Below are 57,671 nucleotides of genomic sequence, written 5' to 3'. Positions count from 1 at the left end.
CGAAAGAGCTGGTTCTCATATTTCAGATATCCATAACGAAAAACAAGGCTTACCCTCCTACAGGAGGACATGCTTTATCGCTGGTACATTGACTGATGACTGAGCAGGAATGCGTGCCAGCAGCACCTGAGCTTTTACACCAATAATATGTTCCTACAACCGGCAGATAAGCTTTTTTGCAAATTCCCTTCTTCGGGTTGCCACATGTAGTGGCAGTCGCAGGAGAAACACATTGTCTTGTTTGTACTGATGGGATACAAAGCCTGACCACAGTTGTCCCATCACACCAATTACAGGCGGCACCATTCTGACTTTGAGTGCACATACTCATGGCGCCAGGTGGTGCAAAGGTCCCTCCTTGTCCGCCACAAGCATATCCCGCAGCACAGGTTTGTTTAGGGCAAGCGACGGCAGCTTCTGCCTGTTGATGATTTGCACCTCCCATAAACGCGAAAGAGATGAAAACTGAAAGGCCAGTCAGTGAGAATAATATTCGATATATCATTTTCTTCCCCCACGAAAATTGTATAGAGTGATCCTGAGACGTTGTCTGGTTTACGACAGTAGGAATGACTGAAATTAACCACCGCCTCCACATGCTTTGTCACCAGTACATTCACCAGAAACAGTACAGCTATGTGACCCACCGGCAGCAGTTTTCTTGCAATAATAATAGCCATACACCGAGTGCCGAACACAGGTCCCGGTAAACTTGTTTCCACAAACGGTAGCTGCGCCCGTTTTGGCAGTGCACTTTCTGTCTTGAACACACTTGGCACAAAGTCGGACGTTGGTTGTACCATCACAACCATTACAAGATTTCCCACTCTGCTCAGGCGAACAAAAACTCAACAATGTTCCACATGCCTTTGCAGGAGCACAACATTCTTTGGGGCAAGCCGCTGCTTCCAAATTTGTTTGAGCGCAATAAATACATGCCGAAACAAGAATACCTATGGCAAGTGAGGTACTAAAACGCAAAGGCCATTTGTTCTTTGATACGAAGTTCATGATTACTCACTCCCTCACTGTTTGGGGGTATCGTGACACATCAAAATAAACAGGTTGGTTAAAAGAGGATTTGCTACCAATGATCTATCAAATTAAAGCTTGTATCCGAGAAGAGACGATTTAAACTCCCGCTCGAAGACATATACAGATACAACCTACAGCTATGAAAATATCACAATAACTTCTACTGTCAACACAATTACACATAGATACGTTAGTATAAGGGATTTACCGCAAGGAGGCTCAAAATGCCCCGGGTGCTGATAGAAGATCTTGGTTGAGGCGTTCAACCAGAAGTCAGCTCAAGAATGAAGAAAAGCCTAACTCAGCAACGGCCGCACTACATTCCCGTGCACATCGGTCAGACGGTAGTAGCGGCCCTGGAATTTGAATGTCAGCCTTTTGTGATCGATACCAAGACAGTGCAGAATCGTCGCATTCAAGTCATGCACGGGCAGGGGGTTTTCGGTGATATTGTAGCTGAAATCGTCGGTTGCGCCGTAAGTCAAACCCGGCTTCATCCCCCCGCCTGCCGCCCAGACAGTGAAGCATCGCGGATGATGATCGCGACCGTAGTTCGTGGCGGTGAGGGTTCCCTGACAATAGACGGTCCGGCCGAATTCTCCCGCCCAGACCACCAGCGTATCATCCAGCATGCCCCGCTGTTTCAAGTCGAGGATCAATGCCGCGGTCGCTTGGTCGGTTTCCCTCGCCAGCTGTTTGATCTTACTCGGTAGATTCAGATGATGGTCCCAGCCGCGATGATACAACTGGATAAATCGTACACCCCGTTCAGCCAGACGCCGCGCCAGCAGACAATTGGCGGCGTAGGTCCCCGGCTGTTTGGCCTGCTCTCCATACAGTTCAAACGTTGCTGCTGATTCCTGAGCAAGATCCGTCAATTCGGGTACCGAAGTTTGCATCCGAAACGCCAGTTCATACTGTGCAATCCGAGTGGCGATTTCAGGGTCTCCCTTTGCTTCAAGTGCCAGGCGATTGAGCGCACCGAGATCATCCAGCATTTCCCGCCGCGCCTGTTCATTAACCCCCGGCGGATTCGAGAGAAACAGGACCGGATCACTCGAACGACGGAACTTCACTCCCTGATGTTTCGTCGGCAGAAAACCGCTCCCCCACAAACGATCATAGAGCGGCTGCCCGCCCGCTCCTGAAGTCAATGCAACGAATGTCGGGAGATCCTTGTTTTCACTTCCCAATCCATAGGATATCCACGATCCCATACTGGGGCGGCCTGCCTGGATGCTGCCGGTCTGGAGAAAGGTAATTGCAGGATCATGGTTGATGGCTTCGGTATGCAGCGACTTGACGACGCACATCTCATCCGCAATTTTCGCAGTATGCGGCAAGAGTTCACTGATCCAGGTACCACTCTTGCCGTGCTGCGCGAACTTGAACATCGAGGCGGCAATCGGAAAACTTTTCTGCCCCGATGTCATTCCGGTCAATCGCTGTCCGCGGCGAATCGAATCGGGAAGTTCGGTTTTGTGAAATTTTTTGAGAGCTGGTTTATAATCAAACAAATCCAGCTGCGAAGGAGCCCCCGACTGGCTCAGATATATCACCCGTTTGGCCCGGGCAGGGAAGTGCAGACCACTGGTATTGGCAGCTTTCGGCTTCGCCGCTCCTGATTCCTGCAGCAGTGTCGCCAATGCTGCCAGCCCTACGCCGGCTGTATTCTGCCGTAAAAAAGAACGGCGGTTGACCTGCATCTCTAATTCGTCTCTGATATTTGGCATCAATTATTCCCTGTTGATCGTTTCATCCAAGTTGAGAATCAGACTGGCAATCACGGTATACGCCGCGTGCTCCACCATGTTGTATTGCTTTTGAGAACGCGAGTCCCCCACGGACAACAATTTCTTTGCCGCTTTCGGATCGTTTCGAAAACGAATTCGATACCGATTAAAACCGTTCATAAATATTTCCAGTTCCCGTTCGCTCGGTTCCCGTGCGAGTACGATACGCATTGCATACCGAATCCGGGCCGCCGGTGTTTGACTCCTTTGCTTGAGCATCCGCTCTGCCAGATTGCGGGCCGCCTCAACATACGTCACATCGTTCAACAGTGCCAATGCTTGCAGTGGGGTATTCGTCCGCGAACGTTTTACAATACAAGTTTCACGCGACGGAGCATCGAAGGTCGACATCGCCGGCGGAGGTACCGTCCGTTTCCAGAACGTATACATGCTGCGACGAAACAGATCGTCGCCCGTCCCCGGTTGATACTCCTGACTCGCTATCTCTTTCCAGACTCCCTTCGGCTGATACGGCTTCACAGACGGGCCCCCAATGTTTGTGCGCAGTAACCCCGCTGTAAACAACGCCTGATCTCGAATCATCTCCGCTGACAAACGCAAGCGGCTGGCGCGGGCCAGCAGTCGATTCTCTGAATCAGCCTGCTGCCTAGTCTCTGACACATGTGACGACTGACGATAAGTGGCTGATGTGACAATCAACTTCTGTAACCGCTTGACATCCCAGCCAGAACGAATGAATTCTGTCGCCAGCCAGTCCAGCAGGTCCGGATGTGTCGGCCAGGCACCTTGCGAGCCGAAATCTTCGGTTGTTTTTACGAGGCCGTTTCCAAAATACATCTGCCAGTAACGATTCACAATCACCCGCGCCGTCAATGGATTTGCCGGATCAACGAGCCAGCGGGCCAGCCCCAGACGGTTGCGGGGTAGATTTTCTGGAAGGGTACCCAGACTGGACGGGATGCCGGCAGAGACCTGTTCGCCCGGCTTATCGTACTCCCCCCGCATCAGCACAAATGTTGTTTTTTTCTGATCGCGTTCCTGCATCACCATGCTGGTCGGTAAGCTTCGATAATATGCTTCTCGCTGATTTTTGAATTTTTGCAATGCAGAAAACACGGTGCGATATTTTTTCGGAGCTTTGTCTGGCGCTATGACTGACAAATAATAGTGAGTCAGCTTCAATTGTTGCTGCGGCGTGCGCCCGGCTTCCGGTATCTGTACAATCTTCCGTACCGGCTCTGCGACCGATGTGATTGCGGCTCGATCGGACGAGAATTGGAAGTTGTAAATTTTCAAGTCATCGATTAATCCCTGATAATGATCCCGACCGTGATACGCCCCGAATTCCAGTGGTGAAGGAAACGAAAATCCACCAGTCAGATAATTTAAATTAACATCCAGTTCCTGCGATTCGCCGTTCACATATAATTGAAAATCCTGTGCCTGAGAATTACCAGCATACGTCAACACAATATGCGACCAACGGTTCATATTCAATTTTCTTTTCGACTGGAATAGTATTGCATCATCCAGCCAGCGCGGACCGAAATTGATATGTAAGTGGCCCGTTTTGAGAAAAACGCGAAAGCCGCTCTCATCCTGAGCCGGCGTGAGCGATGCGAGTATCGTCCCATTCGGCTGCTCTGGATAAATCTGAAATTCCAACGAAAATGGGTTCTTGTCGCTCAACGTTGGTTTCTGCTTTGTCCTATAAGATTGTGTTCCGTCTAACCGTAGTGCCTGGCCTGCGATTCCCTTCACAAACTTCGGTTTTTCCAAAGAGGTTTCTTTCTGATTGCGCGTCAAGTCACTGGATGCATTCGTCTTCTTGGCATAGAAGTCTGTGTTCTGCTTTCCGATCACTTTGAGATTCAGATCACCGTCAAAGGCAATCTGATAGGCCTGATCTTGCTCCGGAAACGTTTTTTGTAAGTCGCTCGCCGGCGGTTGTTGTTCCCAGTAGGTTTGAAATTTTTTCAGAGCAGGTGTCGCTTCTTGCAGCATCTGCTCATAGCTCTCGATTTTCTGATCGAGTTCCGTCAGTTTTTGTTGCTGCAGTTTTGTAGGTGCCTTGATAAATGGCGCGGCGTTGCCGTATTTAATAGCGCGGCCCCGTTCGGGAATATTATTGAAAAACGCGATTAGCTGATAAAACTCTTTCTGCGAAATGGGATCATATTTGTGCTCATGACAGCGAGCACAACCGATCGTCAGCCCCAGCCAGACCGTGCCCGTTGTCTCGACCCGATCGACCGCGTACTCGAGCAGGTATTCATCGAAGATGATGCCTCCTTCGGAATTGGCCCGATGATTTCGATTAAAGCCGGTTGCAATTTTCTGGCTGAGTGTCGGCTCAGGCAACAAATCGCCGGCCAGTTGCTCAACCGTGAATTGATCAAAAGGCATATTGTTGTTAAACGCATCAATCACCCATTCGCGCCAGCGCCACATATGACGTTCGCCATCCGTCTGGTAACCACTGGTATCCGCATACCGAGCCGCATCCAGCCATTCCAGCGCCATTCGTTCGCCGTATTGGGGAGACTGTAATAGCCGATCGACCAGATCTTCATAAGAGGTTGGAGAATCATCTTTGAAAAAACGTTCCTGTTGCGCCAGGCTCGGTGGCAGGCCCGTCAGGTCCAGACTCAAACGCCGCAAAAGTGTTGATTTTTCTGCTTCAGCTGAAGGGACGAGGCCCTCTTGTTCGAGCCGCGCGAACACAAATGCATCGATTGGATTCCGCACCCAGTCCGCCTGTTTGACTTGCGGAACATCCGGACGGCGGGGAGGAATGAAGGCCCAGTGTTTCTGCCACTGCGCTCCCTTATTGATCCACTGTTTCAGCGTTTCAATTTGTGCGGTGGTAATTTGTTTGCCTGAGGAGGCAGGGGGCATCTGTAAATCGGGATCATTGGAAATCAGACGCGCAAATAATTCACTCTCCGCCGCCTTGCCTTTGACGACCACGCTGGGTGCATCAGTTGTTCCCAAGAGGCCGCTCTCTTGATCCAGTCGCAGGTCGGCTTGACGCTGAGATGAGTCGGGGCCATGACACTGAAAGCAGAGGTCAGACAGAATTGGTCTAACATCACGGTTAAACTCGATTTCCACACCGATTGACGGAGACTCTCCCAGATAAAGAACCAGAATCAGCAGGCTTGAGAACCAGGCAATGTTTCGGACTCGCTGTCTCATCAAAGCAATCTCCGCAGTCAATTCTGATTTTGATAGAACCAGGAACAACACCGCAACACATCAATCATCGATTATATCATTACGATCCATATGAGGCTACAGTCAGGCTGGCTAACACTCAATCTGGTTTCAGTTCAACAGATCATGCACCTATTTTGCTGTTTGTTCTGCCTGCATTTTTCGTAGTGTCACCAAGGATTTCTGCAACCTCTGTTTCGCTTCCGGCGTTGTTAAATCATACAGATAAATGGAGTAGCCGGCCCGTTTCCATGGCTCCAAAGATCGGAAACCCGCAAACGGATCAGTTCCGTGTGTATAAAGCCCCTGCAGATGATTCGTCGAGAGTGCCAGATAGTTCCATTGATCAAGTTTCTCAGGCAACGACTCTTTTAAAGAAAGCGCAGAGATACCATAAGCATCGGGCCGCGCGGTCCCAAAGTAGTACAGCAAACATTGGTCTCGCTTTTCGGACGGCAACTGATCCAAAGCGGCTTTGAGTGCCGGCAGATCCTGTCCCCAATCCAAATTGGAATCGAGCAGATACTGATGCCCCGCTTCGGGACCGCCAACAAGCCGATTAAAGTAAGCCAGGTAATGCGGCTGGATTGATGTGATCGCGAGAATCTGAAATCCGATACAAAGCCCGGCAAATGTGTAAACTAAATATGTCCTTTTCTGAAACCAGTGCCAAACCTGGTCAATCGTAAATAAAAACAGGAGCGGATAAATCGTGAGTAAATAACGCTGCCCTAAATTCAATCGACTGGTGAGAGACAAACCCAGCAATACTGCCATCGCCAGTAACCAGATCTGGGGTGCATGATGCGTCGGTTGCTGCCCTGCTGTAGAAGGACATTCTTCTTTCGTGATCTCGGGAAACTCGCTATCAGGATGACGCCACGTATTCCAGCAATCTCGCAGAAAGAAGGGACACAAAACAAGAGCAAGCACCGTCAGGAGTAATTCAACCGGCGTGCTCTTCCAGAGCCAGGCCAGTGGAAAATAATACCACCAGCCGGAATTGGAAACCTGTCCCATTAAATACGCGTCATGCCCCGCCAAATTATGCAGGAGTTGAAACAAGATACCGGCAACAGGAGCAGGGCGTTTCAGATGGGTGTGAGAGACTTCCATTATCTGTTCGGCAATCGGGCCTCGCCCTAAAACCCGAACCCAGGCAGAATAGTCCGGCGTTTCTGCATAAGACACCGTTTTCAGGGGCCCACTGAAACCGAACAGATGAAACGCCCAGGTAAAGGGAATCAAAAGCAACAAGAATAAGGCAAAAGAAATGGTGACTCGTTTGAGTAATAACCAGAGTTTTTTGTTTGACTCCGAACTGAATTGTTTCATCGCAACCAGGGCCATAATGACCAGTACACAAGGCAATAGGAAGATACCGGAATATTTTGTCGAGATGGCTAGTGATACCGCTACCGCTAGCCACCATAAGTTTCTGGTGGTCGGCTCTTTCCAGTAACGGGTGAGTGTCGCCAAAGCAATCAACGCCATCAATGTGAGGCAGGCATCGGTCGTTGCCAGGGAAAAATGCGCAATCACCGTAGGAGAAAATGTAACCAAGGCTGCGCCTAGAGCCCCCGCGGCGAATCCCCTGCGTTTCAATAACCAGAGGTAAATCAAAAACATCATCGGAAGCCCGATCAACAGCGCATTCATCAATCGCGCCTCATCAATCAAGGGAGGGTCAGAAGGTTCTCCCTGCCACACATCCGCGCGATGACTGCCCCCCGCAAACCAGGCCACAGGTAGATAAATCAGCAGAATGGGAATCGGAGCAACACCTTCCCCGCTGATTCGTTGGTCAAGCGAGCCCTGATTCATACTGGTCAACGCAGTATTCAAAAAAAAAGTCTCATCAAAAGTCGGACTTTTCATACCACGAAAACTAGTGGTTTGAACCAGAATCAGTACTGCGAAGAGCAGTGGCGTTCCCCAGATGATCAACGACCCATACACCAGTTTCGAAGAAATGGCTCTAAGAATTGGCATAGTCGGCTTAAATCAAATAAGAATTGAGATGAGAACCGACCTTCATCATAAATTCATAATCAGGGAATTCCTAACAAATTTTCATCCGTTTTCGAGTTTTTCAGATTTAGCAGATACCCTGAAATTGCCTGTTTTACTCGCCTTGATTCACACGATACCAGCGATAGAGCTGACGGAAAGGTGGGGTAAACTGCTGTTCGTGGTCGTTCAACATCTGGTCTATGACAGGCAGTTCGAAAAATTCGCCTCGTTCGATCTCGAGTGGATCAAACGTAAAAGGGCCATCGGAAAACGTGCGAAACAGAACGGTATGCTCATACGCGTTGTGCGGAGTTCCGGGAAATTTCTCCAGCCTTTCAAGTGGGGTCTGAATGCCGATCTCTTCCAGCATCTCCCGTTCAGCTGATTCCTGATAATCCTCTCCAGCACTCAGATGACCAGATGCGGAAGATGTATAGCAGTGAGGATACTCATCTTTTGTGGCAGAGCGAAACTGCAGCAGAAGTGCCCCCACAGAATTGAACACAAACACATTTGCAGCCCGATGCAGCAACTTTCGCGCATGCACAACAGAACGCGGTAATTGTTCTAAAACCTGGTCCTGTTCATCGACCACATCAAATAGTTCTTCTGATTCCATCGCTGTCAACTTACTTCGCGCAGAGTAAACATAAAAGAGGCGGGAGAAAAACCACTCTGGCAATAGTAATATTTTTGTGTAACAAAGGGGAGTCTGGTTAATACAAACCAACTCAACGCACAACAAAAGCAGACTAGCAAAAACAGAAGACTAAATCGAATTCTCGGAGAAATAACTTTCTTCGAAATCTTCCTGTCTTTCATCGTCATAATAGCTGACGACGTAATTTGCCATGCCAATGGTGATGATGTCTCCGGGGTACAGAGGCGCTTCATTCACTTGCGCAGAATTAACAATCGTCCCATTGGTTGATTCCAGATCACGCACACGGACAGCATTGTTATGGAACGTCAATTCGCACTGCTGGCGACTCAACATTGGATCTAAAATCCGTAGATCACAACCGTTACTTCTTCCAAGCACAACAGGTAACTCATCAACACTGACCTCAATATCCGGTAAATCGGGATGATCACTGATAAGATGAATTTTCATGGAAGGAACCTTTTCACTCTCGGGCAGAGCTTGAATCAGTGTGGTGATTCATCAACATCTGCGTCTGGGGGTAGGCCAAATGGGGGGTAGGACCAAGTGAGGGTAAATCACTGCAATACAAAAATTCACATATGTGAATACTTATGCGTAATTCTACTGATATGGTTCGCGCCATGCAATGGGAAACTGGAAAAAGATCGCAAAATCTGAATTTCCCTCAGAATACGGGAAATCTGCGATTCCCGAATGAACGCGGAATCTGGGAGTTCAGCCGGATTTCTCACACGATGTACCTTAATTCCCAGAAAATAGTACTATTGATAACTTCCTTAGTGGTAAAATTTTACCGGGCCGAATTGTATCTTTTAGCGTCTCCGAATCTCGCGATCGAGAAAGGTAATCTTCTACGATGGGCAACTTTGTTGGTTCGTTTATCCTGTTCCAATCCACTCTCGATCAGAAAGTCCACTGGCTGGCACACTGGAATTATGAACGGCAGGAATTCATGCTGCCCGGTGCCAAAAAGAAGCCTTATGAAACCTTCCAGCATTGCCTGATTTCGGAGATCGAAAAGACTTATGAACTGGTTCCTTTTGAGGACTTTATCATCTCGCAAGATCCACAGGCACATCTGGCTTTCAGTGACAAACCTTCTCCAGATGAGCCCTCTGAACATTATATTATTGAATTGTTTGACTTCCAGGCTCTTAAAAGCTCGGCGCGAAAAGTATTGGAGGCAGACCTCCGCAATCGCTGGGTGAACGAACAAGATATTGAAGAGGGGAGCACTGCAGACGGCTTTCCCATAGCCGGACTATTTCGCGCTCTGCTCCACAAAGCGAACCTCGATGGCCGTCTCTCCTGACATCAAACTGGTTTTTCACAAAAAATTCAGGCTGTCCACTTACCAGGTTTCCGTTTCAGCAACGTTTCAGTAGAATAAGTACCAAGACGCCTTGATTGTAGCATTTTAGATTCCATTCGATCTATAATGAAAACAGTCGGAGACGAGGGACCGTTATGTTCTCGCAAGATGCGATCTAATGAACCACTTGTTTATTTATTCTGAACCGAGCACATTGCCCGGATCCCAAGCTTTGGAGAGATCGATGAAACACCTTAAAACCATGACCATGCTGGCAGCTGTACTGGCTATTGCCTGTTCGAATACCTTTGCTGGCGAGACCGGCAAGAAATCCGTGCCCCCCGTCTTAAAACACAAAATGAAATCTCTGGATGGCAAAGAAGTCGATCTCAGTAAATATCAAGATAAAGTCTTGTTGATCGTCAACACCGCCAGCAAATGTGGTGCAACTCCCCAATACAAAGACCTGCAGGCACTTCACGAAAAATACAAAGACCAGGGACTAGTTGTCCTCGGATTTCCCTGCAATCAGTTCGGTGCTCAGGAGCCTGGCACAGCAGTACAGATTTCTGAGTTCTGCACCAAAAACTACGGCGTGACCTTTGACATGTTCAGCAAAGTCGACGTCAACGGCGAAAATGCCACTGACCTTTACAAATACCTGACATCCAAAAAAGCGAATCCCAAAACCGCCGGCCCGGTCAAATGGAACTTTGAAAAATTCCTGATCAACCGCGATGGTGAAATCGCTGCCCGCTTCCGCACACGCGTCAATCCGCAATCAGAAGAGGTCACGAAAGCCGTCGAAGCAGAATTAAAAAAGAAATAATCCGTCTCTGATTCAAAATAAAAGGGATGCATCTACATGAGATGTGTCCCTTTTTTTATAGAATGCCTTCAGACATGAACTATAACTTTTTCTCTCCACAACAAATCTGTTTCGGCTGGGACCGCTTTCAGGAAGTCGGTCCACTGGCTACGTCTCTGGGCAAACGGGCTTTGATCATCGGCGGTTCCCGCTCACTGGAATCAAACGGGGTGATTGAAGAATTAAAACGCTTACTGCTCCGATCCAACATTGAGAGCGAATTCGTTCGCACCATTTCCAATGAGCCCGAGGTAGCTGACGTTGATCAGACCACCAATCTCCTGCATCATCTGGGAGCGGGAGCAGGGGATTTTCTAATTGGCATCGGCGGTGGATCCGGCATTGATTTGGCCAAAGCCTGCGCCGCGATGATCACCAACTGGGAAAGCGATACCGTTCTCGATTATCTCGAAGGTGTCGGGAAGGGCTTACAACTGAAACAGGCACCGCTTCCGCTACTCGCGATTCCCACCACCGCCGGAACCGGCAGCGAAGCCACCAAGAACGCGGTCATTTCCAGTTATTCGCCCGCCTTTAAAAAAAGTCTGCGTGCCGATGAGATGATTCCGAACCTCGTGCTCTGCGATCCCAAACTCGCCTGTTCCGTTCCACCTGAAATCACAGCCAGAACCGGCATGGATGCGATCACCCAATTGCTGGAAAGCTATATCTCCTGCCGCGCTCAACCCATTCCACAAGCACTCTGTCTGCAGGGGCTCAAACTGGCTTTGCCCGCACTGGCTGAAGCCGTCGAAGACGGTTCGTCCCGCAATGCCCGCGAAAGCATGGCGCATGCAGCACTACTCTCGGGTATCGCATTAGCTAACTCCGGTCTGGGAATGGCCCACGGCGTCGCTCCCGCGCTCGGAATTCACTGCCGTATTTCCCACGGATTGGCGTGCGCCGTCATGTTGCCAGCCACGCTGAAAACGAATCTGTCAGTTCGACAAAAAGAATACGCCGAAATCACCAGATTTATCGCCCCCGAACGGTCATTCACGGAAGCAGAGGCGGCACAATATCTGATTGAGCATATCGAAACACTCAATGATCGGATCAACATCCCTCGCAACCTCTCAAGTCTAGGTGTCACTCAAGCACAGATCCCGGACCTGGTGGCCAGCTCCCGAGGAAACAGCATGAGCGGCAATCCGCGCGAACTTTCCGATGCGGAGCTCACCCAAATTCTGGAAGACCTGCTATAACTGATTTCCTCCAGCAAGTTATCGGACTTGTGAAGAGCACTCATTTCATTCTACGATTGCATTCGTTAAAATGCGTTTTTGACCTTACGCACTCACGGAGAAGAAACTCGATGTCTCGATCTACAGTTAAGCTGCTCACCCTTATTTTCTTTGCCCTCATTTCAGTCGGATTCTCACAGGCTGCCCCACCTACTTACCATCCGGTTAAAGCCAAACTGGTCAAACCCCGTCAGGGGCTAGGTAACACCCTGAATAAACTTAAACAGAACGAAGAAGTCCGAGTGGCGTACCTGGGTGGCTCGATTACAGCAGCCCCGGGCTGGAGAGTCAAAACCACGAAATGGCTACAAAAGGCGTTTCCCCAAGCCAAAATCCATGAAATTCACGCCGCCATCGGCGGGACCGGTAGCAACCTGGGAGCGTTTCGCCTGGATCACGATGTCCTGCAGCATCATCCCGATCTGGTCTTTATCGAATTTGCCGTCAATGATGGAGGCCGGCAGCCGGAATCCATCTGGGAATCGATGGACGGGATTGTCCGTCAGATCTGGAAATCAAATCCCAAAGCGGATATCTGTTTTGTTTATACCTTCCGCGTGAATTATGAAAAGGATCTGAGAAAAGGTGAGTGCCCCCGGGCGGCATCCGCGATGGAACTGCTGGCCGACCATTACGGTATTCCGTCGATCAACGTCGCATTAAAAATTTCTGAACTTGAGCAGCAGGGAAAGCTCAAATTTACATCTGACAAACCCCTCGCCGCGGAGATCGTGCTCTTTTCCAAAGATGGCGTACATCCCCTTGATCAGGGACACGAAATCTACACAGAAGTCATTGCCAATGCCATCCAGCAGATGCAGCCCACATCCAAGCCTGTGAATCATGCATCAAAACTCAAACAGCCATTTGTCACCGGACACTGGTCCGATGCCAAGATGGTCCCCTTGAATAAGTCGATGCTTTCCGGAAATTGGCAAGAGTTGCCAGCAGACGATATTCTGCAAAAACGATTTGGCGGCCGCATGGGTCAAATCTGGGAAGCAGACAAGCCGGGCAGTCGCATTACCTTTCGCTTTCGTGGGACTCAAGCCGCTCTCTACGATCTGTTAGGCCCCGACGGCGGTCAAGTCAAGATCACCGTCGATGGAAAACCGCATTCCAAATTAACGCCACGCTTCGACAGTTATTGCACCTATCATCGGATCGCGACATTAAATCTTGCACAAAATCTTGATCCGGACAAAATCCATTCGGTGACGGTCGAAATTCATCCGGAACAGCCTGACCGCAGCCCTGTCGCGTTCCGTCTGAAAAATCCTGAAGAGGAACTCAAATCTCCCAAGTATCAGGGGACAAAAATCCGCGTTGGCAAAATCATGTTACGTGGTGAATTAGTTCCCTGAAACGGTGGAAAGATCGATCCCTTTACCCTTTGTAGCAGAGAAGGCATTTCGAAAATGATCATCGCAGCCGGCCTGAGCCCGGCCTGGCAACAGATTCTAGAAGTGAACTCGTTTGAGGTCGGCGAAGTCAACCGCTGCCAGTCTGCGCATTGGTGTGCTTCAGGCAAAGTGATCAATGTGGGGGTTGCTCTCCAGCACCTTGGTTGTCCTTGTGAAACCATTTTCCCTGCCGGTGGCTATGCCCGGAGTCTGATCGAAGCCGAACTGAATGAACTTGACGTTTCGTTCCGCGACCTTAATCAAGAAAACCCGACTCGCATTTGCACGACGATTCTGGACCGATCTTCCGGACAGACGACCGAACTTGTTGAAAATGCAACCCCCATCTCGGAACAGGAAGTCAAGGCCTTTGCAGCCGAGTACCGCCGCTGCGCTGAAACAGCAACGGTTGCAGTCCTCACTGGATCACTGCCGGAAGGAACCCCTGTTACATTTTATCGAGATCTCATAGCCAAGACGAAGTGTCCGGTTATTCTCGATGCCCGGGGTACTGAGCTTGAAGAGGCATTATCAGCCAAGCCTTTTCTGGTCAAACCAAACCACGAAGAACTGGAACGCACGCTCGGCCGCGTTCTTTCCAGTACTGAAGAATTAATCAAAGGCATGCAGGACATCAATCGTCGCGGTGCGACCTGGGTTGTGATCTCGCAGGGGAAATCTGCCTTGTGGGTCACATCCGCCAATGAGGTTTATCGGTTTATCCCGGCTTCTGTCGAGGCAGTCAACCCTATTGGATGTGGTGACAGTCTCGCAGCAGGCATCGCCAGTGCAATCTATCAAGGCTGGACGGTTCCCGAATCGATTCGTTGGGGCATGGCCGCCGCCGCTGATAACCTGACACAACTACTCCCCGCCCGACTGTCGGACTCCCGTGTGCAGGAATTGTACAAGCAGGTCGAAATGGAACAGGTCGTCTGATGAGCGAGGAACTCAGTGACCAGGGCAGCCTGCTGGAAGCCCGGCAAATCGGCAGGCAGACCACGGCTGGACAGTGGCTGATCCGAAATGTCTCACTGGCTGTCCATCCCGGTGACCGAATCGCCATCGTTGGTCCGACTGGTTCTGGGAAAACACTTTTCCTCCGTTCTCTGGCCATTCTGGATGATATTCAGGAAGGGGAACTGCGTTTTCACGGAAATCCACTCAAAGACAAAGAACTCCCCGAATTTCGCAGTCAGGTCGTTTACCTGCAGCAACGGCCAGTCTTGATTGAAGGAACCGTAGAAGACAATCTGAAGCTTGCACTGGGATTTCAGGTGAACCAGCACAAACCGCACGACATCAAAGCGTTGATCAGTTTACTAAATACCTTCGACAGACCCGAATCCTTTCTGCAACGCCAGTCCAGCGCACTATCAGGCGGAGAAGGGCAGATTGTCGCGTTATTACGAGCCCTGATTCTCTCACCCCAGATTCTGTTACTGGATGAGCCCACGTCCGGCCTCGATCCCGGCACTACAAAACAGTTTGAAGCGATCATTCTCAAATGGCTTTCCACTTCAGATAAAATCCCTGCCTTCGTCTGGATCACTCACGACCATAGTCAGGCAGAGCGTGTCGCCAGGCAGATCATGACATTTCCCGCAGGGACAATTTTGCCTGTCCAAAAAAGCCATTAAGCGTCTACCACTGTCCTCTGATGAAGTTATTTTAAATAATCCAGAATCAGATTGGAAAGAATTTACAAATCAATTATGCTTACGACTGTTGGACTATCTCTCACCCATTCCAAGGAGACAACCGATGCCTATTGAGATTCAAGACCACCCAGATCAGAACTATGTTGAAATTAAACTTTCCGGCAAGCTGGTCAAAGAAGACTATCACGATTTTTCCCCCATCATTGAAACGCTGATTGAGCAACGTGGCTCGCTGCATATGCTGGTCGTGCTCGATGATTTTCACGGTTGGACCGCAGGCGCGCTCTGGGAAGACGTCAAATTCGATGTCAAGCACTTTAAAGACATCTCGCGACTGGCGATGATCGGGGAAAGCAAGTGGGAAAAAGGCATGGCCAATTTCTGCAAACCCTTCACGACCGCCAAAATCAAATACTTCGACATTGCAGATACAGATGCAGCCAAAACCTGGATTGCGGAAGAGAGCTAAGCGATATTGACTCTAAATGTCATTCAATCGCTTGTTCCCGCCCGAACGCGATTTACCAGTTGAACCAGCAAATCAGTCGTCCATTCCTGTTCTGCAGGAATGGCGACTGCCTCTGTCTGTTCGACTTCGCTCAACGGCTCCAGTCCTTTTAGCTGTTGTTCTAAAACTTCGGTTGTCGCATCAGAAGGATCGCCACCAGCTTTTTCTCGCGCGGCAATCCGTGATTCCAAGACGTTTTGGTCCGCTGTGAAAGACAGCAGTAGAAAAGGAACATTCAACCGCATTGCCAGTTCTCGGAACAGATTGCGTTGCCAGGCTTTGAGCGTGGTCGCATCGACAATCACATTCCAGCCCGCCTCTAAAATCGATTGTGCCAGCTCAGATAATCGCTGATACGTTACTTCTGTCATCTCTCGTGTATACAAGTCGGCGTCGGCTAGTTTTATTTCCGCCTGCAGCTGTTTTCGTTCTACATCCGAGCGAACGCGAATCGCACTCATCCCTTCCAGTAGCAGACTGGTCCCGTACGATTTCCCGCTCCCTGATACGCCGTGCGTCAACATCAGCACGGGTTCTGTCGGCATTACGTATTTCTTCGCCAGTTCCAGATAGGACCAGAACTCTTCGTGAATTGCTGCCTCTTCCGCTTCAGATAAATCATGCTGGCTTAACCGCAATGCGGCCACTTTCGCACGCACCATCGCACGGTAAGATAAATAAAATCGCAGCAATGGAACACCGGCATAATCTCCCGTTAGTTCCAGATAGAAATTTAAAAACCGCATGGCATAGTTGACGTGCTCCCGATCTTCCAGGTCCATTACCACAAAAGCCACTTCGCTCAGCACATCCACCCAGCGCAAAGCAGCATTGAATTCCAGACAGTCAAACAGGGTCACTCCCGTATCACTCAGAATCATATTCCCCAAGTGCATATCGCCATGGCACTCGCGAATAAATCCGTTTGACTTGCGTTGTGCCAATAAGGATTGATGCGATTCGTACCAGTGCTCGTTCTCAACGCGAATCAACGCCACCATTTCCTGAACCGCAGCATCAGTCGAAAATAACTCTTCCAGATGACGAAAGTTTTCTTCTACTGGCGCCATGATTTTTTCCGGCCTGCCATACTCCAAATCGTCACCGGCAATGTCGATTTTCGTATGAAACTCAGCCACTACCTGCGCCAGCGAATCAATGTGCATCGCAGTCAGAGTGCCTTGTTCAATCGCATGGCTCAGCAGATTCTCCTGAGAAAACTGAACCATTTGCACCGCATAGTCAATCACTTCGCCGGCTCCATCCAATTCAGGGGCGGCTTCGGTTCCCGTTATGGGAATGACTTTCAGATAGAGATCCGGCGCCAGCCTGCGATTCAGACGGATTTCTTCCTCGCAGTACTTCTTACGCAATTCCAGCGTGGAAAAATTGACGAACCCCATATCGACATGTTTTTTCAGTTTATAGGCATAAGCGCCTGTCAGCAGCACCCAGGAAATATGCGTCTCCAGCACCTGAAATTCATCAACGGGATGATCATAGAGAGATTTTTTCTGTAGCGATTCAATCAACATGCTGCTTCTTCCATGCTCCTGCTGCGTTAAAGATAATTCTCGACAAGTTTGCATTATAACAGAATCGAAGCAGGGCGCAGAGCGTAGAAGCTGTCTCAACCCGGTTTTTGCGCGATCAGAATGTAGTAAGGAACCTTACAGAATGGCACATACGGAAGCCCCCCCTGATTTTCCGTCAGAGAAATCATTTCAAACCGATCGAGCAGGTAAGGCAAATGATCGGGATTGAGAAATACGTTATCGCCGGCAAACCAGGTCGGCCAGAAATGGCGCTGAAACCAGGAGTGCGACTTTCGATGGACCTGGGGATATTTCCTAGATACGTAAAAATCAACAATTCCCAACATTCCTCCCGGACGCAACAAATCACAGGCATGATTCACCGCTTGAAACCAATCAGGAATCATCGTCAGGGAATACGAAAACGTAACCAGATCCACTTCAGATTCTGGTGGCGCAAATCGAGTCGCATCGTCGCAGACCGCTTTTACGTTTCCCCAGCCTCGATCAGCAATTCGTTGCTCACAGACATCAAGCAGAGGCTGGCACAAATCGACCAGATACGCACGTTGAAACTGAGCTAGCCGCTCTCCCCATAATTCTGCATTCTCACCTGTCCCCGCTCCCAGATCGACCCAGACGCCATCTTTGGCTACGGGCAAACTTTCAAACAATTCACAGCGCCCATGTAATAAGCGTTTGCGGAACTGGTCGTAACCGGCAGCCTGGCCGCCATAAAACGAATTGAGCCGTTCGGCGTGTGTTTGACCATCAATGCGGGAAACCAACAGATGCCACAACGTTTTAAATTCATTCAACCGCACACTCAGATTGCTCATTTGATTCTACTTTTAATAAAGTGTTTAGGACTCGCTACAGACTCTACATTAAACCAGCAGGTCCGCAATATAGAAACTTCCGTAGGTATTCACACGGTCCTGCTCATGTAGCTCCGAGGCGAGATGGCTCTTGTAGTTCAGCAGTTCGCCAACCTCACGTTCCCGTCCTGCAGACTGCACCTTCAAAGGATCAATGAAATCAACTTCCATTCCAGCACTCCGCCAGATAATCCGGGTCTGCTCGGCAGCGCGATCCAGAATCGCCTGCCATTCACTCTGTAGCATCTGAGGCTGTGCCCCAGCCATCCAGTCCATATGGTCCAACAGCACATAGCGGGAAATCGTCCCCGAATGCTGCTTCAAAAACCCTTCCACGGTATTCGTATTCACGGTGACCCGATCAATTAACCCCGCTTTGAGTCGCTCAAAATTCTCCGGTTTGAGATATTCGGGACAACAATCCGGCTCGTAACTTCCCGTCAGATAGACGCGCCAAAAATAGTTATCTTGCAGAGAACGGCTGGTGAAAACCGTCTCAATCCGATCAATCACAAACTGTACAATTCCGCCAGGATAACATTGATCAATCTGTGTCCGTTGAGGGCGGGGCACTCCCAGCATGGACAATGTCAGATCCCGCCTCATGCTCCATTTGATCATCCGCGTCCACAATAAGTCATTCAATTGGCGAGACTGATAAATGCTGTTTTGCTCCGTCACATCCCGAGCCGCCAATAAAGAATTGATATCATTGCGAATCTTGGCTACCCGATCGATATAACAGTTCACAAACCAGGCAAACAAACCTGAGGAACCGCGGAAGTAAAAGCTGGAGCGTTTCCCTTCACATGAAAAGAATTTTCCGTGACGGTCCCAGTACTTGCGGGCTGTGAGTGAAAGATCATTACGCAAATTTTGTGAGTACAAGCTCTCCCAATCCGGAGATTGCCCCCGGCCAAACAAATCAAAAAATGCCTCGTAATCCAGATTGCGGATCGCTGAAAGCTTTAGCTCCAGCAGGGCATTTTGTTTGGGATTCATATCGACCGCATGCACCCGTCGTGGCTCATCCAGCAGATAGTCCAGTGCATTACACCCCGCAGAAGTAATCACCAGAATCTCATCTTCCGGACCAATTTCCAAAGCCCGTCGATCAAGGCGGGGGTCTTCCCAGCAGGTGTTATAAACCAGATTGCCCTGATGAACCCACTGAAAACTCTTACGGCTGATCCGTTCTGAAATCATGAATTTTGCTCCCACAAATTGATCAAATGAAGGTTGGTTAACGGCGAATCAACCGCAAAGGATGACATCGTTTTAGAAATCGGTTTATTAAACTTGGCATCTCTGTTTTTGAATAATCCTGCTGTGCATTGCGATTCACGACATTCTGTGCCGGTAAAGCTGCCTTTTGAGTCGGCGCAATTTCCTGATCGAAAAATACAATCTCCATTGCACCATCGCTGTATTCAATCAGTGCGCTGCAGTGCTCCACCCAGTCACCGGTGTTGCAGTAATCGATTCCGTCAATCTCCAGAATATTGGGAGCGTGAATATGACCGCAGATGATCCCTTCACAGAGTCGTTTACGAGCGTGACTGGCCAGTTTCTGTTCATAATCACTGATAAATCGCATCAGGTGTTTCACCTGAGATTTGACCGCAGACGAAAGAGCAAACTTTGACTGCCCCTTGCGTTTGAACAGACGATTAAACAGACTGTTCGCCGTCAGCAGCACGTCATAAGCAAAAGACCCCAGAACCGAAAGCCATTGTGCGCCGGTTTCAAACTTATCAAACTGATCGCCGTGAATGATCAGAAAACGCCTGCCGTCCGCTGTGGTATGCACGAATTCATCAGAGAGTGTGACAAAACCAAAACGTTTGCCAAAATCGCGTAGAAATTTATCATGATTGCCGGGGGTATAAAAAACTTCCGTTCCCTGTGCACTTAAAGCTTCGACCCGGTCGAGAATCGCATTATAACTTTGCGGCCAGCGCCACTTCTTGCGTAGCTTCCAGCCATCAATCAGATCCCCCACCAGATACAGGGATTCCGGATCATGCGAATTCAAAAACTCCAGAAACTCGTCCGCCCGTGAGTGCATACATCCCAAGTGCACGTCGCTGACAAAGATCGAACGAATCGAGCGACAAGCCATACTGGCTATGGGTTCCTCGGACACGATCATATCATCCTCCTTAATGACATTGCTCCGCGAAAACGCTTGTCCGCTTCTCTGATTACACAGCTCTGACTGTGGACTCTTCTTATTTTTTCTCTTTTCATTCTGGCGGGGATGATACCAGCCAATTATTCGTTGCTGATGAATGCTAAGTTAAGGTCTTGAGAATTCACAAAAGCAGAAATCCCCCGCTAATTAAAGATCCGGTTAAGGTTAGGAAATCAATCCGTGAAGAGACTCTTCCTAAGAGGCCTGCCTTCTCATCTCACATGGAACTATTTATGATTCAGACTTTACTGGCTCCCCTTTTCCTGATAACCACGGCAGGCGATCTTGATGTATGATTTAACACCTTTGAATATTGCATTGGCGACACTGCTCGTTTTGGTCAACGGTATCATTTCCGTCTGGCTCAAGCTAAACATGGAAAAACGCCTGCTGTTGGCTTCACTGCGGACCGTGGTGCAATTGCTGTTGATCGGTCTGATCCTGGAGTGGATTTTCGAACTCTCCTGGTGGTCGGTGATCCTGCTCCTGATGTTTACGATGACTCTCATTGCCAGCCTGACCGCTGTGCAACGTTCGCAACGTCGTTTCCCTGGCATCTGGTTGAATAGCATGGTGGCAGTCTTCGTCAGTTCCTGGCTGGTCACCGCTTTCGCATTGACTGTGATTATTCCACCGCAAAACTGGTCGGAAAACCCGGCTCAATATCTGATTCCGCTGCTCGGTATGATCCTGGGTAATACGTTGAACGGAATTTCGCTCGGTCTGGATCGACTCACCGAAGAGCTGGTATTGCGCAGAGCAGAAGTGGAACTCAAACTCACATTGGGTGCCACTCGAAATGAAGCAGCACGGGAAGCTTTGCAAAACGCTGTTCGCTCAGGCATGACACCGATTATCAATTCGATGATGGTCGTCGGACTGGTTTCACTGCCCGGTTTAATGACCGGACAGATCCTGGCTGGTGCCAGTCCACTGGAATCGGTCAAGTATCAGATTGTGATCATGTTCCTGATCGCTTCGGGAACTGCATTGGGGACAGTGATCTCAGTTCTGTTGGGATATCGCCGACTGTTCAATTCGAAACACCAGTTCCTCTTCGAGCAGATCAGAAAAGTCGGGTAGGGCAGAATTAACACAAGCAGACGTTACTCAAAAGTCAGTTTTTCAAACAACGCTTTTAAGACCGACTCCGGGTAGAGCACAAAAGACATTTCCCGGCTTTGAATCACCGCGTTCGCATCCATCTGCTGTCGCACATTCACCAGATCATCATTGATCTGGTCCCGCAATTTTGTGGTATACCCTGCCAACTCGGCATCAATCTGCCGCAGCTCGCGAAATCGCCGCCGATTAGCACGTCGGCGTTCTGCCTGATCTCCTGATCCCATATGCTCGCTGGCAGTCTGTTGCTCACGAATTAAAGTCTGCTTTCGTTCTAACAGGGGTGCCGCCTCTGACATTTGCTTGCTCGTCAAATGACGATCCGAATTGAAATCCAGATCGCGTAATATGTTTTTCAGACAGGTTTCGTCGCATGACTGCACATCGTACGGTTTGCAGAATGGCAGAAACTTGGTTGCAGACAGCGTCAGATACCGGGGGGGCGTCAGGTGAAAGAACCGGGTAAAAATCCGGTCCGTCATTTCATCATATTTGGCACCACCAATTCCATGCACAAACAAATCGCCCAGAAACAGACGCGCAAACAGTGTCGTCGTCAAGGCCCGTGTGCGCAATCGAATCCCCTGGGTCGTTAGTTGCTTGAGAACTTCAATTGCTGCAGATAAATCACAGTTTTCCTGCATGGGGAGCGTTGCGATTTCATCTTTTCCGTCGGATAGCAGAATCTTGTCCTGATTGCGTTTCACGAACAGCTGATGTCGACGACTCTCACCTGCGCGCCAGATCCAGAACGGAGATTCAATCCAACCATCCCGCTCTGAAAGTTCCGGAACCGGGTGTGTTTTACTTCGTACGCGATTCACTTTTCGATACTCGGCCAGAACTTCATTGTGTGTGGTGCGAAACGAATCGGCGAACTTGAATAGATAGCAGGCGAACCACAGGAACGGGCTTGTCGTACACAACCGACTGATAGGGAGCTCCAGATTCTCGACACCCCAGCGCTGTTCTTGTGCATGTCGGGCCGCTGTCAGACAGTCTGCTAATCTGTCAGAGACTTTTAACTGTTTTATCGCAGCAGGCCAGACTTCGTGTAACAGCGGGGCAGGCAAATCAGACCACTGCTGAAGCGCAGCTTCCACCCGATCGGAAAAGGAACAAAAAAGTTCCTGATCTTGCACTGTCGTCTCTTCCCACGGTTTTGGTGTTATTGCGTCATCGAATGCAATATCAGTTAACGAAGGGGCAGAGCGAGTTCCCTGGGGAACGCGGATCGAAGTCGAACTCACCAGGTCATTATCAACAATCAGATTCAGGCTCAGCCCAGACGTCTGACGGGCTACTTTTCCGATCAAAAGGTTCTTCACCCACACACCCGGATGGTACAGTGCCGGCTGATGTCCGGTAATCAGCAAGAGACGCTCGTTAAGATCTTCAGGAAGCTCAACCGGTTTTCCGGTTAACTCGGAAGTATACCGGGCTGCCTCTTCCAACACACTGCGACGTGCCCACTCTCGAAGGCTGGAGATAATTTTTCCGCTTCGATCCCGGGAACAGGCGGCAAACATCCGCCGGTTTTCTTTCGCGTCGCTGATAATTTGACTTAGATCAGGACGGGAGAAAATCGCGTCATCGTAACGTGGTACCCGCAAATCCTGCTTGACCCACAACGGCTCCGGGACGGATTCCGTACCGGAATCAAATCGGGAATCAGGATTCTGACAGGGAAAAGGAGTCACTGAAGACATTTCAAGGCTTTAATGGTGTGCTGAAATTGATCAAATTCATTTGTTGTCTGACGAAGCAATTTACCAGACAGCAATACTATGTGGCGAGCACTCTAGTTTGACTAGTCTCCTACTAAATGTCGAGTCTTTTTAAATTGAATTCAAATGGAAATGCACTGATGCATGTGATTCAGACCACTTGTGCAAAACCACTTATAATTCACTCGCAGAAAGAATCGGTACGATCGTCACAACACTCAGTCGCACAGCAGGCTAAACCCGCGGCCTGCATCTCTCGGTCAAGCACTTCATCGTAATAGGCTTTTCGTTTAATGGCATCATCCAGCGAACCACCGAAGCTGCGTTCTTCCTCAAGATACACCAGAGGAACGGGGAATTCGACGATCTTCATTTCATGGGCGGCTGCCTGAACCCAAAGCTGGAGCGGCATCGCGTATCCCAGATCGGTCACATTAAATTTCGACAGGCACTCGGTCCGATAAGCTTTCAAACCACAAAAAGCGTCTGTAATTTGAAATCCCAACTGCTCATTGATCCGCCGTGTGACCGCAACATTGATCTGACGACGATCTTCCGGGGGAATACTGGCACCATCATAGCTTTTCAGATAGCGGCTTCCTGATAGAATATCGACCTTAGCATCCTCACGCATCTGCTGAACTAGTTCTGGCAGTAAAGCGGGCTCATGCTGGCCATCACAATCAATGGTGATCAGCAGGTCATATTCATCCTGGTGTGCTACGGCAAAATCAAAAGCACTTTTCAGAGCAGCTCCATATCCCCGGTTCTCAGGATGAGTGATCACTATGATTCCTGAGAGCGCTTCCAGCAATTCCGGAGTCCGATCGGAAGAACCATCATCGATCACCAGAATTTCTTCGGCATACTTTCGGACTTCGGTCAAAACGTCAACAACATGTCGCTCTTCGTTGAAAACCGGCAAAGCGATTAATGCTTTCCTGCTCATAAACAGATCCTTTGAAAATCTGGAGTCTTCTATCGGATTTTTTCAGCACAGTTCCATTTTAGAAGACACCACCTCTGGGTCAACTATCTCAAGCTATCTAAGACATCTGGAGAGTGAACATTGTAAAAACTTCTCGGCCGGTTGGTTGTGAGAATGTATAAATCTTCTACAATAACGGTAGTGGATGTATTTGCACAGAAATTGGTTTCGTTCCCATTCCAATGAGTTCGACATACCAGGCAATATACGAAAAGTCACCAACCCTCAGACTATTTAGACGGAAACAAAGGAGTTACTTAAATGGCTTATACGCTTCCCGAGCTACCTTATGCTTACGATGCGCTGGAACCTCACATTGATGCTCGCACCATGGAAATTCACCATTCCAAGCACCACCAGGCCTATATTTCCAAGGCCAACGCCGCTTTGGAAGGTCACGACGATCTCGCAGCCAAGTCCATTGAAGATCTGGTCAGCGACTTGAGTGCCGTTCCGGAATCAATTCGGGGTGCCATTAGAAACAATGGTGGCGGGCATGCTAACCATAGCCTGTTCTGGACTGTCATGTCACCGAACGGAGGCGGAAGCCCAAGTGGCGCACTTGGCGACGATATTAACTCCACTTTTGGTAGCTATGATGCCTTCAAAGAGCAATTTTCCAATGCTGCAGCCACCCGTTTCGGAAGTGGTTGGGCCTGGTTGTCCGTAGATGGTGGAAAACTCATCGTGGAAAGCACACCGAATCAGGACACTCCGCTTTCCGAAGGTCGCACCCCCATTCTGGGTCTCGACGTCTGGGAACACGCATACTACCTAAACTACCAAAACAAACGCCCCGACTACATCTCAGCATTTTACAATGTGATTAACTGGGAAGAAGTTGCCAAGCGTTACACCGCAGCCAAAGGGTAATTGTCGTATTTTAATCGATATTCTCCCCTTAAATCGCCGATAATATGAAAGCGGCCTTCAAGTCTTTGGAGGCCGCTTTTGGGTTTTAGGGGAATTCCATGTCAAATCGCGGCAGTTACTTTGCAGCAATCTTACTCTGCTTTGCTTGTACTCAAGCAGGCTGTCGAACGATTCCCGATTACCATCAGCCCGCTGGCTTCAGCAGTACCTACCATCAGGCGATTTACCCAGAAACTGCCATCGCCTCACTCTCGGATGATGCAACCAAGGGAGGCACGAAGGACCAGGGGGTCTTTTATCCTACCGATGTTAAGGTCAGGCAACCCAAGTACGTTGCCCCTCTGGCTGAAATCAAAAGTCGTATTTCGTCTGAAGATCTCAAGAACGAACAGCGTAAACTGCAATTTGATAGTTTGAGACGGGCCGACGATTACATCAACCAGGAACAGATCTACAACGAAAACTTCCCCGCACCAAGTGCCTGGTAGGAAAGCAGGGCATTGCTCTAGAACGAATTGCCGTTGTAAAGATTACATAATCCCAAAAACTGAATTTCAGTTGCGGATTCTGCTTTTGACAGGAAAATTATTTAGAGCTATCTTCCCGCTCTGCCTTAATGAAGATTTGGCCGTGATGAAATCTTCATCGTATACCGTGGTTATGGGAAGGACCCCAAAAGTGGTCAATGGTCAGCATGTTGTCGTCTTCGACGGTCTGAATGAAACAGAAGAAGTTCTTAAAGCGGTATTAGAGCCGCAGGGATGCCGGGTCAATCGAATTCGACAACAGCACTCAGATCGTCTCACTTCCCAGAATGAAGTCCCCAGTATTGTTGTCGTGCACGATGATGACGCCGAGAACTTCACAACAGGACAACCAGACTGGAACCGGGTCCCCAAAGTTGTCATCGGTTCAGTAAAAAGAGCCAGCACAATCGGGCAAGATCAATCGACTCGCTTTCTCGTTCAACCTTTTCAATACGCAGAATTGATTGATTCGATTGAAAGCCTTTTAAATCAGCCTGAGTCAACTTAGTCACAATCTGATCTTTCTCTCCGCATATCATCCCCCAAACTGAAGCTGGGATTTGAACAGCGCCCCTCATTGGGATATGATTCTATACTGGGGGATGACAAATACAGTTCAGAGTGACATTCCACTCAGCTTAAAACGTGCCCCACACAGGAAATTCAGCTGACAACACCATCATGTGCGGCAGGCCCAGTCAGTGACTGGGAATAAGAACCAATGAAAAAGTTGATACGGAATGACGGGACCAAAGCAACGTTACTGGTAATTCAGGGCGTTGATTTGGGAACTCGCTTTAAACTCGGCACTGAGCCTGCAGGAGTAGGGCGGGGTGTTCGAAATGAAATCCGAATCCTGGACACGGAAGCCTCACGGCAGCATGCTGTGATTTCTTACAAGAACGGCGGCTATGTGATCGCAGACCAGAACAGCTCCAACGGAACTCTGGTCAATGGCACGCAGATTCAACTGGCCAAACTCAGTAATGGCGATCACATTCAAATCGGCCGCAGTCTGCTACTGTTTTCAAGCCAGGCTATCGATGAGGATTCCCGCTACATGGCGGAAAAAATTGATCTCATCAGCAATGAAGAATCCAATCACTCCAGCATCACACACGAAGTCAATCACCATTTTGACTCAGTCATTCTGGATACCGCTGAAATCTCAGAAGTGGCACAGCAAGAGGCCATTCAAAATGATCTTCAGGCTTTGTATCGCGTCGCCGAAGCGTCGGTCAGCCCGACTATCTCGCAGGAAGAACTACTCAAGCGAATTCTCGACCTCACTATCAACACAGTTGGTGCAGACCGGGGCTGCATGTTGATCACAGACCCGCAATCAGGCGAAGTTTTGCCACAAATTTATAGCAGTCGCGATAAACAAAAAACCGGGCCGCGCATGCCGGTTTCTCACAGTATCGTGGATTATGTTCTAAATAAAAAACAGGGGGTCCGCACATCAGATGCCCGGCGGGATCAGCGTTTTGAAGGTGGCGGAAGTATTCTTCAAGCCGGTATCCGCGAAGCCATGTGTGTTCCCATGCAGGGACGCCATGAACTGATGGGCGTCATCTACGTCGATACAACAACCGCCCACCCGGAAATCCTGCTTAAAAATGGCGCCGTAGAAAAATTCAGCGAAGAACACCTTAGATTGCTGGTAGCAATTGGACGCCAATCCGCATTGGCGATCGAGAACTATCGTTTTCAAAATGCCATGCTGAAAGCAGAACGGTTTGCTGCGATGGGACAAACCATCGCCACATTGAGCCATCACATCAAAAATATTCTGCAGGGAGTTCGTGGCGGCAGCTACCTCATCGATATGGGGCTGAATAAATCCGAAGAGGATCTGGTTCGTAAAGGCTGGAATATCGTAGAGAAAAATCAGAACAAGATCTATCACCTGGTGATGGACATGCTCACTTTCAGCACCGAGCGAAAACCAGCCTTGGAACCGGGATCCATCAATACTCCGGTGAAAGATATTGTAGAACTGATGCAAGCTCGGGCAGAAGAATGTGGCGTGCAACTGAAATGCGAACCGTCAGAGGACTTGCCGGAATCAGTTTTCGACCATGAAGGCATCCATCGAGCCATTCTGAATATTGTGATCAACGCCATTGATGCGGTTGAAGGATCTGAACAGGGGATCGTGCTCCTTGAAACGAAGTATTTAGCCAAACCAGATCAGATTTTAATCATGGTCTCTGATAACGGACCAGGTATTCCGGAAGATCAAATCAGCAAGATCTTTAATCTGTTTGAATCAACAAAAGGCGCCCGTGGTACAGGGATCGGCCTGGCAGTCAGTCAGAAAATCATCAGAGAGCATGGAGGCGAAATCAACATCGAAAGCGAAGCGGGGAAGGGCTCGCGATTTACACTTTCGATCCCGCGCCTGGATGAAGACCATCCGCCGGAATCTGCTTCATAAATCACTTTTCCAGCGGCTCCTTAAAAAGCACGCTTGGTTCGTCTCGGTTGTCCGGGGCTTTGACTGCTTCCTTGGATGACCGCCTGCAATACAGCAAGGTCTGCTCCAAGTGGCTGCTTCAATTCAGACCAACTGGCGGCTTTGCAGGTAGGTAATAACTGAAAGTGTACCGGATCAATTTTTACCAGAGGGGGCAGTTTCTGCTCTTTCAAAATAATGCCCCCCCGTATTGATAATTCACGCTGATCTGCCTCATTACCAAACAGACGTTTCATTTCATTTGAAAACTCAACTACCGGCTTTGAAGGACCAACTCCGGGCCCCCCCAGCATCTGCAAACGTTCTACCATATAACCGTTCGAATTCCCCCACCATTGAACGCGTTGCTTCTCTCGTAGTGCGCGTGGTATCGAAAACAAGCTAGCTGTCTTCGAGAAATCAGAACGGGTTGCTGATCGTGCAGGAGCGGGTAGAAACAGTGATTCATCCGCAAATATCTGAGCAGCCGAAGTCCCCGCAGCAGTTGTTCCGGCAGATTGCTGTAAGGCGAATACCGTCCCTTCGGGCGCCAATGTACTTTGACTCAGAGAAATCTGGAGAGAAGGAACAACAGACGCTTGCACGTTTAATGCAAATATGTCTTGCTGACTCAGAAGCAGGCTATTCTGAACATCGACTTGAAGCTGAGGTGTGCGTGATTCAACAATTGTTCCTGACGACGAAAGAAAAGTATCACTCATCAGCACCCGACTCGTTTTCCCGGCTACAGATGGTTCCACATAGACAACTGACTGAAAACGTTTGTCATTGATCAGCATCGCACGCAGGGCAAACTGAGTCAACGCAACCTGGCTGTCCTGGCAAATCAGAAAATGCTTTGGAATGACTCCCTTTCGATCCATAGAAATCCGGAAGTTGCCACCAATCATGTCCAGAGTCGAATTCTTCAGCGTAATAAACGACGAGATTCCCGCCGCCTTTTGTTCGCGCGTACGTGTTTTTGCAGCAGAAGGCACCAGTCGCAGTTCCACTACCAGAGGCGCCCCCGATGTTTCTGGAAACTGTAGCCGAACCTGTTTATTTTCCAGCCTGATAGGCGAAGTGTAACAAGTTCCCTGTCCACGGACGGTGACCGTTGTCGGTCCTGAAACAGCGGAACTATTGAGAAAATCGCTCAGGTTCCCCTTTGTCATGTCAAATGAAACCGTCTTTGCTTTCGCAAACACGTCCTGAATTTTTTTCTCAATCTGGGGTCTGCTCAAACTCGCCTTGAGACGTTTTAACTGCCCCTGAGACAGAGACTGTAAACCGGCAGGATCACAGCCCGCAATCACGCCTCCCTCTGAAATGACATGAACCGCCTTCTGTTTTGAAAAATTCAGTAGTGGTTTTACAAAAGCGGGGGATTGCAGTTCGCTTAAATTCGTGGGTAGTTCAGGATTGAAGACATCGGCCGCTAATATCTTTCCCCAGCTTTGCTGCCAGGTACGATGCGAGTCAATTTGAAATACATTTTTCGAGTTTCCAGGCTCTGTCGAACGCAGATAAAAAGGCCAGCCCCAGAACAGGGAACTTTCTACTTGCAGCTGCAAATCGTCAAACCGACTCTGACTCTGCTCCCGCAATTTATCTTGTGGCCAGCCTTTCAGAGAAAGAACTGCTGATTGCTTTTCCTTCGGATCACCAATCAACACTGAATTGACAACAATAATCTCAGTTTCACTCTCTGCCAGTTCAGCCTGATCTGACTTGTTGGATGCCTTTGATTCAGTTGGACCGTTCAGTTCTAAGATCGATCGATCAGAGAGCAGGGTACTGGAAAATATCCGGGCAGTGCGAGGCTGCTTGCGCTCCTGCAAGATTGCATGTGATTTTGAACTGTTCTCCAAACTCTCCAGTGTCAGGCACGATGCCCCCTTCGTGGAAATATAAGAATTCGAAATCAGGACATCGGCAAAAAGCTGATCAATGCGAATCGCTTCCAGTTGCTTTCCGGTCACCACCGAATTCTCAATTAAAATCCGTGACTCTCCTTCAGGACGATGTGTCGTTGTGCGCGGTTTTCCTGTGGAGTTGGCGAAGCGAATTGTTCTTTGACCTGTTCCCGTCAGGGAGAAGGAACAGTCTTGAAAGGTAAAATCACTCCGTTTGATACCCAAAACATTACAAACTCCCTTACCAGGAATCTGCGAGGCATCGCACAGAAAATGAATCCCCTGCAGACGGAGCACCCCTGATGAAAAAGAAAGTAAATCCAACTCTGTTTGATTCGCAGATTGTTCATCTGACTCAAGCAGTACAATAGGCGCCTGTTCAGAATCAGCCAGAATAATCAGTTGGGAAACATCCTTTAACCGGTGTGGTTTGAGTCGAAAAGGCCCTTGACCGTATAAACGGATCACAGCCCCCCTGGCTGTCACTGCTTCTATCGCTTCGTTCAGATCACCGAAAACTCCGGAATCTGTTTTACCTGACGCAACTTTAATTACTGGTATTTGGGGATCATATTTACCGGCTTTTACTCCCGTCAAATCGGGGAAACCAGCCCCCCACTCAGGGAGATATTTTTTTTCCTGCCCGCGGACAGCCTTGTTTTGCCATACCCCATTTGATGGTTTTTCTTGCTCAGACCCCGAAGCTTTTCCTTCCTCTTTAGCTACTTCAACAGTCGGTTGTGCCGGATCATTCTCCTCACTCGCGGCTTCAGCACCATCGCCCGTCGGGTTCTCATTGGGAGTAACCTGCTGATTCTGCTCGGCCGTCGCAAATGGATTACTTCCCGGCCCTCGTGGAATCGGATCTGGAGAACTGAAAGCATTGATGGCCCACCAGACCAATATGATTAACAAAATCACACCACCAGCGAACATTGCAATTTGCCGGTAATCAATGGCAATCGGACTATCAGAGCCTCCACTATCAGGCGGTGGCACCGGTGTCGTTTTACGCGACTGGCGAGAGGGGCGATTTCGCGTTGATGATTCTTGGGGAGTCCCTTTGGGGCTGGACACCGTTCTCTTAGGTCGCTTTCGCTGCTCAACCGGAGTTTCCTGTTTTTGTGAACGAGCGGACTGCCTGGTTTTCATGGCTGAGTCAGAGATGACAGAACCTTCCTCTTCTGGTTCTGGAGCAGAGCGTCTTGAACGGGACGATTTTTTTACTTTATCCGAGAGAGGTTCTGTTCCTCGCGTCTTCTTCTTTTCAGCACGTTTTGGCGATTGATCTAATCCAGGTACAGTCGACCCTGATTCAATCTCCACTTCCCCTGCCAGTTGTTGAAGATCGAAACTGGTGCTGAGACGGCTGCTGGACTCCTGCTCTTCCTCATCTTCAGTCTGGCTGCTGAAATCTGGAATGAATTGATTGATTTGAAAATCGCTACTGTCCGCCGGCAGATTCGTATTAGGTTCGATTGCCGCGTGTTCGCCATCAGACTCGCTGGCTAAAGCTTCCAGAACATTATTATCGACATTGGATCGCTTCAAATTGGAATTTTTCAAGTCTTCCAATAACTCTTCAGGATCTTGATAACGCGCGCTCTGGGCTTTCGCCATCATGCGTTGAATGATCGCCACGATACCTTCTGGCACTCGATCATTCAGTTCACGAGGGTCGGGCGGGGGAGTGGTTGCATGCGCCGCCAGCTTATTCGTCAAGCTGCCTTCGGAAAAAGGAGCGCGCCCCGTCAGCATGTGGTACCAAGTGCACCCCAGCGAATAAATATCGCTCCGAATGTCGGCTGCCTTGCTGTCGCGCGCCTGTTCGGGGGCCATATAATCTACCGTGCCCACTGTTGTCCCTGCTCGGGTAATGCTCGTCTCGGTATTATCGTCAATTGAACGTGCCAACCCCAGGTCGGTCAATTTGACAACCCCATCCTGTCGAATCAAAATATTCGCGGGCTTAATATCTCTGTGTACAATTCCCTGCTGATAGGCATGTGCTAATGCCTCTGTCACCTGAGTGATGATTTCCAGTGAACGACGAACGGGAATCCTGTTTCGTTTATTAATCAGATTATGTAAGTCGGTTCCTTCGACATACTCTAAAGCAATGTAAAGATAACCATCTTCTTCGCCAGCATCATAAACCGAAACAATATTTTCATGCCGCAGATGCGCTGCTGCCTGACCTTCTGCCTTAAAGCGTTTGACGAGTACCGGGTTTTCCGCCTTATCGCGGGGCAATATCTTTAAAGCCGCCAGTCGATTCAATGTAGTATCGCGAGCCAGGAAAACGGCTCCCATTCCTCCTGCGCCAATTTCCTTTTCGATCTGATACTTGCCTAGAGATTCCATTTTGGGGACGCGCGCAGACTGGCGTTTTTTCTTCTCAGAAGAATCTTTTTTCTGCTTGGCCATCGCCTACCCCAGAACTGTCTGAATCGACAAATTCGAAAAACGCCTTACTTACTGTGACCACTTGTTGGAATTGTTAAGATCTGATTTTTAAGCCACAAGAAAACTGAAGATGGAAGACCTTATATCATAAGCAGTTGAAGGGGGAGAGTCAAAATAGAGCTTCCTCCTTTTCTGCATTTCTGGGACAAGCCAATCTGAACATTTTGGCTCAGAATCTCTCGGAATACCACAAAGCACAAAAATCAGTTTAAATCGCGTCAGACCAGTCCAGACACTGGACCAGCCCGGATTTCAACCCGCAAATGCACCATTGCCCAAACGGATCACAGGCCACTTCGATGGCTTCATCAGGAATCGCACCTCCCCAAAGCAGCTTTCCCTCCTGGTTTAACCAATACAGCTCCTGTTCAATGGTCGCGGTCACGATCCGGTTTCCGAGAAAATCACAGGCAAGAACCTTCGGAGTCCCTTCAAATACAAGCGTTCCTGCAGAATCCCCCTCATGATCAAAGATCAAAATCCCATAATTAAACCCTGCCAGAAAAATGCGCCGACCATCGCCGGCCAGCGCGAGTCCTCCGCAATTTGACCAATGCTTCTCAGTCCAGACGCAATTCCCTTCCAGATCGTGACAGCAGAGCAGGCCGTTTTCAGCCGCGCCGATTAAGCGCGGCTCGCTGACCTGGAACTCTAGATAGCTCATCGGACGCATCGTCTCAAAGCTGGCAACTTTTCGCTTCTGCGAATCAATGATAATTGTTTTGCCGCTGGCCAGACTGACGGCGACATAATCGCCATAAGAATCCATCGTAATCGCCAAAGCTTCCACAGAAAATGAAATGGCCCACAACACATTCAAATCACGATCAAAGCAGCAGATATTATTATCGGCATAAATCGCGACTCCCAGCTTACCGCGGTCACTCCAGTGAACCAGTTGCACTTCCTTGATACCGCGATTCAAATGCAGAAACTGTCCTTGCCGATCCAATAAATAAAGGCCGCCTGAAATATCGGCGGCCAGTATTTCTCCGGTTTCACGTGCCAGATCCAGCGCAATCAAAGGAGCTTCTGTTGAAAACGACCACCTTAAACTGGGCGTCGTTCCTTTTCCTTGTGTGAGCCAGGCGGCACGTTCATCCATCATGGTGTTACAGCATATTGTCTTTGCAGAATTTGTAAGCCACGTTTGATATCAGAATCTGCTGCCAGCTTTTGCTCTTGTGACGCACCATACATGGCAGTCTGCAACTCATCCTTTTCAACCGTGATACTGGGTTTAATCCCAATCTTACCATAAGTGTTTCCTTGAGGCGAATAGAATTTCGCTGTAGTTAATCGTAATCCGGTCGAACCACGAATTGGGAAGATACTCTGCACCGACCACTTGCCGTAAGTTTTGCGACCTATCACAGTCGCCCGGCGATGATCCGTCAGTGCTCCTGCCACAATTTCACTGGCACTGGCACTGTTGCCGTCCACTAACAAAACCAGTGGGATTTTCCAGGTACCTGGACGGTGAGCCGTATAACTCCAGTTTTGATCGGCAACACGTCCCTTGGTCGAAACCAGTTTTCCTTCTTCCAGAAAACGGTCAAGAACTTCGACAGCCGCTGATAACAGGCCCCCCGGGTTACCACGAACATCCCAAATCAAAGACCGCATGCCCTGACTGTTCAGCTTCCTTAAGGCAGCATCCAGTTCCGAAGCCGATGTTTTCTGGAATCCCGTCATCTTGATGTAACCAATACCGTTTTCCTTATCGAGCATTTTCACAATCGGGAAACTTTTAACCTGCACCGCTTTACGGGTAACTCGTGTCACGCGGGTCTTGCCGGTGTCCGGACTTTCCAGTTCCAGAACCACCTGGCTTCCTGAAGTTCCACGCAACAGATTCGCTGCCTGGTCAGTCGTCATATTGCGGCAGTCTTTTTGATCAATACTCACAATGTGATCTCCTGCCAGCACGCCCCCCTGTTCAGCAGGACTTTCCGGCAACACATTGATCAGCAGCATGCCTTCGCCGATTTCTGCCTTCATCTCAATCCCGATACCGACAAATTCCCCTTCGATGTTGTCGTAAAGATCTCCCAGACGATCAGGCGTCAGAAAGCTACTGTAATCATCTAAAGCATTACAGCCGCCAAACATGTATTCTGAAATCACAGCTGTATCACGTAAGCCTAAATTTCGATAGGAAATATCACACACTTCATTGATCAGCTGATGTGCTCCGTGATGACTGGAAATCGATTTATTCCAGTAAGTCTCTCTCAAGATCCGACGTACTTCGCGAATCTTTTCAGGCGGCACTCCGCGCAGATGCGCTTTGATAAACCGATCATTGGCTAAAGCCAGATACAGACTTTCCGTTCCATGGGCGACATAAGATGTCGTACTCAGTGGATCGACAAAGTGCGATTGTATTTTTGATAAGATCTGGTCGAACAGAATAAACGCTTCGCGGCGAGACTGTGACAACAGAACTTTGGAAAAACTATCGTCCATATAACGACGGTCAATTCCAAAATGAATCTTCGCCCGTCTTAGACCGTATTTAATATTATCGTTATCGGGCCATTCCTTCAGAGCATCTTCGTAGTGCTCAATAGCCTTGATCCATTGTCGTGTCCGTTCATACTCTTCCCCTTTGGCAATCGCCTGAGTCTGAGTAACTGGGATGACAATTGGTAATTCACCGGGATCTGCATAGGCAACTCTTGAACCGAGTACCAAAGAACATCCCAGTAAATAAACCCACAAATGTTTCGAATGCAATCTCTTAAGAAGTCGCGTCTTTGTAGATGAAAACATGGTTCCCCCTCTATACCAGCGTTTTCCTCCGTCACTGATGGCCGCCACAAGCAGGGCTCATCGAAAGCAAACGGACAAATAGCCGCTGGTTCGCGCTGCACAAAATTTGTACAACGTTTATTTAAACAATTATCTTGCCGATATGTTTAACATAAGCCACAAAAAAACGATGGTCAAACAATCGTTTCCATTAAGATGCGGCACAATCTGCATAATCGATTCATTTTTAAATGAACGATAAAAACCAGATCCAGGCAAGACAATTTTGTTTTGAGGGGATATCACTTAACTCGTTGCTACGACACGCGCATCCAGCCCCGAAATACCTCACCACTTTTCCTAAACCGACTAATCGGAATAACCGAAACGGGAACAACTTGCTTCGGGAAATATCAAAAGGGAACCCTGGCTTCACTCGACGTGCCTGTGAGTACTCAACGCTCCTGTCCCCACAGAATCGCCAGTTGCACTAAAACATCAACGGCCTGCTGCATCTCTTCCACCGTGGTCCATTCCAGTGGCGAATGTGGGTTATGCTGCCCACTGGAGAGATTCGGCGTCGGCAATCCCTTTTCCGTCAACAGGCTACCATCGGTCCCGCCTCGAATTACATTCAGGTTTGGTTCCAGACCGGCGGCGCGAGTGGCTGCAATCGCTTTCTCAAGAGCCCGTGGCTCCTTCGGCAACCCATCCCGCATATTGCGATACTGTTTGTGAATCGTAATCGTAATCTTTGCTCGCGGATGTCGTTCCCGCAGAGGGTCTGCCAGCGATTCCAGCAGCTGTGCATATTCAGCCAGTTTCTCAGTCTCGAAATCCCGTAAGATCAAACGGGCCGACGCTTCTGCCACGCCTCCTTCAAGATGATAAGGATGAATGAATCCCTCGCGTCCTTCCGTCGTTTCCGGACTGAGCGTCTCGGTCGGCAATTGGGAAATCAGATCGCTGAGAATCCGAATGGCATTCACCATGACACCTTTCCCGACAGAAGGATGTGTATTCACTCCTCGCACCGTAATCACAGCCTGATCGGCGGAAAATGTCTCCGAATCAATCCGGCCACTCCCGTCACTGTCGAGTGTATAAGCACAACAGACGCCGAACACCTCTAAATCCAGCTTTTCAATCCCGCGACCGATTTCTTCATCGCAGGTAAAACAGAGCCGAATCGGACCGTGCTGGATTGATCGATCCTTCATCAAATGGGCGGCAGCGGTCATCATCACCGCCACACCCGACTTGTCGTCGGCCCCCAGCAGTGTTGTTCCGTCAGTGGTAATCACCGTTTTCCCCACCATCTGTTTCAATCGCGGCTCTTCGCTGACCCGTAACACCCGCGAAGGATCGCCGGGCAGTACCAGATCCTGCCCGTCATAGTTTTCATGGACAATCGGCTTCACATGCGTGCCAGAAAACTCGGGCGACGTATCGACGTGTGCCACCCAGCCAATCGCAGGCACATCTCCTCCAACTGTACTTGGAATCGTGGCCATCACAATCCCGTATTCATTGATCGTCACATCTTCCAGCCCCAGTTGCTCACACTCTTCAAACAACAACCGGCTCAAATCCAGCTGTTTTTTCGTGCTGGGAAACAAGGGACTTGTCTCATCAGACTGAGTATCAATTTTGACGTAACGCAAAAAACGATCTTGTAATGAATCCATTAGATGTCACTTTATATTGCAGGGAAAATGTGAAAGAGAAACGCAACGCCTACGGGCGATCTGTTAAAAACTGATCTAAATCAAAGGTAACAAATTCGATGGTCTGATAACCGTCCCGCTCATAGAGCAAACCGATTGTACCGTCCGAGAGTGCCGCCAGACAGGAATAGGCGGCCTTCCCGGGCGATACCAGCCTTGAAGCCGACCATGTTTTGCCGTCATCTTCACTCAACCGCACGGTCATCTTCTCTCGTTTTTTGCTGGCCGGGTTACTGAAGAGAATCTGCCCCGGCTTGCCTGACTCCGGAAAACGCACTCGAATCAGGCTCGCCTGGCAAACCGGCTCAATCAGCGCCGCATCCAGTGATTCTGTAGACCAGGTTGCACCCCCATCATCAGAGTAGGCAATCGCCCGCCGGTTCTGGCCGTGATAGCTTCGCATATTCATCAACAACCGACCGTCGGCCAGTTCCACGACTGCACATTCATTTGTTTTCACACCAATCGGCTGACTGAGCTGCCACGTCTTGCCGTGATCGTCCGAGTAAATTGCATGCGCCCGCCGGACCACTTTACCGTCCAGAGTCACATTATGATCGCAGGGAATCACCAGCCGTCCTTTGTGAGAGCCGCGCGTCAGCTGAATCCCATTGCCGGGCCCGGTGGCGTACCAGGTCCACTCCGGCTTTTTCGTGGTCTCCGTGATTTCATAAGGCGCCTTCCAAGTCACGCCGTCATCATCGGAATAACTCATATAAACTCGCCGCGTATCCCGAGCCGTTTTATCTTTGATCTGCTTCTCATGATCCTTGCCATGATTCCAGGTCAAAGGGAGCCAGATCCGTCCCGTCGATTGGTCCACGACCGGGCAGGGATTGCCGCAGGTGTTTTCGCAGTCATTCCACAGCACCAACAAATCAGACCAGGTTTTCCCATTATCCGTGCTTCTTTTGAGAACCAGATCGATGTCACCACTGTCTCCTAAGTTGTTCTTGCGTCCTTCCGCAAATGCCAGCAGCGTTCCTTTTTGAGAAACAATCAGCGCGGGAATACGGAACGAGTGATAACCACCGTCGCCGCGCTGAAAGACCACCGTTTTCGTGTCGGTTTTCAGAGCAGGGGACTCTGCTTCTTGCGCGAGGACACTCGTCGAGCCACCAGTCAGAAACAGCAGACAGGGAACTAATAGAAAAGGAAAACAGTTTGTCATGCATTTTTTCATCGTCGAAGCGCTCCGCAGGAGAGACAATTTGTGTGAAACCTCGAAAAACGAGTATACCGCCGTAAGAATGGCGTCACAATCAATGAAATTCGGCCGCATTTCGTGTTGAAAGCGGCGGTTGACTTGCGATCAAGCAGGAATTTGTTAAGCTTTCGACTTCTCAGCGGCTTTTTTGCCGATAAAGTGAGATATCGAAGGAAGTTAGCATCGGAAAACGACTTTTTTCCCGACTTAACTTTCGGTAGCACGGGGCATATTATATAGTGTGTCCCAACCCAAATTTGGCGGTGTAGCTCAGTCGGTTAGAGCAGCGGAATCATAATCCGCGTGTCGGGGGTTCGAATCCCTCCACCGCTACTCGTGTCATACGAAGACACATCGAGACAAACGACGCCTAAATCCTCTGCATTGATGGGTTTAGGCGTTTCTTCGTTTACCAGTTCCGGTCCCAGCTCTGAGACAGGTAAAGACGTCTCAGGACAGCAAAAGCCAATTTCTTGTGTAAACGGGAGTGTAAACTTTTCAGCTTCATCAAGGCCAGAAGATACAGAGGGCATCTGATCAAGAGCATCTAAAATCTTCTGATCCTGGGAATGCGTGTAGCGATCCATCGTCAGGGTAATTGTGGAATGCCTGGCGAGTTGCTGAGCGATCTTAGGATGGACGTCTGATTCTGCCAGATTCGAAATGAACTGATGACGCAAAGCGTGAAAATCAAACACGTCGCCTGCTTCATCTTCATAGGGAATCTCAGCCGCCTTGAGGTCATTCTTAAGCATCTTAGCTGCTCTTAAATGCCATGTTCCTGGCCAGAGATGTGATTCCCTGGAAAGTGGCTTATCTTTGAACTGGAGCCAGTCCTTGATGATCTTAGCCAGATCCTGCCTGATGGGTTGAACATCTTCTCGCCTGCGTTTGGAATAGGCAGCATCAACTTTGATTGAAGGGCGTTTAGTATCCAGATTCAGATTCTGATATTTGAGGCTTGCCAGCTCACTGGCCCGAAAGCCTGTGTTGACCGCCACCAGGTAGAGAACAGCTCGATCTTCACCAGAAAGCCCGCGAAAGGCTTTCTCTTTCGCTACCACTTTAAGCAGGTTCTGAAACTCAGGTTGTGTCAGGGTTCGTCTCTCTCGCTTGCTATCAACTTCAGAATTCAACAGTTTCAAATACTGAAATGGATTCTCTGGCAAACGCTTCAGATGAACTAACCAATTCCCGAACTGACGAATTACGGACAGATAGTAATTGCTAGTTTTGATTCCAAATGTGCCAGCCTGTCGTTTTTCCATCAACCAGCGTGAAACTTCTTCACCAGACATATCAACCAGAGTTTTAAAACCACACTCTTTAACCAGCAATGAGAGACGATTACAGGTCTGTTTGACATGCTTAGGACTGTTATTCTTTTCCAATAAGCTTTGCTTGAAGTCCTCAACATGAGAAGTGATTTCATTTTTCAAATGTTCATCATACTGATCTATCAAACCCGCCTGTCTTCGCTCAACAGACCGAACCAGATCATTCAACATAGACTGAGCGGCTGATTTATCGCGGCAAAGAGGAACGCGTTTAATGCGTCCCTTTTCGTCACGATACTGGCCATACCATTTCTTAGATTTGACTTTGACCTTTTCACCAGTCTGTTTATCAATCTTAGTCGTACTCTGTTTGAAAAGACTCGCCACCTACTTACCTCCCTGGTGCACATAATTCTTAGGACATCCCGCCAGTATCCATTCCTCAACCAAGGAACGAACCCATCTTAGACTTGCCCCAATTTTCACAGGCTCTGGAACTTCGCCTTTATTGATTTTTCTCTGCAAAGAACGAATAGAAATATTCAGTACAGAAGCCAATTCCGTTTTTGTTAACATTTTCAAATCATCAATAGTCATTTTAGAATCCTTTCTAAGTGAATGTTCAATTACTGGATGTCAAATCAGTCACTAGATAAGGATGATTTGCTTCTAATATTTTTCGTTTCTTTCTGATGTCATCAATCATCAGCGGATAGTGTGGTGTTAATAGATCCATAATACTTTTTTCTAATTCGAAATAGGTTATTGGAATCTTTCCGGTCGTGGCTATCGCTGACGTAACACAACCTTTTATCTGATATATCAAACGTGTTATATCTGCACCTGAGACAATCCGTTTTGATCGTTCCTCAACACCTTTTCCAGTCCAGGAATCAAAGGCATCAATCACTTTCTGCCATAGAACAGAGGGACCGACTCGATCAGAATGTCCCGGCTGTGGTTCTTTATCAGTGAACCTTAACCAGTCATGAGTCAACCATCTAGCAAGTGATTTGCGTTTCGTTATCAAATCATCATAGGTGATGATACTGTGTTGATCCCTCAAATGATCTCGCATCACTTGGAATTCGACTCGTATTGCTCCCAACTCATGATCGGGTTTCTTTCCCCACCGGAAATCTTTCAGAAGCTGGCTTTTGACAATGTCGTTTCTACACTCAATAAACTTATTGTAGATTCTGACACTGGTCTTTGATCCTGGACAACCAAATCGGATCGTCTCGACAACATGATTGTTGAGATACTTATTGAATTTCCTTGACCGAGAAACATAGCACCGTTTTTCTACAGCCTCATCAATGACACTCATCGAAGTATCTACCAGATCGACACAGAGATCAGCCCGAGAAGGGGTAACTCTCTCAATTGAGTATCCCAAGAAATCAAGCACCAAGTAAATTAGTTTAAGAATTTCAGATTCGCCATAAGTCAATAATGGTAGTGAAGGGATATCAATAAAAATATTAGGAGGCTGACCATCCTTAACCAATGAACTCTGACAATCACGAATACCAAAAGTGATTCCCTGATACTTGAATTTCCACTTACAATACGATTGACCTCTTCCTTTACCTGAAGCCTCAACTTTAAGCATGATCTCTGAAGGAAGCTTCACAAAGCAATTCATATGATCATTTTCTATCGCATGTTGTTGAGCGAAAGAAAAATGATATCGAATCTGCTCCCAATATGAGTCATCAAATGATCCATAGAAACTCAGAGAGAGCCAGTCCAGACCACCAGCAGAGAGAGTGTCAACAGGAGACAAAGAGGGACAATGGTGATTTGAAGGGGTCGTGTTACTGGATTCGACCCCTTGATTTTCTGGCAGAGCAGGGTGTCTATTCATTCCCGGTCTCACTTTGGAGTCGCTCGCCTCGTCGCTTCCGCCAGCTCCTCGCTCGCTTTCCAAAGTGTTTTCCGGGAATTGATCCGTCTTCCCGATCTCCTCAGGAGAATCAGTGTGATTGTTTCCAGACGGATCTTTTCCAAACGCGCATGATTGACTATCATCCATGACAGAATCCTTTTCTAAAGGGTTGAGGCCTTGGCTATCGTCGAGCTACCAACTATTCGATAGCCAGGGCTGTTTTTGTTACTACTCTTTGTTTGATTGATCTTCTCTCTCACATAAGTCGGAATACCAACCATCACACTCAGTTTTGGGAACAAATTTGTATTCCCGTCTCATTCGTTCTCTGCTGCCTCCTAAAACACCTTTGACCCGTTCTCTCATTTCATAGACAAGTACAGTCAGGTTCCCTTTCTTTACCCGTTTATGAAGTGCAGCTCTTGTCACGCCAACGTACTCAGCCACCCATTCAAATGGGATCAATTCTCCATCAAAATCTTCCTGAACGTCACTTAACCAATGCTGGAAGAATTGACCTCTACCAGGTTCCCTGTAAATTCGTGTTCCAGGATCGATAGAAACCACACCGCCTTTGCCATCGACAATTTTGCACCTGGCTTCATACTTCTTAATACGCTCATCAAATTTAAACATGGTATCGATTCCGTATACTGAGGGGCTATCAGAATAAGGTATCGTTTTTGTATACCGTAGTCAATGAGTCTTTTTGGTGAGATTTTGACAGAATTTGTCTTTTGATGGCGTTCGATGCCTAAAAGCTTCGGCTCGGGACAAAACAAAGGGGCCGTTCCCCTCCATCCCGCCGTCGCATCAACCTGGCAAGTGTGAAGGCTGACGCGACGGCGGGACGAAGGGGAACTCGATTGATACACTAATATCTTGTAGACTAGAAAAAGAATAAAGCTCTTGTTTAGGTGCATATATAGAGCAGCGAAATGGACCTCCAGTGGAGAGCCACTAGGCCCGAAACGTACTACAGCAATTTGTTAATCATCTTTCTCGGCTTTGCCTGCTTCGTCGAACTCGCTAGGGTCTTTTAAAAAGATTTTCACTGAGTCCCCCTCCTGAAGGCTGAAATTGCTATTGCCGAGATCTTTTCTGATGGACATCAATACTTTATCCATGGCTAGTAGCGTGTTCCCACCAGAGGTTGATTCCTCTCTGAAATGCAGCCAAGATCTGATGACTGCGGGTGAAGCCCAAACGATTAGACCTTTATTCAACTGCCAAAACTGATCACGCAGGTCTTCTGGCAAGCTTTCCTCGCCTCCTTCATCTAGTGTTTTCTGCTCACCTGGGTTGTTTAGAAACCTCTCAAGAAGTTCGAAGAAACAATTGTAAACCTCGATTTTCTGTGGGCGGTGGCTCTGCTGAATTTCTCGCGACTTCGAATGCCACTGGGTATAGATAATACCGATAAAGCCTAATATCGCCGTGACAGTAGGACCTAAATATGACGGCCCAAGTGATGTTACCCACCTGACAACATTCCAGATCAACCACGCCAACCCAGCCAGAACAGCAATTCCGAATAGGAAGAATAAAATATTTCTTAGATTCTTCATCCTTCTCCCTGTTTAACGAATCCGATCAGAGGGCCACAAAGAATGACTTTGCTCTCAACAAACGGCGCGGCCTTCGGATCTTTTGTGCAACGGATTGTTAAGAGATCGTTGGCAGCTCTGCCGCCATCCTATTGATCAAGTCGATGCAGACGCCCATCAAATCCTGCGCACTCTCTATATCGTATATGGCCTCTGGATGTTGTGTGGGATTCCGGTAAGAAGTGCGAACCAAATCAAGAGAGTTAAGGACTAGGCTCGACGGCTTATTCGTCTTCTTGGCACGCAGCTCAATCGTCATTGGTCCCCACATTGGCTTCTTCAGGCGTTTCCGCTTCTTGTGCTTAAAGTAATAGAGCTTCAGGACCTCTTCAGTTGCACGCAAAATGTGAAATGCAGACGCCGTCGCTTCGCCGAACAGGATACATCGGCACGCACCGGCTATATCCGACTTAGAAATATCAGAGAGACGAGCGTACCTTCCTGATTTAAAGAGATTTTCTGGATAATTCAATAAATACTCCTCATTGAATCGTCGCTTGGGAAACGTGTAGACACGTTTGGTATTTGCCTCTGCAAATACTATTTTCTCAACATATCCTATTTCTTGATGAATCTTGTCGACAATTGAAGAATGCAGTTTGTCTTGCATGTCTTCTTCTTCTTCTTCTTCCCAAGAACTCTTCAGATCCAACAACTTGTGCATTCCGGTGAGTGACACAGTGAATGACGTAGCCGTTAACCCTTTTTCCAACATCTCGATGTGAATATAGGCAAAATACAAACTCGTATTGGCATCTAGATTCCGTAGCAGTCTAATCGCTAGGCCAATCTGAATAAGCTGGAAACTTGATTGACTATCCACTGTGTGAGGCCCTTGAAAAAAACTATTGATAGACAGAAGTTTATTTTATTTCAAACTATCAAAATTTCATCCTATTATCAATTTACACCAAATAAACTAGCGTCCAAAGCTAAATTTATCCATGCAGACATGACAATGGATATTGATCATCCTGGCTCATTTGGTCTTACAACTTTGCGAGTATCTAACTAAATATAAAATAATTCGCCGCACTTTTGCGGGTAATTTTATCCATGAATCTACAACAAATCTTAGTTCCGAATTACTCGTGTAAACTGGAGTGTAAACGCCATTTTCTTCTTGCTGCTTCCCATTGTCTGATAACGGGTTAGAGAAATCAGAATTCGGAATCATAATCCGCGTGTCGGGGGTTCGAATCCCTCCACCGCTACTCGTGTCTTTTGATGACACACCCAGACAAACGAAAAACGCCTGAATCCCAGATTTGAGGATTCAGGCGTTTATTTTTGGGACGATCGCTCATCTTTCATATCCCCAGTAAACGAACTACATACAAGAGGCATCTCCCATCCCCACTGAAATATCCGCTTTGACTATGGTATGCAAGCTGATACAATATAGGGTACCTTTGTAGCAAGACGCTTTCTGATTTGTCCTTCAATACAAACACAAGGGGGGAGTAGAGTCATCATGACGACCAAAAACGATTCCCTCATGACGCTGACGACCGTTTCCACGGAAATGGAAGGTCAGTTGCTCGTCAATCTCTTGGAAGAACATGGGATTCCTGCGACCGCAGCGGGGGGTATGACTTCCGGATTCCGTGCAGAAGCTCCCGGAACCGTACAAGTCATGGTGATGCAGGATCGACTGTCCGTTGCCAGAGTAATCGTTGATGAGTTTCAGGCAGCGCGCACTCAGCCCGGTTTCGTTGGTCAGGATCCAGAATCAACAGACTATGTGCTCGGCTTGACGCAGTTTGGCTTCTGGACATTGATTATTGGAAATGGGTTAGCCCTCATTGCATTACTGGCATGGCTGTGAAATCAAAATTCGCCGCGTGCCTGCTATTGCTTCTTTTCAGGAGTTCTTCGTTGGATGCAATTTTCGATTGATATTGGTTGCGAGCCAAAAACTGCCGTTGAATTTAAACGAAACTGGTTTACCGGCAGGACCACAATTACCATCGATGGTAATGAAAAGACCCTGAAAGATCCTTATTCACTCTCCACGCACATCGATCTTGAATTTACAAAACGCTGGGAGTTTTCTCTTGAAAATCCCGAAGCTTTCAAACTGGTTGTCGAACAGATTCGTCCTGTCTTATTTGGAGGGTTCCAGCCGCATCAATACAATGTCTACGTAGATGATTCGCTTGTCCTGGAGAAATGTGGTTATTAATTTCTATTTGACCTGCCACTCGCTTCTGTTTCATCCCCAAACGCGTCTTGACACTTCGGCTCAGAATCGCCAAAGTCCTTGCATATTCAACAGGTTCTGAATATGGATACTCATGAAAGGGCAGAGTGGAATGGATGCTACTGAGCTTTATGCGGCGAAATTGACTAGTGCGGCCGAGGCGGTCGCGCCGATTTCAACGGGGGAAACGGTCTCTGCCGGGATGGCGATCGGGCAGCCGCCAGCATTGCTCGCGGCGCTGGGAGAACGACTTCGTTCTGATGACCTGAAATCCATTCGCTTTTACTATAAGATAGGAATGCAGCCGATCAGTGAGTCGCTGCTTGTCGAAGGGGTTCGGGAAAAGATTGATCCGCACTGTTTCTTCCTGAGCGGCACCGAACACCAGATTATTAAAGACCAACAACAAACGGGTCGCAAAGTCATGAGCTTTGTCCCCGTGCATTTCAGCGATCTGCCGCGGCTGTTTAAGGAAATCATCGACCTCGATACGTTTCTGGTCACCGTCAGTCCCATGGACGGGGGCGGTTATTTCTCCCTGGGTACAAACAACGACTTTGCTTCCACCGCCGCGCGACACTGTAAGCGGCTGATCGTGGAAGTCAACGAAAACATGCCGCGTGTGTTTGGGCAGTCACAGATCCATGTCAGTGAAGTCGCATCGATTGTGGAAAACAATGTCCCGCTGATTGAGGCCGGGGTCGCCGAAACTTCAGAAGCAGGCCGCGCGATTGGTACTCTGATTGCGCCTTTGGTTCCCAATGGTGCCACCATCCAATTGGGCATCGGCCGCGTCCCCTCTGGGGTCGCTGAAGCGTTGAGCAATCATCAGGACCTGGGCATTCACACCGAACTTTTTTCTCCCAGCATGTCAGATCTGATTCAAAAAGGGGTTGTCACCGGACGAAAGAAAACACTGCATCCGTTTAAACATGTTTTCACGGTTGCGTTCGGAACCAAAGAATCTTACGCCTTCATGAACGATAATGCGGCCTTCGAAAGTTATCCCTCGTCGTATGTAAATGATATTCGCGTCATCTCGCAACACGATCACTTTACCTCGATTAATACTGCGATCGAGATTGATCTCTACGGCCAGGTGAATGCGGAGTTCATCGGTGAGCACGAATACAGCGGCTCCGGCGGCCAGTATGATTTCGTCAAAGGAGCCTCGTTGTCGAAAGGGGGGAAGTCGATTATCGCCCTGCAATCCACAGCGCGTAAAGGAACGCTTTCCACAATCGTACCGAAAGTCGCCATGGTAACGGACCCGCGAATGGATGTGGAATATGTCTGCACCGAACACGGCATTGTCAATCTGCGAGGCAAATCAACCAAAGAACGGGCCGAGGCGCTGATCAGCATTGCTCATCCCGATTTTCGCGACGAACTGACCGCAGCCGCACAACGCGTGACTCTCATTTGAGGTACACCATGTCATTGATCATAGTCAGCAATACAGATCGAATAGGAACGATCGCATTCAACAACTATCAGAAGCGGAATGCCTTGAGCGGCGATCTGATCGACGAAGTTCTTTCAGCATTCAAGACGATGCAACAGAATGGCACGCGCGCCGTGATCCTGCGGGCTGCGTCGTTTGAAAAAGTCTGGTCGGCCGGGCATGACGTGGATGAACTACCGCAGGCGGATACCGATCCGCTCCCTTATGATGATCCGCTCGAAAAGCTATTGCGTGCTGTCCGCAGTTTTCCCGCGCCCGTGATCGCGATGGTTCACGGCTCCGTCTGGGGAGGGGCCTGTGACCTGGTGGTGAACTGTGACCTGGTTCTCGGCGATGAAACCTGCGCGTTTGCCATCACGCCCGCCAAGCTCGGTTTGCCTTACAATGCTTCGGGCTTTCAAAGCTTTCTTTCCCGGCTGCCTCTCAACATTGTCAAAGAGTTGTTCTTCACTGCCAACCTGCTCACCGCGCAACGGGCAGAGCAGGCCGGTCTGATCAACGAAATCGTGCCTGAGGCAGAACTCGAAAGTCGCGTTTATGAGATGGCGCGGACCATCGCGTCCCGTTCGGCAGCGTCGATCTCGGTTGCCAAGACAACGCTCAACACACTCAGCCAGGCCACGCCGCTCAACGCATCGCAGTTCGAATACATTCACGGCCTGAGAAGAAAAGTTTATTACGGCCCCGATTACCATGAAGGTATCCAGGCCTTCCTCGAAAAACGCGCCCCTGAATTCCGAGTGGATCCGAACTTGGACGACATTCCCTGACTGCATATGCAAAGACTCTGATCTGAAAACCATCACTCTTCTCAAGTGCCCCGAAGTATATTTGGGGAAGCGATGCGCTGTTCCTGCTCTTCTCAGAGAAATCTGAAATCATCGACGACAAGATCCGCTTAAACGAACAGCAAACTAGGCAATTTATAGCAATTACACGATTTACTTCACTCCGCATCCTTGGTACATTGATTTCAGTTCACTGATTCCTGCAATCAGCTTGAATCCGGCTCCTGCCAAGAAATAATCCCATAATCATCATTATCAACCCGGAGTGCATCACACCATGGGCTTCATGTGTCGTCTATCTTTACTGATTGTTGTTGTGTCTTTTATTGGTATCCTCACTGGTTGCGAAAATGCGCCAGAGTCAGAATCAAAAGATGAAACCGCAACAACCTCAACCGGCCCGCGTGAGCTGGAATCTCCCGTGGAACTGCTCAAAAAAGTCGAACAGGCCATCGAAATTGCCCGTAAGCAGTATCACCTGGAGTCAGACAAGCACTCACCTTGGGAAATTTATCACGGCATGCTGGCATTCCGTAAAGATTACGAAATCAGAAAAGAGGGTAAAGACGTCAACGCGCTTGAATGGATTTCCTCTGGCGTTTACTACGACAAAGAGCCCTGGTTTCAGAAAACTGAGTTTGGCGGCCGCGCGCATCCTTATACGAAATCAAACGCCTTTGAAGGACATAAAAATCAGTCACTGGCAATTTTAGCAATGGCCGATGTCCCGCTGGATCATAAGTTCCAGACCCCCGATGGTCCGATTACCGTCGCTGACATCGTCGACAATGCCAAAAAAGAAATGCAGGAGAATGAAGAAGTCACCTGGTCCCTCTGGGCTCTCGTGCATTACCTCGGTCCCGATGCCACCTGGCTGGATAAGACAGGAGAAGAGTGGCGGATAGACGATCTGGTTTATATGCAAAACGCGACGATCTCTAATGACTCTGCCTGCGGCGGAACCCACGCTTTATTTGCACTCGCCTATGCTAGAAATACGTATCAGAATTCGGGACAGCGTCTGCGTGGTTTCTGGCTGGAAGCCGATCAGAAAATCCAGCGTTACATTGAAGAAGCCCGGGCGATGCAGAACTTCGACGGCTCGTTCTCTTATGATTACTTTTTCCAGAAAAGTGCCAGCAATAATTTCCAGGAACGTCTGGAAACAACAGGGCATACGCTGGAATTCCTGATGATGGCGTTGCCCGATGATCGCCTCAATGAGGAATGGGTTCGAAAAGCAGTCTCTTTGCTGGCAAATGATATCATTGATAACAAAGATGAAACCGTTGATTACTCGGCACTCTACCACGCCATTGATGGTCTGGTGATATATCGCAACCGTATGTCACCCGATCACACCGCTCAACTGGGAAGTAATAGCTATCCCAAAACGCCTGTTGAGTCGAGGACCGACGTCAAAGTGTTAAAGCCCGTTCAGCCTCCCGCCATCAAGGCCCCGGCTCCACTACCGGCTCCACTACCGGCTCCACTACCGGCTCCACTACCGGCACCCTAATTCGAACGTGTTGATTTGGCTTTGGTCTGACGCTCGATTAGACACTTTGATCAACGTGCTCTTTGTCAGTGTTGCCACTAGAAGAGACTGCGCTGCTCATATTCAGCAGAAAGAATCCGGTCAACAAAAAGTCAACACCAACTAGAGTTCCGACAGCCCAGATTCCAGATAGCGGCCACTGGCTCCAGATCAGTCCCCCCAGCAGCAGGGAAATCACACCACTAAAGAGAACGCTCATCCGCCCCTGGCTTGCAGGAATGTTGAACGCCATCATGATCTTCCAGCCCCCTTCGAAGAGAAAAAAGACCGCCATCAACATCGCCAGAAAGGTCAGGCCAAAAATCGGGTGACTGATCACGCCAATTCCGCCGAGAAACATCAACGCTCCCAACAATAAGTGTTGAGTCTTACCAGGAACTCCGGATACCTGCGCGCCCTGAAGCACATACAGGAACCCACCCAGTAACAGGAAAAAACCAATCACAAAAACGACTGCCGTTCCAGCAATAAATGGAGCAATCAGAGAAATAACTCCGATCACACAAAGAATGATGCCTGTCATTTTAAAGTCTTTTACAACAGGTGGAGTTGAGTCGTTCATGGGGCTCTCATTTTGAAACTAGAAGAAACTTTAGTATACAAAAGCAAAGATTGGTACAGGCGTAAAACAACACGTGGGAACACTTTAAGCTCGTCCACCCTGCATAAAAACAAAGCAGGATTGATTGATTTGATATCAACACCGGCTTCTCTCTTCTTTCTCGGTAGCCGAGACTCCACACCTGCAGAAAAAACAAAAAGTTGTTTTTAGACTGATAATATGCAAAACGCGGACTTACAGGACTGATCCTCTTACACAATTGGCACACTGCTTGCTTATTAAGGCTTATTATTAAATTTTGCTTTCTCTGCGGGCAAATGTCTGGACTACGTTACCACATCATAGTCTGTACAAAGCGCGCTTCATTGAGGCAATTTCGTGTGTCATCATATTTTATTAAGGAGAGTTTCCGTGTCCTCACTTCAACATCCCCGCAAGGGATTCACTCTCATTGAACTGTTAGTGGTTATTGCCATCATTGCGATTCTAATTGCTTTGTTACTCCCAGCCGTACAACAGGCACGTGAAGCTGCACGACGTAGCACTTGCAAAAATCAGCTGAAACAACTTGGATTAGCACTCCATAATTACCTCGACACGCACGGCGTATTTCCTCCCGGACAGGTTGCCAGCGGTGATTGCGCTGCAACTCCCGCCCCCGCTAATTTGCCATCAACAGCCATGAACTTAAATGGTTTAGTATTACTGCTTCCTTTTCTGGATCAGGCACCTTTGTACTCCAGCTTGAACTTTGACCTCGCCTTTGATGATTACACATCAAGCAGTATTCCACTTTCTGGTGGAGATGCCACGGCAAACGCAGACAAAGTAAATCGTGTGATGACCATTTTCTCTTGTCCCACAGATCCTGGTCCTTCAGGTGCGTCAACAAGTACAACCTATAATTTGCCTGGAGGAACTTTTGAACATAGAACTAATTATGATTTCATCGCCAATCAGGACTACAATCACTGTAATTACTGGACCCGACGGAACCACAACACAAGATGCATGTTTGAGGATGGCAGTAAGTGTCGCCCGCGAGACATTACTGATGGAACCAGTAATACAGCAATGATGACTGAAACCAGAAAATCGTGTTGCCGCAATGGAAATAACGCCAGTTGGGGCGGACGTGGTTGGGTCCAAATCGGACTTTCACTCGGGAAAACACCACCGAATAACACTCTGTACGGTGGAGTCGACTACAAACCACTTCTGGGAAGTTGGGGTTATACAGGCAGCTGGCATGTAGGCGGGCTGCATGTGCTGATGGCTGATGGCGCAGTCATTTTCCTCAGCGAAAATACGGATGCTTCCATTCGCAGAAACCTGGATTATATTTCAGACGGTAATGTAATTGGAGAGTTTCGCTAAATCAGGCCAACAACAGCAACGTGCTGATTGCCCCAGTGCCTGGTGTATGCGGTGCATCGGCACTCCAATCCGAAAAACCTCACTTTGCTGGCAATCACGTGATTGCCAGCAAAGTTGTATGGTCTTCGATTCGGAAATGCTTAAGTCAAAATTAGTTTGATCACTATCTGAGAAATCAATTCTTGGATCGTTTTTAAATACTTTACAGGAAAATTCCCATGAACCTCTGCAGACCGCGATTTATCATTCACATTGGAAGAAATTCAAGAATGTGTTTGACTTTGTTGTCCATCTGTTTTCTTTCTGCATGTGGCGCAAACTCGGAAAATTCAAAAATCACTGCCGATCTAGTCCCGGTAACCGGAACGGCTACCTTCAAGGGAAAGCCGTTGGCAGGAGCCAGCATTACTCTAATCCCACAGCAGGGAGAGTCTGGCACTCAGATGGCTTCTGCAGTCACGAATGATTCCGGCACCTTTGAGTTGATCACTCCCATGCCCAATGTGAAACTTGAAGACCTGAAAGGCGCTATCCCTGGTAGATACAAAGTAGTCATCAGCAAATTCCTTATGCCTGACGGATCGGCACTTCCCCCGGGAACGACAGAAGCAGATGCGATGACAGAAGGGGCGAAAGAATCATTACCTCCGGTATATAGCAACTTCGAAAAGACAAAATTGGCGGCAGATATTAAAAAAGAAACAGGAGAGGGTACAAAACTTGATTTTGTATTGAACTAAAAAGAAAACTCATTGAGAAAGAGATATAGATCTTCTATCACGAAAACCAGCACCGTTATCTCAATAAGATAACGGTGTTCTATTTGCTCCTCAATTTCACAAATGAAGCTACGGCTTTGATTTCAAATCGAACGTGAAAAAATTATCTTCCCCCGACTTCACTTCGGCTGTCAGTTCGCTTGTCTTTGGATCGGTATAGCGTTTGGGAATCAGTGATTTCGGTGCCTGATTTACCGGTTGATTGGGATCAAACGCTGTGGACTCATAGCTCTCAATCGCCACCAGATGATAGCCCACTTGAGCGCCATCTCCCGCTCTGATTGTCATGAGCTCAAATGTCCCATCTTCGTTGATATTTCCCAGAGCCATTCGCCCCGTTGTCCCCCGATTTTTATCCGGAGTAAACTGAACGCTTCCACTTGTCAGAGGCTGACCGTCCAGAGTCACTTTTCCTTTCACACGCGCTAATGGAGGAGTATCAGTGGGACCTTGCGCACAAGCTGTGATCAGCAGACAGAACAACAGTGAGAATCGTTTTGATTTTTTTTGCATGATCAGTCTCCAATTACCTGACCATCGGAGGCGCTGCCACGATACCGCCAGACATTGATATCGATATTCTCACTCACAAACACCACACTTCCATCAGTATTCAACATATGCACGCCCCCCACGTGCTGAGAACTGAAGGGAACCACGGTCCAGTCGTTGGTATAGGCAGTCTTCGGAAAGACCTGATTCGGCCCATAACGCATTCCTTTCACTGCACCACTTCCTTCGAGTGTAATTCCACGCACCCACGGACTGCAGCGATTATCGTAACAGGAACCACCCGACCCCCAACCTACATCTGACATAATCGAGGGACGATATTCACCATAGATAAATGTGTTCGTGGTCCCATCGGTAATATCACGCATCCGAGTATTACTGTTCGGCCAGAATATTCCCCGTTGTATCGCCGGCAGGCTGGCACTGGTCCTGATACCAACCTGGGCTCCCGTTGTTGCGTAACCGGCGACTCCCAGGTAATTGGTAATCGCTTTCCTGGTGCTGGTATTCCAGCCTCGGTAACCATGTTCATTATGAACCGTTTCCCCTGCGTAGGACGGGCAAAGGTAAGTCGGAACAAGATTGGCTGCTAACCCCACATTCGCCGGATTTGCATAACTGAGACTGAAATCAAATTTGTTATAGAGTGGTGCCATATCCATATACGGCAGGATCATCACCAACGGTCCCATGCTGTTTAACTGGGGGTTATCAGAAGAACTCGCTGTAAATGACCAGCCAATACTTCCGGGGGGAAAGCTGGAATGCGTATCGTGATAGTTATGTAAAGCGATCCCGATCTGCTTCAAATTATTTTTACAGGTCGACCGTCGTGCTGCTTCACGAGCCTGTTGCACTGCCGGTAATAATAGCGCAATTAGAATCGCAATGATCGCAATCACAACGAGCAGTTCAATGAGCGTAAAACCACGCCGACCTCTGGAACGAGGTTGCATCAACATTTAATTATTCTCCGGTAATCAGGTAGGGAAAATCACAGGGTGTAAATGAGTCGAGAATATAAAACAGAGCTTATGGCTCAAGGAGGCCAGACTCAGGGAAGGCAAAATTTTAGGAAGGATCTCACAGCAGCTTCATTATTTCTCACGGGGTGTACGAAAAGCAACTCTGATTTCTGTGAAATCGTGCCAATCCTGAGCGGAATTCATACGACAGCCTCTATTAGAACAGACGTCTTTCAGGGAGCAAATGTGTGTGACTTTTCCTTCATTTCACCCATTTTCCAGTTTTATAATGAAAGGATGACAATGAAACACCCTGAAAAGTGTTCACAAAAACACTAACCAGACCAAGTATAATCTGCCGGATACGAACTCTCACCAGCCACACTGGTAGTTTCACCGATCTGTCGATCGTCGGTGATCAAAGCATTAAACGATGTGTTTGATTACACTCATTTTTTGTTGAGTGCGTTTGCTTTCAACCAGTACTCAAAGAACTGATACATCTGCTCGTTCGACTCAGGGTTGGGAGCATGTTTTTCCCGATTCGTCATTGCCACTCGATTGTCATAACCCAGGAATCGATTCACGGCGACGCTATGATTCAGCGCCCGCCATTGTTTGGGGCGGTCTTCTGCACCACCGGAAACCAGAAACGGGCGGGGGGCCATCAAAGCATGCAGTTCGTGCAGATCGTAACCGTCTTTGACGAGTTGTTTATACAGCCCGGTGCGCGGATTCTCTTTGGTCGGCAACCCCCGCTTACGAAAGTCGGGCCCCTCATAACCCAGGTACCAGGGCTCCCAGTAATTCACACTCGGTCTGCTTTCATCAAATACAATCCCGCCATCCGACCAGGCAGCACACGCAAATTTGTCGTACAGACAGGAAGCAAACATCGCCCACTTGCCACCATACGAATGCCCGACGATGCCAATGCGTTCCGGATCAACCTCTTTTCGATTCGCCAGCACATGAAATGCATTCGCTGCCCCATAAGCTAACGCAGACAAAGGCTGAATCTCTGCTTTCTCCCGATTGGGATAGTAAAGTGAATAATCGTGGCCAACCGATAATGTCACAAAGCCCCGCTTTGCTAACGCCAAGGCAAAATCTCGATCCTTGCCTTTTAATCCCGCGCCAGTCTCGGGATCATAATAGACCACCAGCACAGCCGGTGTCTTATGATCCGGCTTAGCATCATCGGGAACCAGCAGATAACCCGTATTGGGATGCCCCGGCGCAATGTCAAACCGCACCGTGTATTGCGTGAAATTATCCCGGTGTTCCTGCTTCAGATACTCTACTTTGGGATGTTCATTCACGGGCGGCCACTCACCCATCATCGCATGCCAGGTCTTCAGAATTTCCTGACGACGCGCCTGCCAGTCAGCTGGTGTTTTGACCGGTCGTCTATCATAAAACCTCAATGGTGTTTTATAATTTCCCAGATCTCCCTTGAACTCATTCGGGGGTTCAAAAAAAGGTGCAATCTGCTTCCAGAGTTCTTTTTTAGCATCCAGCGGAGCCCTGTCCGCCTTTTCGCCAGACCAGACAAAGGATACTGAAAAAAGAAGAAATAAACTGACTATTCCGCAGGAAATCAAATGTTTCATGCCTACTCGCTCCACGCAATGCTGTTGTGATCCATGTCAATTCTTCATCGTCGATTCTTCATCAAACCCGAAGTTCACATCATAGCCTGTTGATACATGCAAAGAAACTCCGCACTATAGATTCTTGATTTCGATCAAAGAACAACTCATGATGAAAGATTATCCAAAGTCACTGATCTTACTGAACCATCTTAAAGGAATCGCCCCCATGCAGCGCCAAATACTTGCTTTTCTACTGACGTTCACGCTTATCTGTTCCGCGTCCTTCGCGGCAGACAAACCGAAAATTCCGAAACCAACACATGCCGATGTCGCTCATGGTCCGCATGATAAGACCAAACTGGATTTCTGGGAAGCAAAAGGGAAAGGCCCGCGACCGCTGCTGGTCTACATTCACGGCGGCGGTTGGATTGGCGGTGATAAAGGACGAGGTTCGAGCAGAATTCAAGCTTATCTCGACAAAGGCATTTCTTATGCTGCCATCAATTACCGTTTGACGGGCGAAGCGTCACTTCCTGTCCCAGTACATGATGCCGCCCGCGCAATCCAGTTCATCCGTTCGAAAGCCAAAGAATGGAATATCGATAAAAAGAAAATCGCATTGACCGGCGGCAGTGCAGGGGCCTGCACTTCGATGTGGCTCTTATATCACGATGATCTGGCCGATCCCAAATCCAAAGATCCCGTCGCCCGGGAATCCACACGCGTCATTGCCGCTGCCGTCGGCGGAGGTCAGACATCCATCGATCCCAAAGTCATCGAACCCTGGCTCGGCCCGAATGTGCTCAAACATGCGATGATCCATAAAGCCGTCGGCGGTAAAAGTATGCAGGACGTGATGGACAACTACGAAAAACACGAAGCACTTTATAAAGAGTTCTCTCCTTATAACCATCTCACTGCCGACGATCCACCACTCTTAATGACCTACGGTAACAACATGAAACTTCCTTCAGAAAACGCCGGCCATGGAATTCACCACCCAGTTTATGGTGTCAAAATGAAAGAAAAAGCCGACAAAGTGGGCACGGAATGCCACCTGCTGATTAAAGACGTTTCGAAATCAGATCAATACTCGAACTCTCACGAATTCTTGATGGACAAGCTGTTAGGTAAAGACTCCTGAATCCACTTTCAGGCATTTCATACTTTCAGAACACAGAGACCACACGGGTTGCTCTCTGTGTTCTTTTTTATTTCCAACTATTGTTGAAACAACTCCGGTGCCAGACGCGGATCAGACAAATCCAGCTGATACATAATCTGGTTATAGTCATAGCGGGGCGTCTTAACATCATTTCCCGAAAATAAGGTCGTATAAGTCCCCTCGAAATAGATCAACCGCCCTTTCTCCTCTGCAAACATCGGGTGCTGTTTCGGGTTATAAAAACTGTACTTATTATGCGTCACAATCTTGCGAGCCCACTTCCAGGGGCCAAGTGGACTTTCCGCCTCTGAATACCAGATCTCTCCCAGGACAGACGTGCCAAATTTCTGTGACGCGATCATCGTCCACTTTTTGCGATACGCGTTCCAGGCAACGGAGCTGTTATGAATCTGTAGGGGCCGCTTCGTTTCGATATCGCAAAGATAAAAATATCCTTCCTCTGCAGACAGTTTCCCCTGTAAAATCAACTTTTGTTCCAGGTCATAACTCAACGGCGGAAGATTTTTTCGCCATTGATATCGCAGCTGACCTTGCGAATCTCGATCTATGACCCACTGTTCGTTCTCTGTTCCTGGTTTCAAGTAGGTATAGGTTTCATATTCGGCTAAATTTGCCAACACGGACGGGGACGCAGACACGCGAGTCAGGGGAGCCGCCAGACCGAACAACACATATTCGACTCCCTCCATTTTATACTTTACTGGATGACCTACCGGATAGAGCAGGGCATCAAAATCAAAGACTTTCTGTTTGTCGAACTGTTTCAACTCGTCATTAAATTCCACCAGTCCCCGTTCATAGACAGTCATTGGCGCTTTGACTTTGACATATTTCGCAAACAGGCGCTCAACACCAGACTCATCTTTCAAAGTTACGAGCGCATCAATCCAGGTTGGTCCCTCGCCTGGCATATCACAGGTCTTCTTCGCAAAACCCGTTTCATCCAGAAAATAATCCAGATCAACACCTTGTTGAATCCGTAGTCCTCCCCGTGCCGGTAATTCAGAGACGGCACCGGGAACATCAAAATTCCCTAGAGGATACCCCGGTTTGTTGGTATCTCCCCAGAACCAGTACACCTTATTTTTAAACAGCGTATTCACCACGCTATCCGAGCCCAGCACACGCCCATTTAACACAGGCTCTTGCAAAGGAACTGGTGCCCCGACCAGCAGGCTGTCCCGATAAATGCCCCCACCGGTCACCCGATACAACCGCTGCGCCACATTGATCCGCTTCATCTTGATGACGGCTTTGCCGCCCGGCTTCACGTTCAGCTTTTTGCCATTGAATCCAAAACCATCTTTTGGATAACTGTAGCCGTGACTGCGGAGAAAAAAGTAGACTTCCTGATTCATCAGGCCCGGTTCATCAAAAGCGACAATTCCCTTACTGTCGGTGACATGGAGAATCTGATTCACCGTCTCCAGTTCGACGAGTGGTATACCACGTTCGGTTTCCGCATCGACAACCTGTATCTGAAAATAGTCAGCCCCATGTAATATGTCGGTAGTACAGACCACCATGCTGAGCAACAGAGCATAATATTTGAACATCTATTTTCCTTTAATCATCCTATCCTGGACAACGTACTGAGTTTAAAAGAATCGCTATCAACGGGGCTGGTATTTCAGTCGCGATACTGAAAGAATAAGTATTCCAACATCTTAATCTCCTACGCGTTATTAATCTCGTAATATTCTGAAATTCAAAATCATGCAACGACGACAATTTTTGCAGCAGTGCGGCATCTATGGCTCCGGAATCTTTAGTCTTCCCTTTCTGCAGGCTTTGCAGTCACAATCCTGTTATGCATCAAACCCCAGCGAACTCAAAGCCGATGTGGTCATCA

At 48.4% G+C, this 57,671-nt stretch carries 48 protein-coding genes, 1 tRNA gene and 1 pseudogene (2 of these 50 cut by a window edge); 22 read left to right on the top strand and 28 right to left on the bottom strand.

Annotation, left to right across the window (positions count from 1 at the left end; all coding sequences use genetic code 11):
- From Enr17x_RS13250 to Enr17x_RS13225, 6 genes are all read right to left on the bottom strand, one after another.
- Positions 1 to 19, bottom strand: partial view of a hypothetical protein gene (locus tag Enr17x_RS13250; protein ID WP_145309434.1) — the beginning only. The gene continues 1,067 nt to the left of window position 1, outside the view; only the first 19 of its 1,086 coding nucleotides appear in the window; the start codon lies at positions 17 to 19; the stop codon falls past the left edge of the window.
- Positions 20 to 1,331: 1,312 nt separating this feature from the next.
- A complete protein-coding gene (locus Enr17x_RS13245) occupies positions 1,332 to 2,768 on the bottom strand; it encodes a DUF1501 domain-containing protein (protein WP_145309432.1) in 1,437 nt (478 codons plus the stop codon).
- A 3-nt stretch (positions 2,769 to 2,771) separates the two neighbouring features.
- Positions 2,772 to 5,987 carry a DUF1553 domain-containing protein gene (locus Enr17x_RS13240; RefSeq protein WP_232101047.1) on the bottom strand — a complete coding sequence of 1,072 codons (3,216 nt, stop codon included), beginning with the start codon at positions 5,985 to 5,987 and terminating at the stop codon, positions 2,772 to 2,774.
- 150 nt (positions 5,988 to 6,137) lie between these two features.
- Positions 6,138 to 7,997: an ArnT family glycosyltransferase gene (locus tag Enr17x_RS13235; RefSeq protein ID WP_145309428.1), complete on the bottom strand. Its 1,860-nt coding sequence runs from the start codon at positions 7,995 to 7,997 to the stop codon at positions 6,138 to 6,140.
- 133 nt (positions 7,998 to 8,130) lie between these two features.
- The gene (locus Enr17x_RS13230) at positions 8,131 to 8,637 is read right to left on the bottom strand and encodes an NUDIX hydrolase (RefSeq protein ID WP_145309426.1); all 507 of its coding nucleotides are present in this window, start codon (positions 8,635 to 8,637) and stop codon (positions 8,131 to 8,133) included.
- A 150-nt stretch (positions 8,638 to 8,787) separates the two neighbouring features.
- A complete protein-coding gene (locus tag Enr17x_RS13225; RefSeq protein WP_145309424.1) occupies positions 8,788 to 9,132 on the bottom strand; it encodes an FHA domain-containing protein in 345 nt (114 codons plus the stop codon).
- A gap of 409 nt (positions 9,133 to 9,541) precedes the next feature.
- Here Enr17x_RS13225 and Enr17x_RS13220 point away from each other — a divergent pair, with 409 nt between their 5' ends.
- From Enr17x_RS13220 to Enr17x_RS13190, 7 genes are all read left to right on the top strand, one after another.
- Positions 9,542 to 9,997 (top strand): hypothetical protein, encoded by a 456-nt coding sequence (locus tag Enr17x_RS13220; RefSeq protein WP_145309423.1) that lies wholly within the window; start codon positions 9,542 to 9,544, stop codon positions 9,995 to 9,997.
- A 244-nt stretch (positions 9,998 to 10,241) separates the two neighbouring features.
- On the top strand, positions 10,242 to 10,826 hold the full coding sequence (locus Enr17x_RS13215; protein ID WP_145309421.1) for a glutathione peroxidase: 585 nt from the start codon (positions 10,242 to 10,244) through the stop codon (positions 10,824 to 10,826).
- Positions 10,827 to 10,900: 74 nt separating this feature from the next.
- Positions 10,901 to 12,070: an iron-containing alcohol dehydrogenase gene (locus Enr17x_RS13210; RefSeq protein WP_145309419.1), complete on the top strand. Its 1,170-nt coding sequence runs from the start codon at positions 10,901 to 10,903 to the stop codon at positions 12,068 to 12,070.
- Positions 12,071 to 12,180: 110 nt separating this feature from the next.
- Entirely contained in the window at positions 12,181 to 13,473 is a 1,293-nt protein-coding gene (locus Enr17x_RS13205) for a GDSL-type esterase/lipase family protein (RefSeq protein WP_145309417.1), read from the top strand.
- Positions 13,474 to 13,527: 54 nt separating this feature from the next.
- Positions 13,528 to 14,451, top strand: coding sequence for a 1-phosphofructokinase family hexose kinase (locus Enr17x_RS13200; RefSeq protein WP_145309415.1), 924 nt, complete (start codon positions 13,528 to 13,530; stop codon positions 14,449 to 14,451).
- Positions 14,451 to 15,152, top strand: coding sequence for an ABC transporter ATP-binding protein (locus Enr17x_RS13195; protein WP_145309414.1), 702 nt, complete (start codon positions 14,451 to 14,453; stop codon positions 15,150 to 15,152). Before Enr17x_RS13200 ends, Enr17x_RS13195 begins: the two co-directional genes overlap by 1 nt.
- A 124-nt stretch (positions 15,153 to 15,276) precedes the next feature.
- Positions 15,277 to 15,642, top strand: coding sequence for a SpoIIAA family protein (locus Enr17x_RS13190; RefSeq protein ID WP_145309412.1), 366 nt, complete (start codon positions 15,277 to 15,279; stop codon positions 15,640 to 15,642).
- Positions 15,643 to 15,665: 23 nt separating this feature from the next.
- Here Enr17x_RS13190 and Enr17x_RS13185 read toward each other — a convergent pair whose 3' ends face one another.
- From Enr17x_RS13185 to Enr17x_RS13170, 4 genes are all read right to left on the bottom strand, one after another.
- Positions 15,666 to 17,216: a bifunctional aminoglycoside phosphotransferase/ATP-binding protein gene (locus Enr17x_RS13185; protein WP_198001134.1), complete on the bottom strand. Its 1,551-nt coding sequence runs from the start codon at positions 17,214 to 17,216 to the stop codon at positions 15,666 to 15,668.
- A gap of 95 nt (positions 17,217 to 17,311) precedes the next feature.
- Complete coding sequence (locus Enr17x_RS13180; protein WP_145309408.1) at positions 17,312 to 18,055, bottom strand: class I SAM-dependent methyltransferase; 744 nt, start codon at positions 18,053 to 18,055, stop codon at positions 17,312 to 17,314.
- 48 nt (positions 18,056 to 18,103) lie between these two features.
- Positions 18,104 to 19,300: a DUF3419 family protein gene (locus Enr17x_RS13175; protein ID WP_145309406.1), complete on the bottom strand. Its 1,197-nt coding sequence runs from the start codon at positions 19,298 to 19,300 to the stop codon at positions 18,104 to 18,106.
- Between the two features lie 37 nt (positions 19,301 to 19,337).
- Entirely contained in the window at positions 19,338 to 20,246 is a 909-nt protein-coding gene (locus Enr17x_RS13170; protein WP_145309404.1) for a UDP-2,3-diacylglucosamine diphosphatase, read from the bottom strand.
- A gap of 324 nt (positions 20,247 to 20,570) precedes the next feature.
- Here Enr17x_RS13170 and Enr17x_RS13165 point away from each other — a divergent pair, with 324 nt between their 5' ends.
- Entirely contained in the window at positions 20,571 to 21,371 is an 801-nt protein-coding gene (locus tag Enr17x_RS13165) for an ABC transporter permease (RefSeq protein WP_390622552.1), read from the top strand.
- Positions 21,372 to 21,394: 23 nt separating this feature from the next.
- Here the strand turns inward: Enr17x_RS13165 and Enr17x_RS13160 are convergent, their stop codons facing one another.
- Positions 21,395 to 23,119: a hypothetical protein gene (locus Enr17x_RS13160; protein WP_145309400.1), complete on the bottom strand. Its 1,725-nt coding sequence runs from the start codon at positions 23,117 to 23,119 to the stop codon at positions 21,395 to 21,397.
- Between the two features lie 199 nt (positions 23,120 to 23,318).
- A complete protein-coding gene (locus Enr17x_RS13155; RefSeq protein ID WP_145309398.1) occupies positions 23,319 to 24,086 on the bottom strand; it encodes a glycosyltransferase family 2 protein in 768 nt (255 codons plus the stop codon).
- 300 nt (positions 24,087 to 24,386) lie between these two features.
- Between Enr17x_RS13155 and Enr17x_RS13150 the strand changes: the two genes are divergently transcribed.
- The 4 genes from Enr17x_RS13150 to Enr17x_RS13135 all read left to right on the top strand — a co-directional run bounded on the left by Enr17x_RS13150 (position 24,387) and on the right by Enr17x_RS13135 (position 27,965).
- Positions 24,387 to 24,998, top strand: a complete 612-nt coding sequence (locus tag Enr17x_RS13150; protein ID WP_145309396.1) for a superoxide dismutase — start codon at positions 24,387 to 24,389, stop codon at positions 24,996 to 24,998.
- Between the two features lie 98 nt (positions 24,999 to 25,096).
- Entirely contained in the window at positions 25,097 to 25,486 is a 390-nt protein-coding gene (locus tag Enr17x_RS13145) for a hypothetical protein (protein ID WP_145309394.1), read from the top strand.
- A gap of 145 nt (positions 25,487 to 25,631) precedes the next feature.
- The gene (locus Enr17x_RS13140) at positions 25,632 to 26,033 is read left to right on the top strand and encodes a hypothetical protein (protein WP_145309392.1); all 402 of its coding nucleotides are present in this window, start codon (positions 25,632 to 25,634) and stop codon (positions 26,031 to 26,033) included.
- A gap of 213 nt (positions 26,034 to 26,246) precedes the next feature.
- Positions 26,247 to 27,965: an ATP-binding protein gene (locus tag Enr17x_RS13135; RefSeq protein WP_145309390.1), complete on the top strand. Its 1,719-nt coding sequence runs from the start codon at positions 26,247 to 26,249 to the stop codon at positions 27,963 to 27,965.
- Between the two features lie 20 nt (positions 27,966 to 27,985).
- On the opposite strand, the gene Enr17x_RS13130 is transcribed toward Enr17x_RS13135, so the two are convergent.
- The 5 genes from Enr17x_RS13130 to Enr17x_RS13110 form a co-directional block, all read right to left on the bottom strand.
- Positions 27,986 to 32,326 (bottom strand): serine/threonine protein kinase, encoded by a 4,341-nt coding sequence (locus Enr17x_RS13130; protein ID WP_145309388.1) that lies wholly within the window; start codon positions 32,324 to 32,326, stop codon positions 27,986 to 27,988.
- 247 nt (positions 32,327 to 32,573) lie between these two features.
- The gene (locus Enr17x_RS13125; protein WP_145309386.1) at positions 32,574 to 33,473 is read right to left on the bottom strand and encodes a hypothetical protein; all 900 of its coding nucleotides are present in this window, start codon (positions 33,471 to 33,473) and stop codon (positions 32,574 to 32,576) included.
- A complete protein-coding gene (locus Enr17x_RS13120) occupies positions 33,470 to 35,140 on the bottom strand; it encodes a S41 family peptidase (RefSeq protein WP_232101046.1) in 1,671 nt (556 codons plus the stop codon). Before Enr17x_RS13120 ends, Enr17x_RS13125 begins: the two co-directional genes overlap by 4 nt.
- A 434-nt stretch (positions 35,141 to 35,574) precedes the next feature.
- On the bottom strand, positions 35,575 to 36,807 hold the full coding sequence (pepT, locus tag Enr17x_RS13115; protein WP_145309384.1) for a peptidase T: 1,233 nt from the start codon (positions 36,805 to 36,807) through the stop codon (positions 35,575 to 35,577).
- A 49-nt stretch (positions 36,808 to 36,856) separates the two neighbouring features.
- Positions 36,857 to 38,017, bottom strand: a complete 1,161-nt coding sequence (locus Enr17x_RS13110) for a sialidase family protein (protein ID WP_145309382.1) — start codon at positions 38,015 to 38,017, stop codon at positions 36,857 to 36,859.
- Between the two features lie 295 nt (positions 38,018 to 38,312).
- On the opposite strand from Enr17x_RS13110, the gene Enr17x_RS13105 reads away from it, so the two are divergent.
- Positions 38,313 to 38,386 (top strand) — tRNA-Met (locus Enr17x_RS13105).
- A gap of 236 nt (positions 38,387 to 38,622) precedes the next feature.
- Here the strand turns inward: Enr17x_RS13105 and Enr17x_RS30380 are convergent.
- From Enr17x_RS30380 to Enr17x_RS13075, 6 genes and pseudogenes are all read right to left on the bottom strand, one after another.
- Positions 38,623 to 39,321, bottom strand: a pseudogene (locus tag Enr17x_RS30380) (tyrosine-type recombinase/integrase); the annotation flags it as partial.
- Between the two features lie 396 nt (positions 39,322 to 39,717).
- Entirely contained in the window at positions 39,718 to 39,927 is a 210-nt protein-coding gene (locus Enr17x_RS13095; RefSeq protein WP_145309380.1) for a helix-turn-helix transcriptional regulator, read from the bottom strand.
- A gap of 25 nt (positions 39,928 to 39,952) precedes the next feature.
- Complete coding sequence (locus Enr17x_RS13090) at positions 39,953 to 41,368, bottom strand: replication initiation factor domain-containing protein (protein ID WP_145309378.1); 1,416 nt, start codon at positions 41,366 to 41,368, stop codon at positions 39,953 to 39,955.
- A gap of 81 nt (positions 41,369 to 41,449) precedes the next feature.
- Positions 41,450 to 41,857 carry a hypothetical protein gene (locus Enr17x_RS13085; protein WP_145309377.1) on the bottom strand — a complete coding sequence of 136 codons (408 nt, stop codon included), beginning with the start codon at positions 41,855 to 41,857 and terminating at the stop codon, positions 41,450 to 41,452.
- A gap of 353 nt (positions 41,858 to 42,210) precedes the next feature.
- Positions 42,211 to 42,789: a hypothetical protein gene (locus tag Enr17x_RS13080; RefSeq protein ID WP_145309375.1), complete on the bottom strand. Its 579-nt coding sequence runs from the start codon at positions 42,787 to 42,789 to the stop codon at positions 42,211 to 42,213.
- Between the two features lie 97 nt (positions 42,790 to 42,886).
- The gene (locus tag Enr17x_RS13075; protein WP_145309373.1) at positions 42,887 to 43,651 is read right to left on the bottom strand and encodes a hypothetical protein; all 765 of its coding nucleotides are present in this window, start codon (positions 43,649 to 43,651) and stop codon (positions 42,887 to 42,889) included.
- Positions 43,652 to 44,302: 651 nt separating this feature from the next.
- Here Enr17x_RS13075 and Enr17x_RS13070 point away from each other — a divergent pair.
- The 5 genes from Enr17x_RS13070 to Enr17x_RS13050 all read left to right on the top strand — a co-directional run bounded on the left by Enr17x_RS13070 (position 44,303) and on the right by Enr17x_RS13050 (position 48,803).
- The gene (locus tag Enr17x_RS13070; protein WP_145309371.1) at positions 44,303 to 44,656 is read left to right on the top strand and encodes a putative signal transducing protein; all 354 of its coding nucleotides are present in this window, start codon (positions 44,303 to 44,305) and stop codon (positions 44,654 to 44,656) included.
- Between the two features lie 54 nt (positions 44,657 to 44,710).
- Positions 44,711 to 45,013, top strand: coding sequence for a hypothetical protein (locus Enr17x_RS13065; protein WP_145309369.1), 303 nt, complete (start codon positions 44,711 to 44,713; stop codon positions 45,011 to 45,013).
- Positions 45,014 to 45,125: 112 nt separating this feature from the next.
- Positions 45,126 to 46,457 (top strand): acetyl-CoA hydrolase/transferase family protein, encoded by a 1,332-nt coding sequence (locus Enr17x_RS13060; protein WP_145309367.1) that lies wholly within the window; start codon positions 45,126 to 45,128, stop codon positions 46,455 to 46,457.
- A gap of 8 nt (positions 46,458 to 46,465) precedes the next feature.
- A complete protein-coding gene (gene scpB, locus Enr17x_RS13055; protein ID WP_145309365.1) occupies positions 46,466 to 47,266 on the top strand; it encodes a methylmalonyl-CoA decarboxylase in 801 nt (266 codons plus the stop codon).
- A 304-nt stretch (positions 47,267 to 47,570) separates the two neighbouring features.
- A complete protein-coding gene (locus Enr17x_RS13050; protein ID WP_145309363.1) occupies positions 47,571 to 48,803 on the top strand; it encodes a hypothetical protein in 1,233 nt (410 codons plus the stop codon).
- A 37-nt stretch (positions 48,804 to 48,840) separates the two neighbouring features.
- Here Enr17x_RS13050 and Enr17x_RS13045 read toward each other — a convergent pair whose 3' ends face one another.
- On the bottom strand, positions 48,841 to 49,404 hold the full coding sequence (locus Enr17x_RS13045) for an HdeD family acid-resistance protein (protein WP_145309361.1): 564 nt from the start codon (positions 49,402 to 49,404) through the stop codon (positions 48,841 to 48,843).
- 411 nt (positions 49,405 to 49,815) lie between these two features.
- Between Enr17x_RS13045 and Enr17x_RS13040 the strand changes: the two genes are divergently transcribed.
- Together Enr17x_RS13040 and Enr17x_RS13035 are read left to right on the top strand one after the other, a co-directional pair.
- Positions 49,816 to 50,781 carry a DUF1559 domain-containing protein gene (locus Enr17x_RS13040; protein ID WP_145309359.1) on the top strand — a complete coding sequence of 322 codons (966 nt, stop codon included), beginning with the start codon at positions 49,816 to 49,818 and terminating at the stop codon, positions 50,779 to 50,781.
- A 269-nt stretch (positions 50,782 to 51,050) separates the two neighbouring features.
- Positions 51,051 to 51,521, top strand: coding sequence for a carboxypeptidase-like regulatory domain-containing protein (locus Enr17x_RS13035; protein ID WP_145309356.1), 471 nt, complete (start codon positions 51,051 to 51,053; stop codon positions 51,519 to 51,521).
- 108 nt (positions 51,522 to 51,629) lie between these two features.
- Here Enr17x_RS13035 and Enr17x_RS13030 read toward each other — a convergent pair whose 3' ends face one another.
- From Enr17x_RS13030 to Enr17x_RS13020, 3 genes are all read right to left on the bottom strand, one after another.
- On the bottom strand, positions 51,630 to 52,073 hold the full coding sequence (locus Enr17x_RS13030; protein ID WP_145309354.1) for a carboxypeptidase regulatory-like domain-containing protein: 444 nt from the start codon (positions 52,071 to 52,073) through the stop codon (positions 51,630 to 51,632).
- 2 nt (positions 52,074 to 52,075) lie between these two features.
- A complete protein-coding gene (locus Enr17x_RS13025) occupies positions 52,076 to 53,035 on the bottom strand; it encodes a DUF1559 domain-containing protein (protein ID WP_232101045.1) in 960 nt (319 codons plus the stop codon).
- Between the two features lie 452 nt (positions 53,036 to 53,487).
- Positions 53,488 to 54,651: an alpha/beta hydrolase family protein gene (locus tag Enr17x_RS13020; RefSeq protein WP_145309352.1), complete on the bottom strand. Its 1,164-nt coding sequence runs from the start codon at positions 54,649 to 54,651 to the stop codon at positions 53,488 to 53,490.
- Between the two features lie 208 nt (positions 54,652 to 54,859).
- On the opposite strand from Enr17x_RS13020, the gene Enr17x_RS13015 reads away from it, so the two are divergent.
- Positions 54,860 to 55,777, top strand: a complete 918-nt coding sequence (locus Enr17x_RS13015) for an alpha/beta hydrolase (protein WP_145309350.1) — start codon at positions 54,860 to 54,862, stop codon at positions 55,775 to 55,777.
- Between the two features lie 77 nt (positions 55,778 to 55,854).
- Here Enr17x_RS13015 and Enr17x_RS13010 read toward each other — a convergent pair whose 3' ends face one another.
- Complete coding sequence (locus tag Enr17x_RS13010; RefSeq protein WP_145309348.1) at positions 55,855 to 57,375, bottom strand: hypothetical protein; 1,521 nt, start codon at positions 57,373 to 57,375, stop codon at positions 55,855 to 55,857.
- Positions 57,376 to 57,535: 160 nt separating this feature from the next.
- On the opposite strand from Enr17x_RS13010, the gene Enr17x_RS13005 reads away from it, so the two are divergent.
- A protein-coding gene (locus tag Enr17x_RS13005) for an FAD-dependent oxidoreductase (RefSeq protein WP_145309346.1) crosses the window boundary here: on the top strand, positions 57,536 to 57,671 show its 5' end (the start). It continues 1,589 nt past the right edge of the window; only the first 136 of its 1,725 coding nucleotides appear in the window; its start codon is at positions 57,536 to 57,538; its stop codon lies beyond the right edge, outside the window.

This window comes from Gimesia fumaroli (assembly GCF_007754425.1).
Classification (GTDB): domain Bacteria; phylum Planctomycetota; class Planctomycetia; order Planctomycetales; family Planctomycetaceae; genus Gimesia; species Gimesia fumaroli.
Note: the sequence above shows the minus strand (reverse complement) of the source record. Positions and strands in the feature narration are given on the sequence as shown.

Excerpts from the sequence above, each read along its gene's own strand:
- Enr17x_RS13245 (WP_145309432.1), bottom strand. The coding sequence starts at position 2,768 with ATGCCAAATATCAGAGACGAATTAGAGATGCAGGTCAACCGCCGTTCT.
- Enr17x_RS13240 (WP_232101047.1), bottom strand. The coding sequence starts at position 5,987 with ATGAGACAGCGAGTCCGAAACATTGCCTGGTTCTCAAGCCTGCTGATT.
- Enr17x_RS13235 (WP_145309428.1), bottom strand. The coding sequence starts at position 7,997 with ATGCCAATTCTTAGAGCCATTTCTTCGAAACTGGTGTATGGGTCGTTG.
- Enr17x_RS13230 (WP_145309426.1), bottom strand. The coding sequence starts at position 8,637 with ATGGAATCAGAAGAACTATTTGATGTGGTCGATGAACAGGACCAGGTT.
- Enr17x_RS13225 (WP_145309424.1), bottom strand. The coding sequence starts at position 9,132 with ATGAAAATTCATCTTATCAGTGATCATCCCGATTTACCGGATATTGAG.
- Enr17x_RS13220 (WP_145309423.1), top strand. The coding sequence starts at position 9,542 with ATGGGCAACTTTGTTGGTTCGTTTATCCTGTTCCAATCCACTCTCGAT.
- Enr17x_RS13215 (WP_145309421.1), top strand. The coding sequence starts at position 10,242 with ATGAAACACCTTAAAACCATGACCATGCTGGCAGCTGTACTGGCTATT.
- Enr17x_RS13210 (WP_145309419.1), top strand. The coding sequence starts at position 10,901 with ATGAACTATAACTTTTTCTCTCCACAACAAATCTGTTTCGGCTGGGAC.
- Enr17x_RS13205 (WP_145309417.1), top strand. The coding sequence starts at position 12,181 with ATGTCTCGATCTACAGTTAAGCTGCTCACCCTTATTTTCTTTGCCCTC.
- Enr17x_RS13200 (WP_145309415.1), top strand. The coding sequence starts at position 13,528 with ATGATCATCGCAGCCGGCCTGAGCCCGGCCTGGCAACAGATTCTAGAA.
- Enr17x_RS13195 (WP_145309414.1), top strand. The coding sequence starts at position 14,451 with ATGAGCGAGGAACTCAGTGACCAGGGCAGCCTGCTGGAAGCCCGGCAA.
- Enr17x_RS13190 (WP_145309412.1), top strand. The coding sequence starts at position 15,277 with ATGCCTATTGAGATTCAAGACCACCCAGATCAGAACTATGTTGAAATT.
- Enr17x_RS13185 (WP_198001134.1), bottom strand. The coding sequence starts at position 17,216 with ATGTTGATTGAATCGCTACAGAAAAAATCTCTCTATGATCATCCCGTT.
- Enr17x_RS13180 (WP_145309408.1), bottom strand. The coding sequence starts at position 18,055 with ATGAGCAATCTGAGTGTGCGGTTGAATGAATTTAAAACGTTGTGGCAT.
- Enr17x_RS13175 (WP_145309406.1), bottom strand. The coding sequence starts at position 19,300 with ATGATTTCAGAACGGATCAGCCGTAAGAGTTTTCAGTGGGTTCATCAG.
- Enr17x_RS13170 (WP_145309404.1), bottom strand. The coding sequence starts at position 20,246 with ATGATCGTGTCCGAGGAACCCATAGCCAGTATGGCTTGTCGCTCGATT.
- Enr17x_RS13160 (WP_145309400.1), bottom strand. The coding sequence starts at position 23,119 with ATGTCTTCAGTGACTCCTTTTCCCTGTCAGAATCCTGATTCCCGATTT.
- Enr17x_RS13155 (WP_145309398.1), bottom strand. The coding sequence starts at position 24,086 with ATGAGCAGGAAAGCATTAATCGCTTTGCCGGTTTTCAACGAAGAGCGA.
- Enr17x_RS13150 (WP_145309396.1), top strand. The coding sequence starts at position 24,387 with ATGGCTTATACGCTTCCCGAGCTACCTTATGCTTACGATGCGCTGGAA.
- Enr17x_RS13145 (WP_145309394.1), top strand. The coding sequence starts at position 25,097 with ATGTCAAATCGCGGCAGTTACTTTGCAGCAATCTTACTCTGCTTTGCT.
- Enr17x_RS13140 (WP_145309392.1), top strand. The coding sequence starts at position 25,632 with ATGAAATCTTCATCGTATACCGTGGTTATGGGAAGGACCCCAAAAGTG.
- Enr17x_RS13135 (WP_145309390.1), top strand. The coding sequence starts at position 26,247 with ATGAAAAAGTTGATACGGAATGACGGGACCAAAGCAACGTTACTGGTA.
- Enr17x_RS13130 (WP_145309388.1), bottom strand. The coding sequence starts at position 32,326 with ATGGCCAAGCAGAAAAAAGATTCTTCTGAGAAGAAAAAACGCCAGTCT.
- Enr17x_RS13125 (WP_145309386.1), bottom strand. The coding sequence starts at position 33,473 with ATGATGGATGAACGTGCCGCCTGGCTCACACAAGGAAAAGGAACGACG.
- Enr17x_RS13120 (WP_232101046.1), bottom strand. The coding sequence starts at position 35,140 with ATGTTTTCATCTACAAAGACGCGACTTCTTAAGAGATTGCATTCGAAA.
- pepT (WP_145309384.1), bottom strand. The coding sequence starts at position 36,807 with ATGGATTCATTACAAGATCGTTTTTTGCGTTACGTCAAAATTGATACT.
- Enr17x_RS13110 (WP_145309382.1), bottom strand. The coding sequence starts at position 38,017 with ATGACAAACTGTTTTCCTTTTCTATTAGTTCCCTGTCTGCTGTTTCTG.
- Enr17x_RS13095 (WP_145309380.1), bottom strand. The coding sequence starts at position 39,927 with ATGACTATTGATGATTTGAAAATGTTAACAAAAACGGAATTGGCTTCT.
- Enr17x_RS13090 (WP_145309378.1), bottom strand. The coding sequence starts at position 41,368 with ATGGATGATAGTCAATCATGCGCGTTTGGAAAAGATCCGTCTGGAAAC.
- Enr17x_RS13085 (WP_145309377.1), bottom strand. The coding sequence starts at position 41,857 with ATGTTTAAATTTGATGAGCGTATTAAGAAGTATGAAGCCAGGTGCAAA.
- Enr17x_RS13080 (WP_145309375.1), bottom strand. The coding sequence starts at position 42,789 with ATGAAGAATCTAAGAAATATTTTATTCTTCCTATTCGGAATTGCTGTT.
- Enr17x_RS13070 (WP_145309371.1), top strand. The coding sequence starts at position 44,303 with ATGACGACCAAAAACGATTCCCTCATGACGCTGACGACCGTTTCCACG.
- Enr17x_RS13065 (WP_145309369.1), top strand. The coding sequence starts at position 44,711 with ATGCAATTTTCGATTGATATTGGTTGCGAGCCAAAAACTGCCGTTGAA.
- Enr17x_RS13060 (WP_145309367.1), top strand. The coding sequence starts at position 45,126 with ATGAAAGGGCAGAGTGGAATGGATGCTACTGAGCTTTATGCGGCGAAA.
- scpB (WP_145309365.1), top strand. The coding sequence starts at position 46,466 with ATGTCATTGATCATAGTCAGCAATACAGATCGAATAGGAACGATCGCA.
- Enr17x_RS13050 (WP_145309363.1), top strand. The coding sequence starts at position 47,571 with ATGTGTCGTCTATCTTTACTGATTGTTGTTGTGTCTTTTATTGGTATC.
- Enr17x_RS13045 (WP_145309361.1), bottom strand. The coding sequence starts at position 49,404 with ATGAACGACTCAACTCCACCTGTTGTAAAAGACTTTAAAATGACAGGC.
- Enr17x_RS13035 (WP_145309356.1), top strand. The coding sequence starts at position 51,051 with ATGTGTTTGACTTTGTTGTCCATCTGTTTTCTTTCTGCATGTGGCGCA.
- Enr17x_RS13030 (WP_145309354.1), bottom strand. The coding sequence starts at position 52,073 with ATGCAAAAAAAATCAAAACGATTCTCACTGTTGTTCTGTCTGCTGATC.
- Enr17x_RS13025 (WP_232101045.1), bottom strand. The coding sequence starts at position 53,035 with ATGTTGATGCAACCTCGTTCCAGAGGTCGGCGTGGTTTTACGCTCATT.
- Enr17x_RS13020 (WP_145309352.1), bottom strand. The coding sequence starts at position 54,651 with ATGAAACATTTGATTTCCTGCGGAATAGTCAGTTTATTTCTTCTTTTT.
- Enr17x_RS13015 (WP_145309350.1), top strand. The coding sequence starts at position 54,860 with ATGCAGCGCCAAATACTTGCTTTTCTACTGACGTTCACGCTTATCTGT.
- Enr17x_RS13010 (WP_145309348.1), bottom strand. The coding sequence starts at position 57,375 with ATGTTCAAATATTATGCTCTGTTGCTCAGCATGGTGGTCTGTACTACC.